Origin of the sequence: Sediminibacterium roseum, from assembly GCF_009939005.1 — a bacterium.
Taxonomy (GTDB): domain Bacteria; phylum Bacteroidota; class Bacteroidia; order Chitinophagales; family Chitinophagaceae; genus Sediminibacterium; species Sediminibacterium roseum.
In genome coordinates this window covers 1-57,671 of the sequence record NZ_JAACJS010000011.1, presented here as the reverse complement: position 1 = coordinate 57,671, position 57,671 = coordinate 1, and the positions used below count along the sequence as shown (strand labels likewise).

At 48.6% G+C, this 57,671-nt stretch carries 37 protein-coding genes (1 of these 37 running past the window's edge); 30 read left to right on the top strand and 7 right to left on the bottom strand.

Annotation, left to right across the window (positions count from 1 at the left end; all coding sequences use genetic code 11):
• From GWC95_RS05605 to GWC95_RS05590, 4 genes are all read left to right on the top strand, one after another.
• Positions 1–1,191, top strand: partial view of an alkaline phosphatase family protein gene (locus GWC95_RS05605; protein ID WP_161817714.1) — the 3' portion only. The gene continues 33 nt to the left of window position 1, outside the view; only the last 1,191 of its 1,224 coding nucleotides appear in the window; the start codon falls outside the window, past its left edge; the stop codon is at positions 1,189–1,191.
• 171 nt (positions 1,192–1,362) lie between these two features.
• Complete coding sequence (locus tag GWC95_RS05600) at positions 1,363–1,851, top strand: CinA family protein (protein ID WP_161817713.1); 489 nt, start codon at positions 1,363–1,365, stop codon at positions 1,849–1,851.
• A gap of 130 nt (positions 1,852–1,981) precedes the next feature.
• Entirely contained in the window at positions 1,982–3,148 is a 1,167-nt protein-coding gene (locus GWC95_RS05595; RefSeq protein WP_161817712.1) for a zinc-dependent alcohol dehydrogenase, read from the top strand.
• Positions 3,149–3,406: 258 nt separating this feature from the next.
• Positions 3,407–3,844: a response regulator gene (locus GWC95_RS05590; RefSeq protein WP_161817711.1), complete on the top strand. Its 438-nt coding sequence runs from the start codon at positions 3,407–3,409 to the stop codon at positions 3,842–3,844.
• Between the two features lie 65 nt (positions 3,845–3,909).
• Here the strand turns inward: GWC95_RS05590 and GWC95_RS05585 are convergent, their stop codons facing one another.
• Positions 3,910–4,677 (bottom strand): oxygenase MpaB family protein, encoded by a 768-nt coding sequence (locus GWC95_RS05585; protein ID WP_161817710.1) that lies wholly within the window; start codon positions 4,675–4,677, stop codon positions 3,910–3,912.
• 670 nt (positions 4,678–5,347) lie between these two features.
• Here GWC95_RS05585 and GWC95_RS05580 point away from each other — a divergent pair.
• From GWC95_RS05580 to GWC95_RS05555, 6 genes are all read left to right on the top strand, one after another.
• Positions 5,348–8,575, top strand: coding sequence for a SusC/RagA family TonB-linked outer membrane protein (locus tag GWC95_RS05580; RefSeq protein ID WP_161817709.1), 3,228 nt, complete (start codon positions 5,348–5,350; stop codon positions 8,573–8,575).
• 24 nt (positions 8,576–8,599) lie between these two features.
• Positions 8,600–10,273 (top strand): SusD/RagB family nutrient-binding outer membrane lipoprotein, encoded by a 1,674-nt coding sequence (locus tag GWC95_RS05575; RefSeq protein ID WP_161817708.1) that lies wholly within the window; start codon positions 8,600–8,602, stop codon positions 10,271–10,273.
• A gap of 46 nt (positions 10,274–10,319) precedes the next feature.
• Complete coding sequence (locus GWC95_RS05570; protein ID WP_161817707.1) at positions 10,320–10,844, top strand: hypothetical protein; 525 nt, start codon at positions 10,320–10,322, stop codon at positions 10,842–10,844.
• A gap of 205 nt (positions 10,845–11,049) precedes the next feature.
• Complete coding sequence (locus tag GWC95_RS05565; RefSeq protein WP_161817706.1) at positions 11,050–12,756, top strand: serine hydrolase domain-containing protein; 1,707 nt, start codon at positions 11,050–11,052, stop codon at positions 12,754–12,756.
• Positions 12,757–12,854: 98 nt separating this feature from the next.
• On the top strand, positions 12,855–13,187 hold the full coding sequence (locus GWC95_RS05560) for a response regulator (RefSeq protein WP_161817705.1): 333 nt from the start codon (positions 12,855–12,857) through the stop codon (positions 13,185–13,187).
• Positions 13,188–13,342: 155 nt separating this feature from the next.
• On the top strand, positions 13,343–14,323 hold the full coding sequence (locus GWC95_RS05555) for a glycoside hydrolase family 43 protein (RefSeq protein ID WP_161817704.1): 981 nt from the start codon (positions 13,343–13,345) through the stop codon (positions 14,321–14,323).
• 17 nt (positions 14,324–14,340) lie between these two features.
• Here GWC95_RS05555 and GWC95_RS05550 read toward each other — a convergent pair whose 3' ends face one another.
• Positions 14,341–14,961, bottom strand: coding sequence for a DUF4159 domain-containing protein (locus GWC95_RS05550; RefSeq protein ID WP_161817703.1), 621 nt, complete (start codon positions 14,959–14,961; stop codon positions 14,341–14,343).
• Between the two features lie 315 nt (positions 14,962–15,276).
• Here GWC95_RS05550 and GWC95_RS05545 point away from each other — a divergent pair, with 315 nt between their 5' ends.
• The 8 genes from GWC95_RS05545 to GWC95_RS05510 all read left to right on the top strand — a co-directional run bounded on the left by GWC95_RS05545 (position 15,277) and on the right by GWC95_RS05510 (position 28,365).
• Positions 15,277–16,275, top strand: a complete 999-nt coding sequence (locus GWC95_RS05545) for an AAA family ATPase (protein ID WP_161817702.1) — start codon at positions 15,277–15,279, stop codon at positions 16,273–16,275.
• A gap of 120 nt (positions 16,276–16,395) precedes the next feature.
• Positions 16,396–17,283 (top strand): DUF58 domain-containing protein, encoded by an 888-nt coding sequence (locus tag GWC95_RS05540; RefSeq protein WP_202630225.1) that lies wholly within the window; start codon positions 16,396–16,398, stop codon positions 17,281–17,283.
• Positions 17,284–17,285: 2 nt separating this feature from the next.
• Positions 17,286–18,764 (top strand): BatA domain-containing protein, encoded by a 1,479-nt coding sequence (locus GWC95_RS05535; protein ID WP_161817701.1) that lies wholly within the window; start codon positions 17,286–17,288, stop codon positions 18,762–18,764.
• Entirely contained in the window at positions 18,757–20,871 is a 2,115-nt protein-coding gene (locus tag GWC95_RS05530) for a DUF4175 family protein (RefSeq protein WP_161817700.1), read from the top strand. Before GWC95_RS05535 ends, GWC95_RS05530 begins: the two co-directional genes overlap by 8 nt.
• Positions 20,871–22,625: a hypothetical protein gene (locus GWC95_RS05525; RefSeq protein ID WP_161817699.1), complete on the top strand. Its 1,755-nt coding sequence runs from the start codon at positions 20,871–20,873 to the stop codon at positions 22,623–22,625. Before GWC95_RS05530 ends, GWC95_RS05525 begins: the two co-directional genes overlap by 1 nt.
• A gap of 104 nt (positions 22,626–22,729) precedes the next feature.
• A complete protein-coding gene (locus tag GWC95_RS05520; RefSeq protein ID WP_161817698.1) occupies positions 22,730–24,334 on the top strand; it encodes a TldD/PmbA family protein in 1,605 nt (534 codons plus the stop codon).
• A gap of 8 nt (positions 24,335–24,342) precedes the next feature.
• The gene (locus GWC95_RS05515; protein WP_161817697.1) at positions 24,343–25,677 is read left to right on the top strand and encodes a TldD/PmbA family protein; all 1,335 of its coding nucleotides are present in this window, start codon (positions 24,343–24,345) and stop codon (positions 25,675–25,677) included.
• A 243-nt stretch (positions 25,678–25,920) separates the two neighbouring features.
• The gene (locus GWC95_RS05510; RefSeq protein WP_161817696.1) at positions 25,921–28,365 is read left to right on the top strand and encodes a TonB-dependent receptor; all 2,445 of its coding nucleotides are present in this window, start codon (positions 25,921–25,923) and stop codon (positions 28,363–28,365) included.
• Between the two features lie 156 nt (positions 28,366–28,521).
• Here GWC95_RS05510 and GWC95_RS05505 read toward each other — a convergent pair whose 3' ends face one another.
• Positions 28,522–28,956 carry an SWIB/MDM2 domain-containing protein gene (locus tag GWC95_RS05505; protein ID WP_161817695.1) on the bottom strand — a complete coding sequence of 145 codons (435 nt, stop codon included), beginning with the start codon at positions 28,954–28,956 and terminating at the stop codon, positions 28,522–28,524.
• Between the two features lie 219 nt (positions 28,957–29,175).
• Between GWC95_RS05505 and GWC95_RS05500 the strand changes: the two genes are divergently transcribed.
• On the top strand, positions 29,176–29,682 hold the full coding sequence (locus GWC95_RS05500; protein WP_161817694.1) for a 2'-5' RNA ligase family protein: 507 nt from the start codon (positions 29,176–29,178) through the stop codon (positions 29,680–29,682).
• A gap of 138 nt (positions 29,683–29,820) precedes the next feature.
• On the opposite strand, the gene GWC95_RS05495 is transcribed toward GWC95_RS05500, so the two are convergent.
• The 3 genes from GWC95_RS05495 to GWC95_RS05485 all read right to left on the bottom strand — a co-directional run bounded on the left by GWC95_RS05495 (position 29,821) and on the right by GWC95_RS05485 (position 31,864).
• Positions 29,821–30,465: a DUF4242 domain-containing protein gene (locus tag GWC95_RS05495; RefSeq protein WP_161817693.1), complete on the bottom strand. Its 645-nt coding sequence runs from the start codon at positions 30,463–30,465 to the stop codon at positions 29,821–29,823.
• Positions 30,466–30,592: 127 nt separating this feature from the next.
• A complete protein-coding gene (locus GWC95_RS05490) occupies positions 30,593–31,021 on the bottom strand; it encodes a LytR/AlgR family response regulator transcription factor (protein ID WP_161817692.1) in 429 nt (142 codons plus the stop codon).
• Between the two features lie 243 nt (positions 31,022–31,264).
• Positions 31,265–31,864, bottom strand: a complete 600-nt coding sequence (locus tag GWC95_RS05485) for a bactofilin family protein (RefSeq protein WP_161817691.1) — start codon at positions 31,862–31,864, stop codon at positions 31,265–31,267.
• A 177-nt stretch (positions 31,865–32,041) separates the two neighbouring features.
• Here GWC95_RS05485 and GWC95_RS05480 point away from each other — a divergent pair, with 177 nt between their 5' ends.
• The 10 genes from GWC95_RS05480 (at position 32,042) to GWC95_RS05435 (ending at position 48,323) form a co-directional block, all read left to right on the top strand.
• Positions 32,042–32,509, top strand: coding sequence for a bactofilin family protein (locus tag GWC95_RS05480; RefSeq protein ID WP_161817690.1), 468 nt, complete (start codon positions 32,042–32,044; stop codon positions 32,507–32,509).
• A gap of 68 nt (positions 32,510–32,577) precedes the next feature.
• Positions 32,578–35,493, top strand: coding sequence for an FAD-binding and (Fe-S)-binding domain-containing protein (locus tag GWC95_RS05475; RefSeq protein WP_161817689.1), 2,916 nt, complete (start codon positions 32,578–32,580; stop codon positions 35,491–35,493).
• A gap of 130 nt (positions 35,494–35,623) precedes the next feature.
• Entirely contained in the window at positions 35,624–36,196 is a 573-nt protein-coding gene (locus GWC95_RS05470; RefSeq protein WP_161817688.1) for a TetR/AcrR family transcriptional regulator, read from the top strand.
• A 25-nt stretch (positions 36,197–36,221) separates the two neighbouring features.
• On the top strand, positions 36,222–37,544 hold the full coding sequence (locus GWC95_RS05465) for a TolC family protein (protein WP_161817687.1): 1,323 nt from the start codon (positions 36,222–36,224) through the stop codon (positions 37,542–37,544).
• Between the two features lie 21 nt (positions 37,545–37,565).
• Positions 37,566–38,678, top strand: coding sequence for an efflux RND transporter periplasmic adaptor subunit (locus tag GWC95_RS05460; protein ID WP_161817686.1), 1,113 nt, complete (start codon positions 37,566–37,568; stop codon positions 38,676–38,678).
• 80 nt (positions 38,679–38,758) lie between these two features.
• On the top strand, positions 38,759–41,926 hold the full coding sequence (locus GWC95_RS05455) for an efflux RND transporter permease subunit (protein ID WP_161817685.1): 3,168 nt from the start codon (positions 38,759–38,761) through the stop codon (positions 41,924–41,926).
• Positions 41,927–42,063: 137 nt separating this feature from the next.
• Positions 42,064–44,877: an FAD-binding and (Fe-S)-binding domain-containing protein gene (locus tag GWC95_RS05450; RefSeq protein WP_161817684.1), complete on the top strand. Its 2,814-nt coding sequence runs from the start codon at positions 42,064–42,066 to the stop codon at positions 44,875–44,877.
• 160 nt (positions 44,878–45,037) lie between these two features.
• On the top strand, positions 45,038–45,541 hold the full coding sequence (locus tag GWC95_RS05445) for a cupin domain-containing protein (protein WP_161817683.1): 504 nt from the start codon (positions 45,038–45,040) through the stop codon (positions 45,539–45,541).
• A 54-nt stretch (positions 45,542–45,595) separates the two neighbouring features.
• Positions 45,596–45,940: an aspartate 1-decarboxylase gene (panD, locus tag GWC95_RS05440; RefSeq protein ID WP_161817682.1), complete on the top strand. Its 345-nt coding sequence runs from the start codon at positions 45,596–45,598 to the stop codon at positions 45,938–45,940.
• Between the two features lie 124 nt (positions 45,941–46,064).
• On the top strand, positions 46,065–48,323 hold the full coding sequence (locus GWC95_RS05435; RefSeq protein WP_161817681.1) for an ATP-binding protein: 2,259 nt from the start codon (positions 46,065–46,067) through the stop codon (positions 48,321–48,323).
• Positions 48,324–48,373: 50 nt separating this feature from the next.
• Here GWC95_RS05435 and GWC95_RS05430 read toward each other — a convergent pair whose 3' ends face one another.
• Entirely contained in the window at positions 48,374–49,177 is an 804-nt protein-coding gene (locus tag GWC95_RS05430) for a LytR/AlgR family response regulator transcription factor (protein ID WP_161817680.1), read from the bottom strand.
• 249 nt (positions 49,178–49,426) lie between these two features.
• On the opposite strand from GWC95_RS05430, the gene GWC95_RS05425 reads away from it, so the two are divergent.
• Positions 49,427–57,671 (top strand): choice-of-anchor D domain-containing protein (locus GWC95_RS05425; RefSeq protein WP_161817679.1); only part of this gene is annotated, 8,245 nt, incomplete at its 3' end.

The window sequence follows — 57,671 nt, the reverse complement described above, 5'->3', positions numbered from 1 at the left end:
TTGCTTACAACAGCGCAGGCACAACAGCCAAAGAAAGTCGTGTTCATCATTGCCGATGGCATTCCCGCGGATGTGATCGAATCCGTACCGCATCCCAATCTCGACAAAATAAAAAATGCAGGGAGCTACAAGAGAGCCTACGTTGGCGGATTGAAAAACGGCTACTCTCAAACGCCAACCATTTCTGCAGTAAGTTACAACAGCCTGATCACCGGAACCTGGGTAAACAAACACAATGTCTGGGGGAACGACATCAAAGCGCCGAATTACAATTATCCCACGATATTCCGTTTGTTCAAAGATCAATATCCCGATAGGTCCATTGCCATTTATTCAACATGGCTCGACAACCGGACAAAACTTATTGGAGAAGGTCTGCCGCAGACAAAATCCATCAAAATGAACCATGCTTTTGATGGATATGAACTGGATACGGTTGCATTTCCGCACGACAAAGAAAGCTACTACATTCATCTCATCGATGAAGCAGTGGTGAACGATGCGGCGCGCTCAGTAAAGGAGAATGGATACGATCTTTCCTGGGTTTACCTCGAGTACACAGACGATATGGGGCACCGCCACGGAACCGGCCCCAGGCAGAACGAAGCCGTTGCCATGCTTGATCAACAGGTTGGAAAGATCTGGGATGCGATACAATACAGGGAAAAGAATTTCAAAGAAGACTGGCTCATCCTGGTTACGACGGATCATGGCCGCGATAGTGTAACGGGCAGGAACCACGGCGGGCAATCTGAAAGGGAGAGGACAACCTGGTTGTTCTCCAACTTAAAAACAACAAATGAATATTTCAAAAACAACCAGCCGGCGATAACCGATCTTTTGCCAACGATGGCAAGGCATCTCTCTATCGATGTTCCTTTACATACACAAAGAGAACTGGATGGCGTACCGCTAACCGGCGCAGTATCTGTTGCAAATGCAAAAGCAGCAATGGTTGGTGATTCGCTGACCGTTACATGGGATGCATTCGGTAAAAATGAAAACGTAACCCTGCTGCTCACAACCACCGACCATGCGAAAGAAGGCAAAGAAGACACTTATCTAAAACTCGCAACACTACCGGCCCAGGCGCGGCGGTTTTCGTTTGTGCCGAGGCAGAAAAATCTTTCATTGTATAAGATCCTGGTCGAGGGGAAAAACAATAGGATCAACACACGCGTGGTTCGATGATCCGTTGGTAACTGGCTGAAGAATTTGCCATGCGCCGGCCTGGATCCGGTATCCACATCATCAGCATCTCTAATTTCTCTCCGTACGCTTTCCTATTCTGCAAGCGCCGCCTTGCTGCTGTTCAATAGAACCGCGGCACAAATTTTTTTATGGGATTTAAAAAGAGGGAACATGTTCAACAAAGAATTGGTGGATGCCGTGCGTGATAAAATGATCGCCCGCAAAGAAACGCTTGCGGTGGCCGAGAGTGTTACATCGGGTTACCTGCAGGCCGCTATCTCGAATGCGAAAGATGCAAAGGATTTTTTCCAGGGAGGTATAACCGCTTATAACCTCGGGCAAAAATACCGCCACCTGCTGGTTGACCCGATCCATGCGCAGGCCTGCAATTGCGTATCGGAACAGGTTGCCGAGAGCATGGCGCTTCATGTTTGTGAGTTGTTCAAGAGCGACTGGGGTGTGGGTGTATGTGGGTATGCTGCCGCCGGAAAAGAATCAGGCGGAGAGATGTATGCCTATTTTGCAATCAGCTACGATAACAAGATCATCAACAGCGGGCGGGTGGAGAGCACAAAAAAAGAAGGAGAGGAAACACAGATCTACTTTACCGAAATCCTGTTGCAACAACTCTATGCCTATCTCCTGCAAAACCCCGACTGAGCTTCCACAATTTCTATACAGGTAAAGTTGTTCGCAGTTTAATTTCTACAAAACACGATCAAAACTGCATGGCAGGTTAATTGTGCGTGGTTTGTTGGTTCAGATAACTTAATCAACAAAAACAGATTTTATGAAAGCAGCAGTGATCCATGGGCCGCGCAACGTCCAATACGATACAGTAGACGACCCCATCATTCAGAACAACCGCGATATCATTTTAAAAGTTACCGCCACCGCCATCTGCGGATCCGACCTCCACATTTATTCGGGCGGAATCCCGCAGCCAAAGCCCATGGTACTCGGCCACGAATTCATGGGTATTGTTGAAGAAACAGGTAAGTCGATCACCAACCTGAAAAAAGGCGACCGCGTAGTGGTTCCTTTTCCCATCGCGTGTGGTGGCTGCTTTTTTTGTAAACACGATTCTCCTGTTAATTGCGAGCACTCCAACTCGAACTACGGACCCGAAGGCGGATTGCTTACCGAAAAAGGAGGGGCCCTGTTCGGTTACACGGATCTATACGGTGGATACGATGGTGGGCAGGCCCAATACGTTCGTGTACCCTATGCCGATTACGGCCCCAGGCTCGTTCCCGACAACCTTACCGATGAACAGGTTTTATTTCTCACCGATATTTTTCCTACGGGTTATACCGGCATAGACTGGGGCAACCTGCAAGGCGGCGAAACGGTGGCCATTTTCGGTTCGGGTCCCGTAGGGATCATGGCCGCAAAAAGCGCGGTGCTGTGCGGGGCCGGACATGTGATCATCGTTGATACATTGCAATACCGGCTCGATAAAGCCGCAGCCGCGGCGGGCGTTGACACTGTTCTTTGGGAAGACGATGGCAAAAATGCGATCGAATACATCCGGTCGAAAACCAACAACCGTGGCGCAGACCTTTGCGTGGAAGCGGTGGGTTTTGAACCCGACAGGACTTTTTTCGACAAGGCAAAAGCCGTGATCAACATGGAATCGGGTTCAACCAAGGTGCTGGAAGCATGCATCAGCGCAGTAAGAAGAAATGGAACGCTTTCCATACTGGGGGTGTATCCCACACCGTACGATAATTTCCCGGTGGGACAGATCTTCGACAAAGGCATCACCATCAAATGCGGCCAGGCGCCGGTGCACAAATACATTGACACATTGCTTGACCACGTGCAATCGGGCCGCGTAAGACTTGATGATGTAATAACGCACCGCCTGCCTTTGTCTGAAATAGCGAAGGGGTACGATATTTTCAAAAAGAAAGAGGACAATTGTGTGAAAGTGGTCCTGGATCCATGGAGCTAGCAGTTTGGAATGATGGATACAAGTGAGTAACAACGATTGCTGCAGTTGGCAGGTGCCGGTTTGTTCCGGTATGCTGCTTTAAGCTGCGGCAATTTTTTTTGGATCGGCCATCGGCAGTGAAAAAGTGGAACGCGTGCAACAAAAAAGCAGTGGTCATCAAAACGAAATATTTGTTTACAATTAGATGACTTTGACTGTTGCAATCCGCAGAATTAAAGTTTACCTTTACTATGCGAATCCAACCTAAAATCCAGACCGATGTCACAAACATTTCTTCTCGCCGACGATGACAGCGACGACCATGAGTTGTTTGCGGCCGCACTTGCGGAGCTGGACAGGTCGATCGTGTTTGACAAGGCGCTGGACGGCTTGCAGCTCATCAACCAGTTGATTGAACAGAAAGTGGCGAGGCCCGATATCATTTTTCTGGATCTCAACATGCCGCTGATGAATGGCTGGCGGTGTTTGGAAGCCTTGAAGAAAATTGAAGAGATAAAACACATCCCCGTAATCATCTACAGCACATCCGATCAGCAACTGGAAGAACAGAGAGCGGAGGAAATGGGCGCGCTTTGTTTCCTGAGAAAGCCGGAAAGTTTTTCAACATTGATCTCGATCCTTTCAACCATAAGTGATCACCTGCATGGTGGCTCCCTGGTAAACCTGCGTTCTGCCATACGTAAATTCAGCAGCTAAACTCCGATAACACTAAGAGAGGAAGATTTTTTGAGGCGCAACATTTATCCATCCGTCGGTTTTATTCATTTTTCATCCAGCCCGAATACCTGTTCCTTGTATTTTTTGGGAAGAAGAATGTGCTTGATCCAACGATCGCCGCGCAATTTCTTTATGATCCTGTATAGGGGAACAACGGGCCGCAGCCATTGGGTTCCGCTCATGCCGAGCAGTTCTTTGGCGCGGTTTGGCAGGATCATTTTCTGGGCATCGAGTAGCAGCGTGTATCGAACTGCGCCCAGGTGTTTGCGGTATTGCAGGTAGAGATCGCCTGTATACTTACTTTTTGTGAGATCGTTCTCGAGGTGCTGCGCGCGCGAGAGAAGCCAGTTGTTGTAATTGCCCGGGAGTTCACGCAAACCCATGCGTGTACCCATGCGGTGGAACACATCGTATACTTCTTCTTTTTCGGTGGAACTGAGTTTGCGTTCAAGCAATTCATAGGATACGATGGAATAATAGATGAGCATGTACAACACGTCGCGGTATGCCCAGTCTGGAATCTTCGCGTTGCGTGCGTTTTCGATGCCGCCATGTATCGAAGTGATTTTGTCGATGGCATGGTTAGCGGTTTCGGTCGGGGAGAAGACGATCATTTTTGCATACGCAACGGTAGAGAACAGCCGTCCCAAAGGGTCAGCCGGTAGCCTGCCGGTATAATAGAGCCAATCCACCGCCTTGTTCAGGGCAAATTCTGCGGCCGATCCTGCAAAAATAAAAAGGATGGTATCTGAACTGCCCCAGATCTTTCTTACGATCGAATCTTCTGCCACGAAATGAGTCGGTTCCTGCATAACCTAAAGGTAGACACTTATTCAGATGAGGGAGGTTTTGGTACAAATCCAACCCACGCGTAAAATGGATGAAAGGTTTTGATCGATGAATAACGGGCAGGGATGCATTTTAATCGCCCTTTAATCTCGTGGTAACCGGTAAAAATTTACATTGAAGTTCATATGATGTAAATAAAAATGTTTACATTTTTGTTACCCGGAACACCGGGATTTTTTGATTCGTCCCGGCCCGGGCGGCGGCAACTCCTGCCTTTGTCTATCACAAATTTGTTTTTGAAACAAACGGGCAAGGCTGGGGACCCGCGCCATCACTAACTGATAAAATAAAATAATAATAATAGAAAATTAACATAACCGGATTCTCAGAAATGCAGGTTCTCGTAAAAAATAAACAGATTATAAAAATATTAATTATTAATAATTCGCTTAAATATCCACATTTTTCAAAAAACGCGCAGCGATTTCATCAGCGGTTATGTCTACCGCTTTATATTTAACAATCATTTATCAAAAAATAAACACATTATGGAAAAAACGCAATTGAGATAATTTGTTCCGGTTGCAAGAAAAAGTCCTAAATTAAATTTTTAAAGAACTGTAAACCGGTTCTGCACAAATCGGTTTATGGCGAATGCCTAATAGTTATTCTAAACCAAAACAACAAAACAACATGAGAAAAATTGTGTCCAGCCTCCTGCTGACAATGCTATGCTTTGTGATAGCAGGTAAAGCACAGACCCTCGCCGTTTCAGGAAGGGTGACAGATGAGAAGGGAGCTCCAATTCCTTCGGCGTCGGTTGTGATCAAGTCGAAAAAAACTGCGGGCACCGCGGCCAATTCGGATGGTTTCTACCGGATCAACGCTTCAAGAGGAGATGTTTTAGTGATCTCCAGCGTAGGTTACACTACTAAAGAAGTAACCGTTTCAGGAACTACTGCCAACGTTTCACTCGTTTTATCAGATCCTTCTCTGGCTGAAGTTGTGGTAACAGCCCTCGGTATCAAACGTTCTGAGAAATCTCTCGGTTATGCCGTAACCTCGATCAAATCGGACGCGGTGCTCCAGAAATCAGAGCCCAATCTTTTGTCTGCCCTCGCAGGTAAAGTACCGGGTCTCGACATCCGCGCAGGACAAGGTGCTCCCGGTGCTGCAGCCCGTATGCAGATCCGTGGTGTTACTTCGTTCAGTGGTGGTGAGCCTTTGATCGTTGTGGATGGTTTGCCTTACAGCAATGATGTGGTAAACACTTCTAACCCGTTCACCGCGGGTGGTACGTATGGTTCGGGTATCGGTAACATCGATCCGAACGATATCGAATCGATCAACGTTCTGAAAGGTGCGGCCGCTTCGGCGCTGTACGGTTCAAGGGCCGCGAACGGTGTTATCATGATCGTTACAAAATCGGGCGCTCCTAAGAAAGGTGCAAAATCTTTGAACGTTACTTACAAAGCCGGTTACAGCATCGAGAAAGTTGCTGACATCCCCGAGTTCCAGAATACTTACGGTGCCGGTGCCAACTTCCGCGTGCAGGCGTCTAACGGTTCATGGGGTGCAAGATTCGGCCTCGGTAACGTTTACAACACAACAGGCGATGTGATCGCAAAAACTACTTCAGGCGTTGACTCGATCCCTGGTTCTACCTGGGCTTCTATGGTTGCCGCTTACCCTGAACTTTTCCCTGGTGGAAAGATCGCTTACAAAGCATACCCTGATAACGTGAAGAACCTCTTCAAAACAGGTAACCTCATGGAACATTCAGTTAGTATGAATGGCGGTGAAGGCAACTCTCTTTTCAACATGACATTGTCTCGCGTTGACCAGAACGGTTACATCACCAACTCTAATTATTCAAAGAACAGCATCAGTGTTGGTGGACAAACTGCAGTTGGTAAATTAACCATCGGCGGTACCATGAGCTATACAAGGTCTAAACAATTGGGTGGCTTCATCGGGGCCGCACAAAGTTTCGTATCACAGTGGGGCCGTACTTATACTATGGCGCGTAACTGGGATATCGTAGGGTTCCCTTCAGAAACAAGGGCGGGCCGCCAGATCGGTTTCAACGATGGACAGTATACAAACCCGGTTTGGGGTGCGTACCACAATACCATCACTTCGTATGAAGACCGCCTGGTAGCAAGCTTCAGGGCTTCTTACCGTTTCAGCAGCACGTTCACCATCAACTACAATGCGGGTGTGAACAGCTATGCACTCTTCAGGGATCAGATCATCGATAAGTCTTCTTACGGTGGTTCTGATAACGACCTCGGTAACATCACAGAACAGGTTTACAGGAGACAAGAGCTCCAGTCTACCTTGGTAGCCATCTATACACCTAAGATCTCTAACATCTTTACACTGGATGTGAAAGTAGGTAACGATATCAACTCAAGAACAACACGCAACCAGACCGTACAGGGTGTGAACTTTGTAATTCCCGGTTTATACACTTTGACAAATACGACCGTTCAGCGTTTGAATTCTGACAGCAGATCAAACAGGAGGATCGTAGGTTTCTTTGCTGATGCGACATTGGGTTACAAAAACTATGCATTCTTAAACGCAACTGCAAGAACCGATATCACGTCTACGCTGCCATACAAAAACGCAGCGTACTTCTACCCGGCGGTATCAGGAACTTTGATCTTCACGGATGCGTTGAAAATGAAATCCAACTGGCTCGACTACGGTAAGCTCCGTGCAGGTTTTGCGAGAGTGGGTAAAGATGCAGATCCGCAGAACGGTGAAGCGCTCTTCAACCTCAGCGCAACAGGTTTCCTCGGCCAGCCTTACTCAACAAAAGATGGTACTGCTTACGATCCAAACCTGACCCCCGAGTTTACAAGGGAGTTCGAGATCGGTACAGAGTTCCGTATGTTCAAAGGAAGGGTAGGTTTCGAAGTAACATGGTATGACAAAAGATCTTCCAAACTCATCTACGGTGTGAGCGTGCCTGTAACAACAGGTTACACAACCACCTATACCAACATCGGTGGTATCAAAAACGAAGGTATCGAAGCTGCATTGGATCTTAAACCGGTAGCAAGCAAAGATTTCCAGTGGACAGTGAGAGCGATCTTCACCAAAAACAAAAACATCGTTACAGAACTCACACAGGGAATCACAAGGTTCCAGGTGGGTGGTTACAACTGGGCTGAACCAGGAATGCCTTACGGTTACCTGAGAGGATCATTTACTGCACGTACAGACGACGGACAGGTATTGATCCACCCAACATCTGGTATGCCGCTGAACGAACCGAACGAAGGTATCGTTGGCGATCCTACACCTGATTTCAAATTAGGTCTGACAAATACTTTCAACTGGAAAGGACTGCAACTGAACGTTCTCTGGGATTGGTCACAAGGCGGCCGTTTCTACTCTGAAACAATCAGCGGTATGCTGGGCCGTGGTGTAACCATGGATACATACGACAGGGAAACCAGCCGTGTGATCGTAGGTGTATACGCCAACCCTAACCAGGTAATTGGTGCAGATGGTAAAGCACACTATGTTCCATTGACCTCAGGCGGTAAATTCATCCCTAACCAGACAAGGGTAACCACAAACGACCTGTTCTTTACACAAGGTACAGGTGCGAGCTTCGCAACAAACGGTTCTTTCGAGTATTCAGTATTTGATGGTACTGTGTACAGGCTGAGAGAGGTTTCTTTAGGCTATTCTTTGCCACAGAACATCGTGCGCAAACTCAAGCTGACCAACGTTACTTTGTCGCTCAGCGGCCGTAACCTCTGGTTCCTTGCGCCAAACCTGCCTAAGTTCACTCACTTCGATCCGGATATCAACTCTACAACAAGTGCCAATGCACAGGGTGTGGAAACCGGTGGTGCGCCAAGTACAAAAAGATACGGTATCAACTTGAACGTAACTTTCTAATAATCACTACGTAAATTTTAAATTATGAGAAAGAGAAAAAATATAATATACTCGTTTACAGCGCTGGCAATGCTTGCACTTGTGGGAACAGGTTGCAAGAAATTCCTCGATGTAAACAAAAACCTGAACAGCCCCACCAACGTTCCCATTTCACTCCTGTTGAGCGGCGCTGAAAGGTCTATCGGTAATGCAACCGCACTCGGTTCCACCCTCGGTGGCGTTACATCTGTTTACACACACCAAACCATCGGGCGTGTTGCGGCCGACAGGTACGGTGGAACAACAGATGGTACCTGGACCAGCATGTACAATGCGATCACCAATCTTAATGTGATCATTGCACGTGGTACAACAGAGAGCCGTTTTGCATATGTAGGTATCGCCAAGATCATGAAAGCGTATGCTTACAGTGTATTGGTTGATATTTTTGGTGATATCGTTTTCACCGACCACGATAAATTCTCTGAAGGTGTTGTAGCTCCTAAATTCGACAAAGGCGCAACGGTTTATCCTAAACTGTTTGCGATGATCGATGAAGGTATTGCCGACCTGAACAGCACTGCCGTTCAGCCTTCAAAACCTGCTGCAGATGATTACATCTACAAAGGGAACCTGGCAAACTGGATCAAAGCCGCCAACACACTCAAATTGAAAATGTACAACCAGGTACGCCTGGTTCAGGATGTGAAAGCTGCTGTTACAGCATTGCTCGCTACTCCTGCATCATTGATCAACCAACAGTCTGAGAACTTCATCCTTCCTTATGGTCCGAACGGAACTACCGATGACCGTCACCCAGGCTACGGCGACTACAACGCTACACAGCGTGGTGGACAGTTGTTCAGCCCATGGATGTATGAGATCATGAAAGGAACGAACCCAGGTATACTTACAGGTATCGCGGATCCACGTCTTCCTTACTACATCTACAACCAGAAATTACCGGGTGCTGCACCAGAGAACTGTACAGAATACCGCGATGGCGGATTTGTTACGATCTGGTTCGGATCAAACGGTAACTGCCGTGATGGTTCAAACAGCGCAACCTATTCTTTGCTCGGTATCTACCCTGTAGGTGGCCGTTACGAAGATGGTGCCGGTAAATCGATCACTGCCCTCGGCGGTGGCGCTGTAGCGGGTACAGGTGCCCTTCCACACACATTCATCTCTTATGCAGACCGCCTGTTCATTGAAGCAGAGCTGCAACAGGCAGGTGTGGTAACAACAGGAACCGCAAGGGCTTCTTTCGCAGCTGCGATCGATGCTTCTTTCAACCAGATGGAATATTACATCACCACCTATGTTAAACCGGGAACTGCAGGTGCTCCGCAAACAGTGCCTTCTATCGCAGCAACAACAGCAGCAGCCACTACTTACAAAGCAGCCGTGCTCGCAGCGTTTGATGCCAACCCTGGAAAACAACTGGAACTGATCATGACTGAAAAATGGATCAACAGGATCGAGAATCCATTTGATAACTATAATGATTACAGAAGGACCAAATTCCCGGTACTGTTCGCACCTGCTCCGGAAGGAACAGTGAGCAGCGTTACAGCGCCTGATGGAAAGGTAACGCCGGTTTCGAACGACAAGAAATATCCATGGTCTCTTCCATTCAACACGAATGAGATTGCACTGAATCCAAATGCTCCGCCACAAAAGATCCCTGAGTCATTTAAAGTGTTCTGGCAGCCTTGATCGTAATGGAAAGAATGAATCATTAATAACTTAACAGATTATGAAAATGAAAAAAATAAATATTCTACTGTCAGTTGCACTGGGAGCCATCGTAGCGTTCACCAGTTGTAAGAAAGACGATGGCGCCATTCCCAACAGGGTGACCACGGAGAAGGTTCCGGCCATTTCAACTGCAAAAGATGTTGCCAACGATACGATCCGTGTTGCTACACAGGCCACGTTCACGGCAAAATTCACGGTAAGCAACTATTTTGCCGGCATGGTGCCAACAAAGATTGACATCGCCGTACGGAAAAACAATACAGCTACTGCTGTAAACAACAACAACGTAAAAGTTTACAAGGCAAACGCAGCAACTGCGTACCCAACCCAGTTCACCTTCACAGGTGCCGAACTGGTTGCCTTGTTTGGCGCGAACGGTGTAAACAACGACTACTACGATTTCGGTGTAGACATCTACTACGGTGACAAGAAATACGAAGCCTTCCCGGCAGGTGTTTCAGGAACCGGCGCAGGTGTGGCGCAGATGCCGCTGTTCAGCGAAACCGCCCGTTACTACGTTAAAAACTAAAACACCAGTACCGGGTTGTCCCGGCTGAATAAGGAAAGGGAAATGCGAAAGCATTTCCCTTTTTTTTATGGTTCATGGCAAACAGGGTTGACGCGATCCGGGCGACGGTTGTTTCAATGCCCATAAAAGACCGCATGCTTCCGAACCTTTTGCATTTTTCAGCCTCTTCACAGTAACCTTTTTCAAAAAACAAGGTTCTGTAGTTATGGGAAAGATCATCCGTTTTCAACTCCTGTTGTCTTGTCTTGTATGTTGTGCAGCGCTCCGGGCCCAGGTAAAACTCGTGCCCGGCAAAACGGTCGCGGCCACCCTTTCTGCTTTACAACCCGAAGTTTATACCATTCATCTCCGTAAGAACGAGATGGCAAGCATCTCGCTGTTCCAAAAACAGGTGAGCCTTTATGCAGTGGTGCGCGGGCCGAACGACAGTCTTCGGCAAGTGGTTGATGACAACGGCACCGGGCACAAAGAAGTGGTCAACATCATCGCCGACACAAGCGGCGACTATAAAATATCCGTTCACTGGAACTTTGTTAAACCCGTTTCAGGTGAGTATACCATCACGCTGAACAAAATAGAAAAAATGAAGGCCAACAAACCCGGCAAGGCGCACCAGCTTTTTGACAGCTGGTACGAGGGCAACGGCCCCGGGGCCGCGGTTATGGTGATCAAAGACAACAGGATAGTGTTTGAGGATTACAAAGGCTACGCCAACCTCGATGCCATGCAAAAGATAGGGCCGGATGCGATGTTCGATCTTGCTTCTGTTTCCAAGCAGTTTACTGCATTTGCCATTGCCATGCTGGCAGACAGGAAGCTGATCGCTATTGAAGACGACATCAGGAAATACATTCCCGAATTGCCGGACTACGGAAAAACGATCACCATCGCACACCTCGTACACCACACAAGCGGGATCCGTGATTTTGTATCGTGTTTCCAGTTTATGGGGTTAACGCCGGAAGATGTGGTAACGCAGGAGATGGTGCTCCGTTTCGCCATCAACCAAAAACATTTGAAGTTTGCACCCGGCGAAAGATACAGTTACAGCAACACCAATTACAGCCTGCTGGCAAGCCTGGTTGCCCGCGTAACCAAACAATCGTTTGCATCGTGGATGAAGGAAAATGTTTTTGATCCTTTGCAGATGAATGCAACCTTCTTCAAAGAAAAAGCCGGTGGGCTCTACAACAACAAAGTGGTTAGCTATAAACCGGCTGCTGAAGGTTTTGAACAACGGCTGCAGAACAACACGGTTGTTGGATCGCAGGGTTGTAATTCAAACATGAACGACCTGTTGAAATGGCTGAACAGTTTCAACACCAAACAGCTCATCACACCAGGTATGGAGCAGATGCTTGCTTCGAAAGGGGTATTGAACGATGGGAAGCAAGTGCCCTACGGTTTTGGAAACAACATTGCAAAATACAAAAGCTTCGATAAGATAGACCATCTTGGCCTGTTCACCGGTTTCCGTACATCGATCGCCCGTTTTCCCGGCGAGGGACTGGCTGTTGTTTACCTCAGCAACGACGACAACGATGCGAGTTACGGAAGGGCAACAAAAATAGGAGATCTTTTTTTAGATGCCCGCCCTAATATACCTTCGCTTGCACGTACACCGAATGCTGAGGCAGTGTTACAGGAAATGGAATCGAATACCCGGCGTTCTGCAGACATCCCGCTCGATGAATACATGGGTACTTATTTTTCCCCGGAACTCGGTTCTTCTCTTCAGATCGGCACCAGGAACGGTAACCTGGTGATCATTCATCCAAGGATGGACGATATACAACTGCCGTTCGTAAAGAAAGACGATTTCGGGTTTGTAAAATTTTCAAGGGATACCGCGGGAAAGATCAACCGGTTTGTGATAGAAGGGGAGATGATGGATTTTGTGCGGGTGGATTAATTTTTGAAAAAAGACTGCATTTCCCTTTAGATTTCTTTAACAACGCGGGCAAATCTTTCTACGGTATGGGGTTGGCATGAATTTGACTTTAATAGGGTATGCCAAGAAGTGTACTTATAATCGATGATGAAGTTGACCTGTGTACGGTGATCAGCAGTTATCTCCGCCGGAAAGACTATACGGTCGATTGCGCGCACTCTCTTGCCGACGGGTTAAAGAAACTGGACGATGTTCACCCCGATGTGGTGCTGCTGGACAACAACCTGCCCGACGGCTATGGCTGGGTAGAAGCTGAAAAGATTCACCAGAAATACCCATCGATGCGCATAACGCTTTTTAGTGCGGCCGATGCATTGCCCCATTCTGTGGCGCCGGTTTTCACCAAATTGCAGAAACCGATCAGTCTCTCTTCGATCGAGAATTATTTATAGGCCCGGTTTTTCGTCAACGTTCTGTTGATAGATCTTCCCGTGTAAATAATACCTTCAAGTCAACACGTTCCTTCTTGTGCGGGGTGTAATTTTTCGTCGTGCAATTCTGTAATGACTGCTATTTCTTCCTATCTTTCTTTCCTAATCCAGACAACATGCAGAAAAGAATATTCCTCTGGTTTTTCTTACTGATCGGTATATCAACGGCGGCGCCGGCGCAGGAAAAGAAAACTTCGGGCAACCCGGTTTTCCCCGGCTGGTACGCAGATCCCGAAGCGGCTGTTTTTGGGAAAACGTATTGGATCTACCCAACTTATTCTGCTAAGTATAACCAGCAGGTTTTCCTTGATGCATTTTCATCGCCTGACCTGGTAAACTGGACCAAACACGAACGCATCCTCGACACCTCTTCCATCAAATGGGCCTGGCGCGCCATGTGGGCGCCGGCGATCGTGAAAAAAGATGGTCGTTATTTTTTGTTTTTCGGGGCAAACGATATCCAGAACGACAGCGCCAAAGGCGGCATTGGCGTTGCTGTTGCAGACAAACCGGAGGGCCCGTTCAGGGATCATATCGGCAAACCACTGATCGATAAATTTTACAATGGCGCGCAACCCATCGACCAGTTTGTTTTCAGGGATTCCGATAACCAGTATTATATTATCTACGGCGGATGGAGACACTGCAACATCGCGAGGCTCAACAAGGATTTTACGGCGCTGGAACCGTTTTCCGACGGCACCACTTTCAGATCCATTACTCCTGAAGGTTATGTTGAGGGGCCCTTTATGTTTAAAAAAGACGGCAAATACTATTTCATGTGGAGCGAAGGCGGGTGGACGGGCCCCAATTACCAGGTCGCTTACGCAATAGGCGATTCTCCTTTCGGGCCTTTTAAAAGGATCGGCACCGTTCTCAAACAGGATCCGCTGGTGGCCACCGGTGCGGGACACCATTCCGTGATCAACGTGCCCGGTACGGATGAATGGTACATCGTTTATCACCGCCGCCCCCTGGGCGAAACAGATGGCAACCACCGCGTGGTTTGCATCGATAAAATGGTGTTCAATGAAAAAGGAGAAATAGAACCGGTGAAGATCACGTTTGAAGGTGTGGCGCCACGGCTGATAAAGTAATTGTTTACAGCGATGTCTTACCGCATGGCGTACGTGATGATGTTGACGCTGAATTTCGTATTGTCTTCAGACAAAAATCTTTTGTTCCTGAAATCATAATCCCATTCGCAGCCGTAATCCTTGTTGCTGTACAGCACGCCTATCTTTCCATTTACTTCAATGGCCTTGAGATAATCGTGTATCAGGTCGTCGCCCCATCCGTTCAGTTCAAAACCCGTGTTGGGTGGGCCTTTTTCGAATTTGAAAAAGCAGTTGTAGAGATCGTGCGTATTGGGAATTTTTTTCAGGGCGCCCGCACCAAACAAGGTCTCCATCTGCGCTTCAAACGATTTGGCAAAGAGCCCGTCGATATCATGGTTGCAATCGTCTACGAAAACAAAGCCGCCATTAAGAACGTATTTTTTAAAATTGGCAGCTTCCTGTGCATCAAACTGCACCAGTTTGTGGCCGCTGAGGTAACAGAACGGAACGGTGAAAATATCATTGCTGCCAAGATCGATCACTTTCTCCTGGGTATTGATGGGGATGGTGGTATACTCAACAAGAGAGTTGAGCACATTGGCGGGCATGCGCTGGTCGGTGTCCCAGTCGCCTGAACGGTAACGTAACCTTGTAAATGTAAATTTCGGTGTCGACATGATCAATCTTTCCGGTATAGCCGCAGAACGAATATAAAGCGCGGCGATCAGATCTGTTCAGATTAATATTTTATCATATAATGTAAATCCTTTCAAAGAAAGGAAAGTTTGCCCGCCCTGTTCATCCATTCATCATAATTTTGGCGCACAGTCCTCTCATTCGCCTCAATTCTCGCGTTTTTTCTATAATTTCCAACGGTAACGATGAATGGTGCGAAGTGTGAACGACAGACCCAAAGATCTGTTGGTTTCCTGATCCTGCTTCATGCCTCGTAACTGGTTATTAACTGATCTACCGACCCTAAAATTATTGCTTTGGAGACGACAGAAACAAAGGTGAAAGAACTGCTTGTAAAATTATCGCAACTGAAAGATGAGATCCAGAAGATCATTGTTGGACAAGACGCCGTACTCGATGAGATCATAGTGGCCCTTCTTGCCGGCGGCCATTGTTTGCTGGAAGGAGTGCCCGGCCTCGCAAAAACATTAATGGTGAAAACAATGTCGCAGGCATTGCACCTTTCGTTCCGCCGCATACAGTTTACACCCGACCTCATGCCCACAGACATCATCGGCACGGAGATACTGGAAGAGGATCATGTTACAGGGAAGCGTTTTTTCAAATTCAACAAGGGGCCGTTGTTCGCAAATATCATCCTGGCGGATGAGATCAACAGAACACCACCCAAAACACAATCGGCCCTGCTGGAGGCGATGCAGGAGTTTGAAGTGACGTATGGCGGTCAAACCTACCCGCTCGACAGGCCCTTCTTTATTCTCGCCACGCAAAACCCGATAGAGCAGGCAGGTACCTATCCGTTACCGGAGGCGCAGCTCGACAGGTTCCTGCTCTATATCAAGATCGATTATCCAACGGCGCAGGAAGAGATACAGGTACTGAGCAGCACCACGGGAAGCAAAAAAGTTGCGATACAACCCATACTTGGCGCAGCCGAGATACAGGAACTGCAAAGGCTCGTGCGCGAAGTAAGCATCAACGATGATCTTGTTCAATACGTAAGCAATATTGTACGCGCAACAAGACCCGATACAACCGACAGTGCTTTTGTAAAAGAATGGGTACGCTGGGGTGCGGGTACACGCGCCGGGCAAAGCCTCATACTCACTTCAAAGGCACGCGCGCTTTGCAAAGGCAGGTACGCCGTTCTTATGGAAGACATCCACGCCATGGCTTACCCCGTATTGCGCCACAGGGTGCTGATGAATTTCAAGGCCGATGCGGAAAACGTGATCGCAGATAAGGTCACGGAAGAGTTGATTAAAACGTTAAAAAGACCGAAACCGATAAATTAAGAATTAGGAATTAGGAATTAAGAATTAGTGGTTATCTAGTTGATAATTTTTAATTCCTAATTCCTAATTACTAATTCCTAATTCCAATTATTCAGTTTCTTATTCAATTACACCTCAATCATGTCTCGTTTACTGGATCCTAAAACCATCATGGCAATCAAGAACCTGCCGTTGGCTGCGAAGACAACAGTGGATGGGTTTATGGCGGGGATCAATAAAAGTAAGGTGAAGGGGCCGGGACTGGAGTTCAGCCAATACAGGAGCTACCAGCCTGGTGATGACCTGCGCCAGCTCGATTGGAAGATGTATGCGCGATCAGACAGGTATTACATCCGTGAGTCGGAGATCGAGACCAGCATCGCCATCCGCTTCCTGGTGGATGCAAGTGCATCGATGAACCACGAAGACAGTGGTTATACTAAAATGGAGTTTGCACGGTACATCGCAGCATCATTGGGTTGTCTGGCCAATATCCAGAACGACTCAGTTGGGCTTTATGTGTTTAAGAACGATTCGCTTTTTATGCTGCCCGCTAAAAAGGATCATCAGCACATGTCGCGTTTTTATTACCAGCTTGAAACCATTTCTCCGAAAGGAAACTTCACCGATCCCGTACAATACAAAGAGATTTTTTCGGGCAGCAATAAAAAAGAGCTGCTGGTGTTTATCACAGATTTTTACCAGAAGAATGGAGAGATCATGCGTTTGCTCGATTCATTGTCGCTGATGAAACACGAGATCATTGTTTTTCACCTGATGGGAAACAACGAACTGGAACTCGATTACAAAGGATATACATCGCTGGAAGATCTTGAAACAGGAGAGAAGATCCCTGTTGAAACAAGGCAATCGCTTGTGTCTTACCAGCAAAAGCTGGATGAATATTTAGCGTCACTGCGGACAGAGCTCCTCGACCGCGGTATTTTTTACAGGCTGGTGAACATGCAGCAGCCGATAGACCAGGTATTGCGTGATTTCCTGAACCAGCGCGTTAAATTAAAAGTATAACCTTGCTTCACCTGCTACAACCCATATGGCTATTGACTTCCGCGGGGATCATCGTCCCGGTGGTGATCCATTTGTGGAACACCCGGCAGGGAAAGACGTTGAAGATCGGAAGCATAGAATTGCTCGCCAGCACCGCGCAGCAGCGCGCAAGAAGTTTGCGTTTCACAGAGCTATTTCTTTTGCTGCTGCGTTGTTTGCTGATCATTTTACTCGCGTTGCTCCTTGCAAAACCTTACTGGCAGAATACATCAAAGCAGAAAGGATGGATCGTGGTACAGGAAAAAAATGCAGGAAAGGCGTACGACAGGCACAGGTTGCTGATCGATTCTTTGAGCAATGAGGGCTATCGCCTCCATTTTTTCAAGAAAGGGTTCCCGGCAACCGATCTTTCAAAAATAAAAGCAGCGGTAAACGATACCGCAACAACACAAACATCCTACTGGCAACTTTTGAAGATGCTCGACCGGCAACTGCCTTCAGGTATGCCCGTTTACCTTTTTACGGAAAACGAGATGCAGTATTTCAGCGGTGAGCGGCCTGAGATCAGCATCGCACTCAACTGGAAAACATTTTCGAACGGCGACAGTGTTCAGTCGTTTATTGCAGGTGCATACGAAACAACAAGAGACAGCATCGCTGTTGTGATGGGAACAACCAAAAGCGAAGGAACGGCATACCATATTGAAATGCTCGCGGCCAACCAGCCCGTACAAAGATCCTTTTCAATCGGGGTTTCAGAGGGCAACATGCAGGTGGGCTTTAAAAACGACCCGCCAGTAATTGTAGACACGGCGCCTGTTCGTGTTTCCATTTTTGCCGAGCCGGGTGTGGATGACCCGCGATATGTTGCGGCTGCCCTGCAATCGATACAACAGGTTACCGGAAGGAAAATACTTTCGAAAACATTTACAAAAGCACAGGACGTCGCGGCGGGCCAGGATTGGCTGTTCTGGTTGTCTGCTGCCGATGTTCCCGCACAGGCAAACGCCCGTCGCATTTTTAGCTATGCGAAGGGTACGCCCGCTGCGGTTGAATCATGGATAGAAGACAACAAAAACATTTACACGAAGGTAGAATTGTACCAACGCGTTCCTTACCGGCAAAACAGAAATGAAACAGAGTGGCGCGATGCGTTTGGTGTACCCTTGCTGACGAAAGAAACCAAAGATGGGAAAATAAGGTACGAATGCTTCACACATTTCAATCCATCCTGGAACGAACTTGTGTGGGACGCCTCCTTTCCGCAGCGGATCTATGAATTGATCGGGGGCTTTCCTGCAGCAAGCGCCAACAAGGATCACCGGGGCATCGACGAATCACAGTTGAAGTTTGATACAGTGCGTTCTGTTCAGAAAACGATCGCCGCCGATACCGTTGATGCCACTGCAACTGCACGCGTGTTTTGGATGATTATCTTCATCCTTTTCTGCGCAGAAAGATATTTTTCATACAGGATCAAAAAAATAAAAGCGGATGCGTGACCAGGCCCTGCATATCATCCGCCGCATTCGTAAGAAATGGAGAGCCGTAAGGTTTGTTTCCTTGCTGTTGTTTACGATCGCGTTGTTGCTGCCCGTGGCATTGCTGGTACATCATTTTGCAGGAGGATGGGTATGGGTGGTAGTGATCGTGCTGGTGGGCCAGTTGCCTTTTGTAACGAGCATAGACAGGTCGTGGAGGATCACCGATGTTGATGTGGCGCGGTTCCTCAATACAAACTATCCGACGCTCGAAGAAAGCACTGAATTGTTACTGGAGGATCAGTCTGCTCTCAACCTGCTTCAACGTTTACAGGTTAATAAAACGGCAACTGCATTAACACAGGCAGAAGAACCAGCGCTGTATAAAAAAATGTGGGAACCACTTCTTGCCGTTTTGGTTTCTGTTTTGATATCAATTTTGTTGCTGGTGGCTTTCAAATGGAAAGACGGGAAAAAAGATCAACCGGCTGCCGGAACGGTTGCAACTGAAAACGCGGTAATGCCCGCCGGCGTAAAGGATGTGGCCGTTAAAATGATCCCGCCCGCTTACACCGGCAAACCCATTCGTGCACAGCGAAGCATGAACATTGAGGTGGAGGAAGGGGCAATGGTTGAATGGGCCGTCACATTACACAGTGCAGCGAAAGAAGTGAAATTTATCTACAACGATTCGCTGGCCGTATCACTGAAACCTGGCTCGGCAAACCTCAAATGGACAACAGAAAGGAAAATAGATCATTCAGGTTTTTACCAGTTGAAGATCGATGGTACATTGTCTGAGTTGTACCGCATCGAAGTGAAAAAAGACAACGCGCCCGTGATCACCATCGCATCACCTAAACCCAGTACGGTTATCGAGTACGGAGACCCCGAGCGGGTAAACATACAAGCGAATGTTTCAGATGATTACGGTGTGAAGGATGTAGTGATCAACGCCACGGTTGCAAAAGGAAGCGGCGAGGCGGTCACATTCAAGGCCCAGAAAATTTCGTTTGGCGTTTCGTTTGCGGAGAAGCGTTTACAATATGCCTTGCAGAAGATGATCGGCCTGCGTGCATTGGGAATGGAGCCCGGTGACGAACTGTATTTTTATCTTTCTGCGATAGACAACCATGACCAGGAAAAACGTTCCGATATCTATATCGTAACGATAACAGACACCGCAAAGCTGATGGCCATGGAAGGTCTGCTCAACGGTGTAAACCTCAAACCCGATTATTTCAGGAGCCAGCGCCAGATCATTCTCGATGCGGAGCAGTTGCTGCGCGACAGGGATACGGCAACGGCGGAGAACTTCAACAACCGGAGCAATAACCTCGGGATAGACCAGAAATTGTTGCGGTTGCGCTACGGCAAGTTTTTAGGCGAGGAAGCCACGTCGAATGAAGATGTAGCAGGCGCTGACCTTGGCAATCCCGGTGATTTTGGCAACGCGGCGGTGATACTGGATGCCTTTACGGATCACCACGACAATGCCGAAGATGCCACCTTCCTCGATCCCGAAACAAAAAAACAATTGAAGGCAACGCTTACCGAAATGTGGAACGCTGAATTGCAGCTGCGATTGTTCAAACCCAAAGAAGCATTGCCTTATGCTTACAAGGCATTGCGTTTGTTGAAGGACCTGCAGCAGAAATCAAGGGCCTATGTTGCCAAAACGAGCATCAAAACCGCGCCGATCAAACTGGAGAAACGATTGACGGGCAAACTCGAAAAGATCGTTGAGCCATCGGTAAACACCAGACGCAGCAGGCCAGACGATGTCGTTGAAAGCATACGCAATGCCCTGCCGGTATTGGAGCATCTCAAAAAAGAAAGGACCACGAATGAAAAGTCTGTTCAAACGTTGCGGCTCGCTTCCGCACAACTCGGTAATTATGCGGCAAAAGAACCCGCGGTTTACCTGGATGGATTGGAATCGATGAAAAAAATAATCACAGCCATGCAGGAAAACAGACGGGCCACCGCTGCAGATATTGCCAGCGCCCAGAGAGCGCTGCAGAAAATTGCGGATGCCCCTGCGTTGCTTCCCTCAAAAAGAACAACATCGCCACGCACATCGTTACAGGATGTGTATTTCAGGAACCTTCAAAAACAAAACAATTGATGGGCGCGTGGACTATCATAGTGATCTCTGCTTCAGCAGTTTTACTGTTTGTGTTGTGCAGGAAAGAATGGCGTCGCGCAAACAAAGCGAGGTTGGTGCCGCGCATGGTTGCTTCTGCGGGGGCGGTTGTTTGTCTTGCGTGCATGGGCTTACCGATCGGTTTTACCAAAAAGAAAACGAACACGGGGCGCGAAATACTTGTAGCAACCGGTGGTGCGTTGAACGATAGTATGCTGTCTTTCCGCAAAAACAAAAAGCCCGGCGCACCCATCGTAGAAAAAGACGCATTCCTTTCGGGAGAAAAAGAACGGTACGATACGGTTCATGTTTTTGGATATGGATTCTCCAACGATGAGCTGGCAATGATCGATGGACAGGAAATTGTTTATCACCCATCGCCCGTGAACGCGGGAATTGTTGCCGCAAGCTGGAACAGGCAGTTGCGGAAGGGAGAGACACTGTCTGTACAGGGAACCTATCAAAACGAAACCAGTGATCCGGTTGTGCTGTTGCTGATCGGGTTTAATGCAAATCTTGATTCGGTCAATATACCGGCGCATCAGACAAAATCATTTGTATTACAAACGGTTCCCAAACAAAACGGCAGGGCGCTTTTTTCGCTGGCTGTACGGCAGGGAAAAGATACGATCGAGAAAGAACCCATACCTGTTGAAGTGTTGCCCGCACAAAATGTGAAGGTGATGATCCTTTCGGCGTCTCCTGATTTTGAAAATAAATTTCTGAAAGACTGGCTGTCGCAAAACGGGTATGGTGTTGTAACAAAAACAACCATCAGCAAAAATAAATTTGACAGGTCGGCATTCAATGTTTCAAATGCTTCTCCCGATCGCATTACATCAGCGTTGCTGGATAGTTTTGATGTGGTGGTGAGCGACGAAGCATCGTTGGCGATGCTTCCGGCCACGGAACGGGATGTGGTGTACAGGCAGGTGAACAGCAAAGGCATGGGATTGATCGTTAAGTCAGACACCATTGCCTCAACGCGCGAATGGTATACCCGGCCTTTCCGCCTGTTTCAATTGCCGGGTAAACAGCCTGTGCATCTCAGGCTTTTTTTCCGCGGCAACGAAAATAAGATGTTGCCCGTTGAGCAGGCCCAGTTCATCCGCATGCAGAATGGCATGCAGGCGCTGGTGCAGGACTCCGCTTCGAATACGGTGGCGGCGGTGGTTACAGAGGGAGCGGGAAAAATATTGTTTACAACGTTGAACAATACCTATGCGTGGTTGCTTTCGGGAAACAACGGAAGTTATTATGCGCTTTGGGATCTTTTGCTGCAGAAAGCAGGACGGCAAAATACCTCGGGCAGTAAGCTATCCATTACCCCTGCATTACCGGTATTGAACAAACCGGTGGAGGTGATCTTGGAAACACCGGGGGAAACGGTGCCTGTTGTAAAAACAGCAAATGCCAAACCATCGTTTGCGCAGGATCCGCTGGTTCCTTATCGCTGGCAAACCCGTTGGTGGCCGAAAGAATCGGGTTGGCAAACGCCTTTTGTATATGGGGATCTTGTATACAACTGGTATGTATATGAAAAAAATGACTGGCGTTATTTAGATGGAACGGCCCGGATGCAGGCAACGGAAAATTTTGTAATGCGGCAGCAGAACAGCAGGGCAAACAGGGTGCAGACAGGAGGGGAGGAAGAAAAACCGGTATCGCCGTTTTGGTTTTTCTTACCGTTCATAATATGTTCCGGATTTTTATGGTTGGAACGCAAAATTTCTTAAAAATATATCGTATTATGTAGCATGCTTTGAGAAAACCAATTTCATAACAAAATTTACCAGGAGGGCTAACATTGAAAAGAAAAGATTTTTTACAACTATCAGCAATGGGGGCCGGGGCCATGATGCTGCCGGATCTGGGCTTGTTTGGTAGATCCATTGATCCATCGCAATTATTGAACGATGGTATGGATGTGAGTCTGAAAAAACAACTTGCTGATGTGGCGCTCAATGCCGCACGCGCCAAAGGCGCTACTTATGCCGATGTAAGGATCGGCAGGTACCTCAACCAGTTTGTTGCCACACGCGAAAACCGCGTACAGAACGTTGCCAACTCAGAATCTTTCGGCGTGGGTATCCGCGTACTCGCCGATGGCTGCTGGGGTTTTGCGGCGTCCAACAAAGTTACCAAAGACGATGTGGCCCGTACGGCAGAACGCGCAGTGGCCGTTGCAAAGGCCAATGCGAAGATCGGTTCCGATCCGGTTCAGCTGGCGGCACAGAAAGGTTTTGGTGATGTAACATGGAAAACACCGATCGAAAAAAATGCTTTCGCCGTTCCGGTGAAAGAAAAAGTAGACCTGTTGCTTTCTGTGAACGCAGCCGCCATGGCCGCTGGTGCAACCTTCGTTAACTCGGTGATCCTTGCTGTGAACGAGCAGAAATTCTTTGCTTCCACAGACGGGTCCTATATCGACCAGGACATCCACAGGCTGTTCCCGAATTTTACGGTGCAGAAAGTGGACAGGGCCTCCGGAAAATTCGAATCAAGAAAATCGCTGAGTTCACCTGTAGGAATGGGGTACGAGTACCTCACGCCCAAACCGGGCTCAAGCGTTCCGGGTATTGTTACGCGTTACAAGGACCGTTACGATATCCTCGACGATGTAAAGAACGCGGCTGCAGAAGTATCACAGAAAGTAAATGCAAAATCGGTGGAGCCGGGTAAATACGACCTGATCCTCGATCCATCGCACCTGTGGTTAACGATCCATGAATCGGTGGCGCACCCTACGGAGCTCGACCGTGTATTGGGTTACGAAGCCAACTACGCAGGTACAAGCTTCCTTACACTCGAAAAATTACGTTCAAAAGATTTCCATTTCGGAAGCAAGCTCGTGAACATTGTTGCCGATAAACTGCAGCCGGGCTCACTCGGCGCGGTGGGTTACGACGATGAGGGCGTTCCTGCAAAGAAATGGGACATCATCAAAGACGGTGTGCTTGTAAACTTCCAGGCCATCCGCGACCAGGCGCATATCCTCGGATTGAAAGAATCACAGGGATGCTGCTACGCGCAGACATGGAGCGATGTACAGTTCCAGCGCATGCCGAATGTATCGCTGCAGCCGGGAAAACAAAAAATGAGTGTTGACGATATCATCAAGAATACAGAAAAAGGCATCTACATCATTGGCGATGGCTCGTTCTCTATTGATCAGCAACGTTACAATTTCCAGTTCGGCGGACAATCGTTCTACGAAGTGAAGAACGGTAAGATCGTGGGTATGCTGAAAGATGTTTCCTACCAGGCCAATACGCAGGAGTTCTGGAACTCGTGTTCAGCGATTGCAGACGAAAGCGATTATCGCCTGGGTGGTGCATTCAACGATGGAAAGGGGCAGCCCGGACAATCGAACGCCGTATCGCATGGCAGCAGTACCACCAAGTTTGATGGAGTAAACGTTATTAATACAGCACGCAAAATCTAATTACAACCATGGCAATATTAACAAAAGAAGAAGCGCAGGCGTTGTTGAAAAAAGTAATGGCGTATTCAAAAGCAGATGAATGCGAAGCCGGACTTAGCGGCCAGGAAGGCGGTAACGTACGTTATGCGCGCAATGCCGTTTCAACCGCGGGCGATATCAGCACAATGAGCCTCCAGGTGAGTTCTACTTTCGGAAAAAAGACCGGCAGCGCCTCCATCAATGAATTTGATGACGCATCGCTGGAGAAAGTGGTACGCCGCGCAGAAGAGCTCGCACAACTTGCACCGGAAAATCCTGAGTATATGCCGCTGCTGGGGCCCCAGGGCGAATTCAAAGAATCGATTACTTATGTAGAATCTACCGCAGCCATGACACCCGCCACAAGAGCGGAAGCCGTGGGCAAAAGCATCAAGGTGGCCAAAGACGCCAAGCTGGAAGCAGCGGGCTTCCTGGAGAATACCACTTCGTTTGTTGCGGTGATGAATTCGAAAGGATTGTTTGCCTACAACAAAGGCACCGATGTCATTTTCTCGATCACAACGCGTAACCAGGAAGGAACCGGTTCGGGCTATGCCGCGCGTGGTTTCAACGACGTGAAAAAACTGGATACTCTTACGGCAACACAGGTAGCATCTAAAAAAGCAAACGGCTCTGCTGGCGCCAAAGCCATCGAGCCGGGAAAATATACGGTGATCCTCGAACCGGTGGCAGCCACTTATATGCTCGAGAACATGTTCCGCTTCGACGCGCGCAGCGCCGATGAAGGAAGAAGCTTCCTGAGCAAACCCGGTGGCGGTAACCGGTTGGGAGAACAATTGATGGATGAGAAAGTCAACATCTATTCCGACCCCTTCCATCCCGATCTCCCATCTTCAACCTGGACACGCGACGGTTATCCTGCCGGACGGGTGAACTGGATCGAAAAAGGCGTGGTAAAGAACCTCAACTACTCAAGATACTGGGCAGAAAAAAAAGGCGTAAAGCCCGGCCCGTTTGCCAGCAACATCATCATGGATGGCGGAACGGCCTCTGTTGAGGACCTGATCAAAAGCACCGAAAGAGGAATTCTCGTTTCGCGCCTTTGGTACATCCGCATGGTAGACCCACAATCATTGTTACTTACGGGCCTCACACGCGACGGAACTTTTTACATCGAGAACGGACAGATCAAGTTCCCGATCAAAAACCTTCGTTTCAACGAAAGCCCTGTGATCATGCTCAACAACGTAGAAGCATTGGGCAAACAGGAGAGAAGCATCAGTGTGGAATCATACCGCAGTTACCTCATCCCTGCGATGAAGATCCGTGATTTCACATTCACTTCTTTATCGGATGCTGTTTAGTTCCTTGTAGGATATTTATTTGGAGAGAGCCGCCAGCGGCTCTCTTTTTTTTACCCATGGCTCAGGCTTAGAGAATAAAAACGCACGCTCCTCTTTTTAACACATGGTTCTTTCGCAAAAAAAAGCCGGTTTTAGAGACCAACGGCGTCCCCCGATGATAACCGGAACCGTAAAAAAAAATCTTCGCCTTTACTTTACAATCCTGTAACTATCGCAGTACCCTTACGTTTACAACCACAAATGATGAACTACAGAAAGGCTTTGTTTTTTTTCGGGATCGTATTGTTGTCCCTCAAATCAAGTGCGCAAACACAGCTTGGCACTATTCATGGAACCATTGCGGATTCTGCACGCAAACCGCTGGAAGGAGCCACGGTTGTGCTGCTGGGCGATAAGGACGTGATCGTAAAAACAACGCTGTCTGCCGACAATGGAACCTTCGAGATCGATAAACTGAAACCCGGCACTTACAGGCTCTCGGTAACACTCACGGGTTTTGAGAAATACAGCAGCGAGCGGATCGTATTGGAAACGGCAAACCCATCTGTGGCTGTGCGCGTAACAATGACCACGCAAACGAACAAGCTTCAGGAAGTAACCGTTACCTCGCAAAAACCAATGGTGGAAAGAAAGATAGACCGGACGGTTGTAAACGTAGATGCAATGATCACCGCGGCAGGATCAACTGCCTTTGAGGCGCTGGAGAAAGCGCCGGGTATTTCCATTGACCAGAACGGCGTGGTGAGTATGAAAGGAAAGACAGGTGTGGTGATCTTTATCGATGACAAGCCTACCTATTTATCGGGCGCGGACCTTGAAAGTTACCTGCGTTCGTTACCCGCATCCACGATAGACCAGATAGAGCTGATGACCAACCCACCCGCAAAATACGATGCGGCGGGAGGCGCAGGTGTGATCAACATCCGCACCAAACGCACAAGGGTAAAGGGTTTCAACGGAACCGTGATCGGGTCCGTTATACAGGGTGTTTACTTCAGAACGAACAATAATTTCAACTTTAACTACCGCAACAACAAGTTCAATACATTTGGATTGATCACTTACAACACCCAGAACGGTTTTACCGATCTGAACATCAACCGTTATTTCAAGAAGCCGGATGGCACCCGCAAATCGGATTTTATCCAAAACACACTCATCCGCCCGGGCGCAGGTGCGGTTACGGCAAAACTGGGTGCGGATTATTATGCTACCGATAAAACAACATTCGGCATCGTACTCACCGGCGTATCCCGCACGGGGCACCGCAACAACGACAACGAAAGTAAAATACTGAATGCCGCAGGCGCCCTTGATTCTACCATCGTTGCACACAATACACAGGAGAACTTTTTCCGCAACGGCGGCATCAACCTCAACTTCAGGCACCAGTACAAAAAAAGCGGCCCCGAACTTACGGCGGATGCCGATTACATCAGTTACAGAACAGGCAATGAGCAGTTGTTCAATAATTTCACTTACCAACCCAATGGATCGTTGTCTTATGCAGACAAACTATCCGGCAACCTCCCTGCGCGCATCAGTATATGGTCGGGAAAAATGGATTACAGCCACCCGCTCGCCACCGGCTGGAAACTGGAAACAGGGGTGAAGTCGAGCCACACCGAAACAGACAACGTGGCCGAATATTTCTATACCGCCAACAATACCACAACCCCTGATTACGACAAAACAAACCATTTCATTTACAAGGAAACCATTCACGCGGCCTATGTGAACGCCAACAGGGAGGGCAAGCGGTGGGCGTTTCAGCTCGGGCTGCGTGGGGAGCATACGATCTCTGATGGCCGCCAGCTGGGTAATGTGATGAAGCCGGATTCTTCGTTCAGGAGAACGTACACGAGCCTTTTTCCAACCGCGTACATCAATTATAAGATCGACAGTGCCGGGGATCATGTGTTGTCGCTTAATTACGGAAAACGCATAGAGCGCCCTTATTACCAGGATCTGAACCCTTTTATCTCGCCGCTGGATAAGTTTACCTATTACGTGGGAAACCCGTTCCTTCAGCCTGCATTCACCCACAACATCAATCTCTCCTACGGGTACAAGAGTTATTTCACCGTAACGGCTACTTACAGCAGAACGGTGAACAGCACCAACGAAACCATCGAGATACTGAATGGCACTTATTACAGCCGCCCGGGCAACATAGGGAAGGTAACCAACCTCAGTGTATCGCTCGACGGCAATGTTGATTTTACAAAATGGCTGGCGTTTCACCTGTACACAGAGGTAACGCAGATCCATGCCGTGAGCAATTTTTACACGGGGCTATTGGATACAAAGGGAACGTTCTGGTTCTCGCAGCCCAACCTTCAATTCAAACTCGGTAAGGGCTGGAACGCACAGGTGGATGCGGTTTACCAGACAAGGCTCACGAACAACCAGTTTGTATTGCTGCCGCGCGGACGTGTCAATGCCGGGTTCTCAAAAAAACTATCAGCGGCATCAACCTTGCGGGTGAATGTGAACGACCTGTTTTATACCAGCATCACGCGCGGCATCATCAATAACCTGGCGCTCACAGAGGCCAATTGGCGCAATGCGCCCGACAGCCGCTTTGTAAGCATTTCCCTTTCCTACCGTTTCGGAAAGGCGATGAACGACCTCCGCAAACACAATGCAGTAGGGGCCGACAGCGAAAAGAACAGGGTTAAGGATTGATGGCGACCAGGGGCGGCAGGTGTGGTGATTAATGGATCGTGAACAAGAATAAGGCGGCGCAACCGGAGAGAACGCACCAGGCATGCGACGGAACCATAAAGGACAAAAACAAGAAAAGGCCGCGTATTCGCGGCCTTTTCAAACAGTTATAAAGACCTATTTCACATTCTTGCTGATGATCTTACCGATATCAAACATAGAAACCTGGTCTTTACCAAACAAAGGTTTCAATGTAGCATCAGCATTGATCATCCTTTTGTTTTTTGAATCCTGGAGACCGTTCTTTTTGAAATATTCCCAGAGTTTTTTAACGATCGCAGAACGCGGCATTGGTTTGTTGCCTACAACAGCAGCGAGCTTATCGCCGATGTTCAGGGGTTGCATCAGGGCAGGGTTCAGTTTTCTTTTGGTTTTCGCTTTTTTCGGAGCCGCTTTTTTAGCTGCTTTTTTTGGGGCCGCTTTTTTCGGAGCTGCTTTTTTAGCTGCTTTTTTTGGAGCTGCTTTTTTAGGGGCTGCTTTCTTCGGAGCCGCTTTTTTTGGTGCTGCTTTTTTAGCTGCTTTTTTCGGAGCCGCTTTTTTCGCTTTTGCCATTGGTGTTAGTTTTAAGTGGATTAGAATATTCTGCAATCAAGATACATTAACTTATCGTAACAAAATCATACTTTATCCGGAACAGGTGGGTTTTCCCCTGCGCAGGTGGAAAACTTTCTGCACAGGGGATCGTGTTTTTTTGTAATGATGGAACCCCGTTTTTTGTGCCCCAACCCTTTGCCGCCAGCCCTGTAGCCGCCGTTTGTTGTAATTTGCGTCATGCCCGCATCTCAGCCTTTGATCATTACCGTTTCCATGGATCATGCATCGCTGGCGCATTTTACACAACTGCGCAACACACATTTCCCGGCCTGGTGCAATTACCTGGACGCGCACATCACCTTGTTTCACCGGTTGCCGCCCGGGATCCCGCTGGTAGAAGAAACCGTTGCACGATTGTCGCGCAGAATGCCTTTTTCACTGGGCATCAGCGGGATCAGGAACATGGGGAACGGCGTTGCCTTCGCAATAGATTCGGAAGAGATCAGGGAGCTGCACGCGGCGATGCAACGCGTGTTGTATGCGTATTTAACTGCGCAGGACAGGAAGAAGATCTGGCCGCACATTACCATCCAGAACAAAGTAACCGCCTGGAAAGCACAGCAGCTTGCGGAATATTTGTCGAAAGATTTCAAGCCTTTTTCTATCGGGGCAACCGGTCTTTCCCTGTGGAAGTACAACAACGGGCCATGGACCCACGTGCGGGATTTTCCTTTTGTGCAATGAGCCTGAACGTGCATAAATTTACTTGCCTGGCTGCTTTGTTGCCCAGCTAAAAAGCGATGTTTACCCGGATTCCTGCCACAAGGACAAAAAAGAAGAGAGCGGTTACCCGCCCCCTCAACCAAAAATCAACTCAAAAAATTATTGTCCCTGCACAACTTTCACAACAGAAGTGGGCAACAGGCCATGCGCCTCCTTGTGTGTTTTGATGATGGATGCAGTATCTGCAGATTGCGATAAACAAACCACGCGGCCTGCTTTTTCATCCACCCAGTAATTCACAAAGTTGACACCGTATTTGCCCTGCAATGCGATGTCTTTCTGGTGGGCACCTTCCACATCTTTTGCAGTAACTTTTCCCGCACCCAGCTCGTGGATGTCGAGGTAAAAACTTTTTCCCGCAACTGCTACGGCTTCCTGGCCAGGGGTTACCGCGAAGATCTCATCGGGCAGCAATCCATGCGCATCGGCATGTGTTTTACGGATGGATTGCGTATCGGCAGAGGAAGAAAGGCAATATACATCGCCCGCTTTTTCATCTACCCAATATTTGATAAACTGTACGCCGTATTTGTACTGCGTCGCCAGGTCCTTCGAATGTGCACCCGCCACATCCGCCGCCTTTACTTTGCCCGCGCCGAGGTGGTGCACATCCATAAACAGGCCGTGCGTGGTTGAATCGGCGGCGGGTATTACATCTTTTGCTTTTTCTTCTGTAGACGCGGTTGTATTGCAGGCGCCAACGAGAAGTGTTACGGCCAATGCCGTAGAAATGGTTTTGATCATAAAATGGTAGTTGGTTTTAAAAATGTGGGAGCAAAAGTAGCTCTGGCAGGTGTACCCTTCAGCCGCTAACTAAGCAACGGCTGCCGTGGTTTGCTTTGCGGTGTGTGCTGTTTTTTTAACGGCGGGACTAGTACATGAAATATTCCCTCACCTTGAGGAGAAACTGTTCTTTTTTGCGGCGGCTCACTTCAATTTCCGTTCCGTCGGTCATGATTACATTGCCACCCTCACCACGCAGGTATTCTTTTACATGAATGAGATTGATGAGGTATGATTTGTGAATGCGCAGGAAACTGGCATCAAGCAAAAGCTTCTCGTAATCAGACAGCGGTTTCGAAATGATGGCCTGTTTATGATTAAGGAACCGAAATATCGTATAACTGCTTTTTGCTTCACAATAAACGATCTCGTCGAGTTTCACAATGGTAAAACCTTTCTGTGTAGGCAGGCAGATCTTTTTGCTGTTGGTGAGCCCATAGCCATACGATTGCAGTAGCGTTTCTTTCTGTATCACTTCAGCAGCCGCATGTTCAGCGAATAGTATGGGTAGTGGCATAGGTTTGGTATTTTTCTTCCGGCTATGTTTCACCGGCTGCCGGCAACCGATCACGGCCCGCAGCCCGGAAGCCGCGAATGTAAAACCGGGCGTTCTTTCAGCAGGCGGTGCTGTGACAAATGGTACGTTGCGATGACGAAAGGGTTGCCCCTCCGGGGAAATTCCCGTTTTGTACGAACGGCTTGGAAAATAAAAAGGTTCCCTTTTTGGGGGAACCTTTTCTTATCGTCAATTGATCGTTGATCAGTTTGCATCGTCGGAAGAGGAATCTTCTGTTCCCCTGGTTGCCGCATCGTTTTGCGGTGCCACGTAGATGGTCTGGTGGTAAAACTTGGTAGATGGTTTTACCTCGTTGAGTTTTTCAGAGAAGATGGCCAGGTAGTTGTTGTCTTTGTTGTTCTTGCCGAACACATCTTTCAGTTGTGAGAAAAGATCCTGCGAAGTGGCTTCGAATACGGATGTTTCAAGACTCAGCAATTTGATGTTCGCTTCAACGAACTGGTTCATTTCCGTGTTGATGATGGTACAATGCACATTTCCTTTTACGATCGAATCTTTGCAGAGGTTTACACGCAGCGCATACACCGATCCCTCAAATTCACCCTCGATCTTGATGTCGTTGCAAATGATCACACCCGTAATGCTCCCGGTAGGAGTGATGTGGATCGTTTTTTTGCTGTACAGCACGCCGGTGAAATTACCATCGAGCACAATATCATTCTCAGAATCCAGCACACCCGAAATATTCGTGGAGCTGGTAATAAACAGTTGTTTATCGTCCGAAGATGACGTAGCGAAACTTGAATTCGGATCGTGCAACAGTTGTTCCCTGAACTTATTCATCGGTTAAAGTTTTTTGTTTTTTGCGGTTGTATGATACAAAAGTTAATACTTTCCGGCAATATACAACGGTATCCTATTATTTTTTCATGAAATCCCCAAACATTTGCGCCATTGTCGCAAAAAACCATCAAAATGGCTATCTTGGAACCTGCAAATCCTTACTACTGAACCAGTCCTATGCTTTTTAAGAAAACAGAAAAACCAGAATCAGGCATCCTCCCCGCTGTGCAGGTAGTTTCGGGCGGTGTGTACTTTGGCATCATCAAAACATCTTCCCCCATTCGCATCGAGGGCGATTTCAAAGGCATTATTTTTTGTACCAATAAAGTGATCATCGACAGGAAAGCAACGGTGAACGGCGATATCCTTTGCCATGATATCGTGATCGGCGGGCTGATAGACGGAAACGTGATCTGCAAGAACAAATGCTACCTCGAAGACGAGGCCATCGTAAACGGCATCGTTCGAACCGCCCGGTTCGAGAATGGAGAGAACAGTTCGGTTACAGGGCCGGTTTACGTGAACAAAGACAACAGCAACATCAACGTAGACGAGTATTATGAACTTTTCAATAAGAAGGAAACACTTGAGAAGATCAAGTCCGAATATTTCTCTTTGCCGCAGAAAATGATACTTATTCCGTAACTTTTGGAAAGTTTAAAACTTTCCAAAAGTTACAAAAGCTTGTTACTTTTGAGGCAGACAAGCAATCGATGACACATAAGCTGCAACAATTATCCACGCAACTGGAAGGGGATCTTTATTTTGACACGGTGATGCGTACCCTTTACGCCACCGACGCATCCGCCTATCGCGAAATGCCGCTTGCGGTTGCCATTCCCAAGACAAAAGAAGACATTAAGAAACTGGTCGCCTTCGCGAGAGAAAACCAGGCCTCGCTGATCCCCAGAACCGCCGGCACCTCGCTCGCGGGGCAGGTGGTAGGCAGCGGGATCGTGGTTGATGTATCAAAACATTTCACCGGCATCATCGAATTAAACAAGGAAGAGCATTGGGTGCGTGTACAACCCGGTGTTGTGCGCGACGAACTGAATCTTTTCCTCAAACCACACGGCCTTTTCTTCGGGCCCGAAACCTCAACGGCCAACCGCGCGATGATCGGTGGCATGGTGGGCAACAATTCATGCGGTTCCAATTCCGTGGTGTACAGGAGCACGCGTGAACACCTGCTCGAAGTAAATGCCATCCTGAGCGATGGCACAGAAGCCGTTTTCAAAGAGATCTCTACCGAAGCTTTCCATGCAAAGTGCGAGACCGATTCACTGGAAGGAAAGATCTACCGCAACACGAGAACGCTTTTAAGCAATTATGATAACCAGGTAGAGATCAGGAAAGAATTTCCAAAGAAAACCGTAGAGAGAAGGAACACGGGTTACGCAATAGACCTGCTGGTAGACACACAGCCTTTTCACGCGGAAGGCGATGCATTCAACTTCTGTTCGCTGATCGCAGGCTCGGAAGGAACGCTGGCATTCTTAACGGAGATCAAACTCAATGTTGTTCCGTTGCCGCCCAAAGAAACAGGATTGCTCTGCGTGCATTTCAATTCGATCGATGAGTCGCTGCGCGCAAACCTCATCGGGCTAAAATACAAGCCCAGCGCGAGCGAACTGATCGATCATTATATACTTGAATGCACCAAAGAAAACATAGAACAAAACAAGAATCGCTTTTTTGTACTCGGTGATCCCGGGGCGATATTGGTGATCGAATTCGCAAGATCATCACGCGAGGAAATACTCCGGATCACCACGCAGGTGGAAGCGGAGATGCGCGCCGCAGGACTGGGCTATCATTTCCCGGTTTTATTCGGCGAAGACACCAAGAGAATATGGACGCTCCGCAAAGCGGGCCTCGGTTTGCTTGGCAACCTGCCGGGCGATGAAAAAGCGGTGCCGGTGATCGAAGACACGGCTGTGGATGTGAACGATCTGCCTGCATACATCCGTGAGTTCAATGAGATCCTGGAAAAACACGGGCTGCATTCCGTTCACTATGCGCACGCAGGTTCGGGCGAATTGCACCTGCGGCCCATCATCAACCTGAAAACAAAAGAGGGCAACCGGTTGTTCAGAACGATCGCCGAAGAAGTGGCCACGCTGGTAAAAAAGTACCAGGGCTCGCTGAGTGGTGAGCACGGCGACGGACGTTTGCGCGGCGAATTCATACGGCAGATGGTGGGAGAGAAGAATTATAAGTTGTTGCAGGAGATCAAACGCAGCTGGGATCCTGATAATATTTTCAACCCGAACAAGATCGTTGACACGCCGCCGATGAATACGATGCTGCGTTACGAGCCCGGGCAATTCACACCGGAATTCAAAACGGTATTCCGTTTCCACCAGCAGGATATACTGCAGCACGCAGAACAATGCAACGGCTCGGGCGATTGCAGGAAAACACATTTATCGGGCGGAACGATGTGCCCTTCGTTCATGGCATCCAAAAATGAAAAAGACACCACCCGCGCACGGGCCAATATTCTTAGAGAGTTTTTAACGCATTCAGACAAGATCAACCGTTTTGACCACAAAGAGATCTACGAGGTGATGGATCTTTGTCTGAGCTGCAAAGCCTGTAAATCGGAATGCCCGTCGAATGTAGATATGGCCAAACTGAAAGCAGAGTTCCTCCAGCAGTATTACGATGCGAACGGTGTTCCATTCCGCTCAAAACTCATTGCCAATTTTACGGCATCCGCCAGGATCGGATCCTTATTGCCTTCGGTGTATAATTTCTTTGTGAGAAACGGTTTTACCGGAAACCTTATCAAACGTTTTTCCGGCTTCGCCTTGAAGCGTTCGATGCCTGCGCTTTCGAAGCAGACATTGCGCAGCTGGTACAAAAAACACCGGCAGGAGATCGCAAAAAAAGGAAACAGGCGGGTCTATCTTTTCTGCGACGAATTCACCAATTACAACGATGCGCACATCGGCATCGCCGCGATATTATTGCTGGAAAAATTAGGATACGAAGTTGTGATCCCCGAGCACGGCGAAAGCGGACGCACGTGGTTGTCCAAGGGACTGATCCGCGAAGCGCAGAAGATCATCAACAGGAACATCAGCGCACTGGCGCCACTGGTTACGGCAGACACACCGATGATCGGCATCGAGCCCTCGGCCATTCTCACGTTCCGCGATGAGTACCCGGACCTTGCATCGGATGAGAATCTTATTGCAGCAAGGGAACTGTCGAAACATGTTTTTCTCATCGATGAATTCATTGCTGCGGAAATAGAAAAAGGAAACATTACGCAGGACAAGTTCACGACAGAAAAGCGGCTTGTAAAACTGCACGGGCATTGCCAGCAGAAAGCCGTTTCATCAACAGCGCCATCGGTACGGATGTTGTCGCTGCCCATCAATTATACGGTTGAAACCATTCCATCCGGTTGTTGTGGCATGGCAGGCTCCTTTGGTTTTGAGAAAGAACACTACGATCTCTCCATGCAGATTGCCGAACTTGTTTTGCTGCCCACGGTAAGAAAACAGGATGCGTCTACGCTGATCGCTGCACCGGGAACAAGCTGCAGGCACCAGATCCACGACGGATGCGGGAGGAAGGCGCTCCATTCTGTTGAGATCCTTTATAACGCACTTGCCTGAACAACGTGTCGCGGAAACAAGTGAAGCGGCAATGATTTGCTAACAACCGTTTGTTATTTCGACCGATCGTTTTTTAATCTTTTTTTAAATTTTATCCATAAATGAATATATATTCATTTATGTTTGCAGCGTGAAACTACGCGATGATAAGAAAGCGGGACAGATCTTCAGGTCCGTGCTTACGCTTGTGAAAGAAAAAGGGCTCGCCGGGATCACCATGGGCGAGATTGCGAAAGAAGCGGGGATGGCCACCGGAACGCTTTACATCTATTTCAAGAACAAAGAAGAACTCATCAACAATTTATTCTTCGAGTGCCGCAAGGAAGCGCTGGAGAATTATTTTGTTAACTACGACGAGTCGCTGCCCTTCAAAAAAGGTTTTTCGATCGTGTGGCACAACATTCTCCAGTTCCGTATAGAAAACTTTGAAGAGGTGGTGCTGATGGACCAGTGTTACCATTCTCCTTTTGTCAACGACTGCACCGTAAAACTTACCAAAGAGATGAAGAAGCCGTTGTATAAACTGATCGAACGCGGCAAGAAAGAAAATTTCTTTAAGGATGTGGATGATATGACGCTGCTTACGTTTATGATCGGCTCGATACATGAGGGAGTGAAGAATGCGCATTACAACCGCAAGCCATTGAACAAGGCTGCCATCGATGCCATGTTTAAAATGTGCTGGGATGGTATGAAAAGATAATTGCTAATTGAATCATTTATAAAGTATGAGAAGAACAGGACGTTTTATTTTTACCTGCCTTTCGGCTCTCTGCATGGTATCTGCGCACGCGCAGAACCGCACGGATACCGTGTTTGCGGATGCAACGCTGCCGGCGGTTGTGCAATACGCCATCACGCACCAGCCAGCCATTCAGCAGGCGCTGCTTGATGAGGCGATCACGGAAAAACAGATCCAGGCCAGGCTGGCCGACTGGTATCCGCAGGTTAACCTTGCCTATAATCTCCAGCACAATTTTGAATTGCCGGTCTCGTATTTCAACGGCGCCTATGTTCGCAATGGTACCCTTAATTCTTCGTTGCTGGGTTTGAACGTAACACAGAATATTTTTAACAGGGACGTGTTGCTCGCAAGCCGCACGGCAAACGACATCCGTTTGCAGACCCGGCAAAATACCAGCTTCAACAAGATAGATGTTGCGGTAAACGTGAGTAAGGCATTTTACGATGTATTGCTTACACAGCAGCAGGTTGCCGTACTTGTACAGGCCATCACCCGGCTGGAGAGAAGTTTGAAGGATGCGATGAGCCAGTACCAGAGCGGCGTGGCAGACAAGACCGATTACAAACGCGCAACCATAGCGCTGAACAATGCAAGGTCGCAACGCAAACAGGCAGACGACCTGATCGTTGCAAAACTTTCTTACCTGAAACAGTTGATGGGGCTGTCGGACAGCGCATCGCTGAAACTCAGGTACGATACCGCATACATGGAAAGCGATGCGGTGCTTGATACCACTGCAGGCATCCGTTACGAGGACCGGATTGAATACAGGATCCTTCAAACCCAGCAACGGCTGCAGGAGGCGAATGTAAAATATTATAAGTCCAGTTACGTGCCCACGATCTCGGCGTTCGGGAACTACAACATGTCGTTTTTAAGCAATGATTTTGCAAAAACGTATAACAACGGATTTGGCGTATCGAACATCGGGATCACGCTGGGTATGCCGATCTTCCAGGGAAACAAACGTGTGCACCAGATCCGCCAGGCCGAGTTGCAGTACAAGCGCGTGGATTGGGACATCGCTTTGCTGAAGAGTCGTGTGAGTACCCAATATGCGCAGGCGTTGGCGGTGTACAAGGGTAACCTTTACAATTACCACGCGCTGAAAGAAAATGTGTCGCTCGCCGACGATGTGTACAGAACGCTCGACCTGCAGTATAAGTCAGGCATCAAGACCTATCTCGATGTGATCATTGCCGAGTCTGATCTGCGTACCACCCAATTAAATTATTACAATGCCCTCTTCCAGCTGCTGCAGAGCAAACTGGATGTGCAGAGGGCACTGGGAACCATTCAATATTAAATCATGCCAATACAACACAATATGGGAAAAGCAATTTTTAAAACGGGTTTGTTTGTAAGCGGGGTTGTTTTGTTTGCAGCCTGCGGCCCTAAAAAAGCACCCGAGCAGCCAAAGGCGCCGCCGGCAACGGTTGCGGTGTACGAAGTAAAAAGCGAGCGCGCTGTGTATTACGATAATTTTCCGGCCACCATCACGCCTTTGAACCAGGTAGACCTCAAGGCCCAGGTAACGGGTTACATCACCGGCGTGTATTTTACCGATGGGCAGCATGTGCGCAAGGGACAAAAATTATACGATATCGACCGCCAGCAATACCAGGCAAATTATGAACAGGCGGTAGCGAACCTCAATGTTGCAAAATCAGCACAGGCCAAGGCCCAGCAGGATGCAGACAGGTACAACGACCTGTTGAAGCAGGATGCGATAGCCAGGCAAAAAGTAGACTATGCGTTGGCAGACCTGCAGAGCGCGAAGATGCAGGTGGCGGCGGCCCAGGCGAATGTGTCAAGGGTTTCAAACGACCTGCGGTTTTCTTCGATCTATGCACCGTTTGATGGAACGATCGGCATTTCGCAGGCGAAGATCGGTACGCTGGTAACCGCAAATGCGAATGTATTGAACACGGTATCGTCTGATAACCCGATGGCAGTTGATATTTCCGTTGACCAGAAAGAGGTCCCCAGGTTTATCCAGCTGCAGCAGCACCCGGGCCTGGGCACCGATTCAACTTTTACTTTGCAGTTGCCGGATAACTCGGTGTATTCAAAAACGGGGCGTATCACCCTGATCGACCGCGCCGTTGATCCGCAGACGGGAACGATCAAAACAAGACTGGTGTTTGAGAACGACGGAAGATTGAAACCCGGCATGAGCATCAACGTAAGAGCGAAGAACAACAACGAAGGACAATTCATTCTCGCGCCATACAAGGCTGTGGTGGAACAGATGGGAGAGTATTTCGTGTTCGTGGTGAGGGACAGCAGCAAGGTATCGCAGACAAAAGTTACGCTTGGAACAAGGATCAATGACAAGATCATCATCAAAGATGGATTGAAAGAAGGGGACAAGGTAGTATCGGAAGGCGTGCAGAAGCTCAAAGAAGGCACCGTGGTAAATACAGGGGCAAAGCAATAAAGCACAGCGCTGTTATCAAACAACAAGAAAAATAAAAGCGCGCGGCCGTTCATTAGGGCTGATCGCTAAAAAAATAAACAATGATCGCAAATACATTTATCAAACGCCCCGTAACCGCCATTGTGATCTCATTGGTGATCGTTTTGCTGGGTGTGTTATCAATAATGAATCTGCCCATCAGCCAGTATCCCGAGATCACGCCGCCTACGGTGCAGATCACGGGAAACTTTACGGGTGCCGATGCACAAACGGTGGAGCAAACCCTAACCACACCTGTGGAAACGCAGGTGAACGGAACACCCGGCATGGCATACCTGCAGAGCAACAGCACAAGCGACGGCCGTACCACCATCACCGCAACGCTGAAAGTGGGAACCAATGCCGACATCGCCGCGCTGGATATTCAAAACCGCGTGGGTATTGCAACACCACAGTTGCCGGATGATGTAAAACGCCTCGGGCTGGTAACGCGCAAACGCAACCCGAGCATCCTTATGCTTGTTGCGATGTACTCGCCCAACGGAACGCATGGTATTCCGTTTGTAGACAACTACGCCAATATTTTTGTTAGGGATGCGTTGCTCCGTGTGCCGGGTGTGGGCGACATCTTTACGCGTGCCGATGATTTCAGTATGCGTATCTGGTTGCAGGTTGATAAGATGGCGCAGCTGGGCATCACCACAACAGAAGTGGTGAACGCGATGCAGGAACAGAATCTCCAGATCGCTGCGGGTTCTGTAGGCGCGCCGCCGCAGAAGAACGACCAGGCTTTTGAATACACGGTATTTACCAACAGCCGCCTGAGTACGGAACAGCAGTTTGGCGATATCATCGTGCGCACCAAACCCGGCGACGGTTCCGTGGTTCATTTGAAAGATGTGGCGCGCATCAAACTCGGCAAGTTCAGTTTTGCCAGCAACTCTTTTGTAGATGGCAAGCGCGGCTCGTACCTGCTCGTTTACCAGGCACCGGGCAGCAATGCGCTTGAAACCGCGGAAGGCGTTACAAAGGCGATGGAAGCATTGAAACGTTCTTTTCCCAAAGACATCGACTATGTAATTCCGTTTGAAACCATATCTGTTGTAAAAGTTTCGATAGATGAGGTGATCACAACCTTGCTTGAGGCGCTTGGGCTTGTTGTGCTTGTAGTGTTCCTCTTCCTCCAGAGCTGGCGCGCAACGCTGATCCCGATTCTCGCGATCCCTGTTTCGATCATCGGAACCTTTGCATTCTTCATACCGCTTGGTTTTACGATCAACACCCTGACGATGTTTGGTTTCGTGCTTGCGATCGGTATCGTGGTGGATGATGCGATTGTTGTGGTGGAAGCGGTGCAGCATTACATCGACCACGAAAAATTATCGCCTAAGGAAGCCACCTACAAAGCGATGAAAGACATTTCAGGTCCTGTTGTTGCGATCGCATTGATATTGGCCGCGGTGTTCGTGCCGGCTGGTTTTATTCCCGGTATCGTAGGGCGGTTGTACCAGCAGTTTGCCATCACCATTGCGATCTCTGTATTGATCTCGGCTTTTGTGGCGCTGTCGTTAACACCGGCCTTGTGCTCGCTATTTTTAAAACCGATGCACATCAATAAAAAAGCGCGCGGGTTGAACCAGTTCTTTTACCGGTTTAACAACTGGTTCGGAAGGCTCACCAACCGGTACACGGGTGGTGTGAAAAGATCCATCCGCGCAACGCCATTGGTGTTGGTTTTGCTGGTATGTATCATGGTGGGAACGGGGTTGCTGTTTAAAAACAAGCCGTCCGGTTTTATACCTACAGAAGATGAAGGAAGGATGTTTGTTACTTATGAGTTGCCCGAAGCTTCCTCAACATCAAGAAGCCTCGAAGTGCTGAATGCCGTTATGGATACCATGAAGGCACAACCCGGTATTGCACACTATGCGGCGCTCGGCGGGTTCAACATCATCACGCAGGCAACAAAATCGAACAGCGGTACCATTTTTACACAGTTGAAACATTGGGACGACAGGAAAGATAAAAAATTGCAGGTAGCGGCGATCGCTGCAACGGTTACGAAGAAGTTGTCCAACATAAAAGGAGCGACCATCCGTGTGATCACACCACCAGCCATCCCGGGCCTCGGGCAAACAGGTGGGTTCACATTTGAACTGCAGCAGCGGGAAAGCACAGACGACATCAAACAATTTGAAAGGGTTGTGCAGTCGTTTGTGGGCGAACTCAACAAACGCCCGGAGATCTCAGGTGCATTCTCATTCTTCACTGCGCGTACACCGGGTTATAAAGTGGATGTTGACAGGGAGAAATGCAAAAAACTCGGCGTAAACATCGCGGATGTGTACAATACTTTGCAAACGTTCCTCGGAAGCAAATACATCAACGATTTCACCATATACGGAAGGAATTTCCGGGTTGTGGCGCAGGCAGATACCAATTTCCGCGCAGACATCAGGAACCTTGAACAATACTACGTGCGCAACCAGGCGGGAACCATGTTGCCGTTGAGTACGGTGATTACAACATCAACCACGGAGAGCGCACCCTTGATCACGCATTACAACATGTTCCGCACAGCGGAGATCAATGGCAACCCGAAAGAAGGGTTCAGCAGCGGGCAGGCGCTGCAGGCGCTTCGCGAAGTGGCGGACCAGACCCTGCCTTCCGGTTATGGATACGAGTTCTCGGGATTGAGCAGGGAAGAGATCAACGCAGGATCGAGCACGGTTTATATTTTCTCTTTGTCGATCCTGTTCGTGTTCCTTTTCCTCGCGGCCCTGTATGAAAGCTGGTCGGTGCCGTTCTCGGTATTGTTCGCCGTGCCAACAGGGGCATTTGGTGCGATATTGACCCTGACCCTGATCCCTTCGTTAACAAACAATGTATACGCGCAGATCGGCCTCGTTACGCTGATCGGCCTCGCCGCCAAAAACGCGATCCTGATCGTGGAATTTGCAAAAGAGCGGGTAGATGCGGGTATGGAGATCATCCCGTCAACCCTCGAAGCGGTGAAGCTGCGCCTCAGGCCGATCATTATGACCTCTATGGCCTTCGTTCTCGGCGTATTGCCACTCGCTTTTGCTACGGGAGCAGGCGGTGTGGCGCGTTCAACCATTGGCTGGACGGTATTGGGCGGCATGCTCGGTGCAACGATACTCGCCATATTTATTGTGCCGGTTTTGTTCGTAACGATCACGAAACTGGCTTATGGAAAGAAAGAGTTGCAGAAGATCAGGCAGCAGACAGGGAAAAAGCTGGGCGAGTAAGCTCCTGGCTTACCAACCAGGTACAGCGCGGCGGTCATGACTTTTTTGGAAGTTCTGACCGCCGTTTTTTTTGAGTCTTTCCCGGGGATGTTTTCGGGAGAGCGGAATAGTTTAAATTTGTTTTTCAATCAGCACTGATGTTCGATATCGCTACGGAGTTGAAGAAGGTTTTCACAGAAGATAAATTGCGGCTCACGCTTACCGATCGTTATGCCATGGCAGGTGATGCAGGATTTTATTACCTGCTGCCCAGGGCCGTGGTGGTACCGGTTAACGAAGATGACATAAAAAAACTTTTCAGTTTCTCCCGGCAACATGCCATCCCGCTCACATTCAGAACAGGCGGAACAAGTTTGAGCGGGCAATCCATTACAGATGGAATTCTCGTTGACCTTGGGAAACATTGGCGCGGCATATTTCCACAGGAAAATGGCAAAACGATACGCGTGCAACCCGGGGCAATAGGGGCGCATGTGAACCACCAGCTGCGTTCTTATGCGATGAAGATCGGCCCCGACCCGGCCTCGATCAGTGCGGCGATGATGGGCGGGATCCTATCCAACAACAGCAGCGGGATGTGTTGCGGTGTTGCGCACAACTCTTACCATACGTTGCGGTCGGTTCGTTTTATGTTGCCGGATGGCAACGTTTACGATACGGCGGTTCCGGAAGATTACGATCGTTTTGCGAAGGACAATGCCTTGTTGTATGATGGCATCGCGAAACTGCAACAGCGGATTTCAGCGAACCGTACCCTTGTTGAAAAAATCCGCAACAAATACCGCATTAAAAATACCGTGGGGTACAGCATCAATGCATTCATCGATTACGAACATCCGCTGGATGTATTTGCGCACCTGCTGATTGGTGGTGAAGGAACGCTGGCCTTTATTTCTGAAGCGGTACTGAATACCATTCCCGACAAACCCTATAAAACTACCGGCCTGCTGTTTTTTGAGAACCCGGTTGTCGCTGCAGATGCCATCCCTTACCTGAAATCGACGGATGCGGATGCGCTCGAGTTGATGGACAGGCCCGCGCTTCATTCTGTTGAGGACGCAGATTATACACCAGCCATGATCAAGGGGCTTCCACCGGGTACCACCGCTATTTTGTGCGAATACCAGGGAACAAGCGCCGAAGAGGTACAGGCAAAAATCGATAACGCGTTTGCAGTGATCAATGCGCTTCCTTTGTTGAGCAGGCTCGAGTTTTCTACAAACGCATATGAACAGGCAAAACTGTGGAAAATGCGCAAAGGCATGTATCCTTCGGTGGCCGCCGTTCGCGCCAAAGGAACCACGGCGATGCTTGAAGATGTGGCGGTGCCGCTTGAGAACCTTGGCAAAGCCGTTACCGATCTTCAATTGCTGTTTACAAAATACGGTTATACAAACGCGATCATTTTTGGCCACGCGAAAGAAGGCAACCTTCATTTTCTTGTTACACAACCCGTAAACAAACAGGAAGAGATCGATGTGTTCGCTGCCTTCAACGACGAGCTGGCGGAGATCATCATCCACAAATACGATGGTTCACTGAAAGCGGAGCACGGCACGGGCCGGCAGATCGCGCCCTATGTAAAGGACGAATGGGGCGAGGATGCCTACAACGTAATGCGTGAACTGAAAAAACTCGTCGATCCCGGTAACTTATTGAACCCGGGCGTGATCATCAACGAAGATGCAAAATGTCATCTCAAGAACATGAAGACCATGCCCGTGGTGGAAGAAGAAGTGGACCGTTGTGTTGAGTGTGGGTATTGTGAGAACCGCTGCCCGAGCAGGAACTATACGCTCACCCCACGCCAACGCATACAGATCCGCCGATCACTTCACCGGCTGGAAGCAGAGGGCAACAAAGTGGATCACGATATTCTGAAAAAAGAATACAAGTTTTCAGGAATGGATACCTGCGCGGTGGATGGGATGTGCGCCACCGATTGCCCTGTATCCATCAATACAGGCGACCTGATCAAACGTTTGCGCAGGGAAAACCATTCCGGTTTTGCAAACAAAACCGCATTGCAGGTTGCCAGGAATTTTTCCCTGGTAGAAAGAATGGTAAAGCTTGCATTGCGCACAGGCAATATGGTGAACCAGGTTGCAGGCAAACACGCGATGAAAAAGATAACGCGCGGAATCAAAACAGTGGTGCGTGATTTTCCATTGTGGACGGATTCGATCACAAAACCAGTCAGGATAAAAACGACGGCTGTTGCTGTTCCCGATGTTGTTTATTTCCCATCCTGTATCACGCGGATGATGGGTGCAGACAAAGAAGACGATATGCCGGTAAGCGATGTAGTGAAAATGTTGTGTGAGCGCGCGGGAGTATCGCTTTTCATCGCCGATCATACAACCGGTGTTTGTTGCGGGCAATTGTTTTCTTCGAAAGGATTTATTCCTGCGTATAAACACACGGTCAATGAAACGATCAACAAATTATGGTCGTGGTCGCAGGAAGGAAAAGTGCCGGTACTGATGGATGTTACCTCCTGCACCCATTCCTTACAAACCTCGGCGCAATACCTGACGGAAGAAAACAGGAAACGGTTTGAGAAGCTGGTATTCATAGACAGCATTGATTTTGCGGCCGATTATTTGTTGCCGCGCCTGCATATAAACCAACAAAAAAACAGGATCGTTTTTCATCCTGTGTGTACCACCTACAAGATGAACCTTGTTCAGAAATTACAAAAGATAGGAGACGCCTGCGCAGTAAAAGCCGACATCCCGTTTCTCAGTGGATGCTGCGGCATGGCGGGCGACAGGGGCTTTTATTATCCCGGGCTCACAGCAAGCGCAACCAAAGACGAGGCCAGCGAGGTAAACGGGCGGTACGAGGGATTTTATTCATCGGGCAAAACCTGCGAGATGGCGCTCAGTGAAGCGACAAAACAGAATTACCAATCGGTGTTTTATCTTTTGAAAGACACAACCGATAAATAGGAATTAGGAATTAGTAATTAGGAATTAGGAATTGGGGAAGGAATAGTTGAATGTTCGGTGTGGCTCTTGGTGAGATTAGATTGGCCATTATGATTTTTTGGGATGTAGTGAGAGTAGGATGGAGGAACTATGGGTCTCCTGAATTTTAAATTGATCGGGTATGCAATTATCAGTTGCTTCACTTGTAGAGAAATTTGGTTTGCTTCCGCACCCGGAGGGTGGATATTATGCGGAGACGTACCGGTCTGGCGAGGTCATTTCTGCAAACGCTTTGCCGGCGCGGTTTGGGGGCGACAGGCATTTTTCAACCGCGATATATTTTTTGCTGGAGAAAGGAAATTTCTCTGCGTTTCACCGGATAAAGAGTGACGAGTGCTGGCATTTTTATGCGGGGCAATCTTTGCACGTTCATGTAATTCATCCCGGGGGGAAATATGAATTGATCCAGCTGGGCAATAACCCTGCGGCAGGCGAACGTTTCCAGGCAGTTGTGCCCGCGGGCTGCTGGTTCGCCTCTGAAACGGCTGAAGAAGCCTTGTTCTCTTTTGTGGGCTGTACGGTGGCGCCGGGGTTTGATTTTGCTGATTTTGAGCTGGCAGGGGCCACAGATTTATCGGCAGAATTTCCGCAGTTCGAAAAACTCATCCGCAGATTATGCCGATAAACGTTTGAGTGTTGGTAAATTTGCGGCGGCTGTGGCCAAAACAGCCCATTTATTATGCAGATACAGATATTGAAATCAAAGGTACACCGCGCCACCATTACCGAGGCGAACCTCAATTATGTAGGCAGCCTCACCCTCGACCAGGACCTGATGGACGCCGCTCAAATGGTAGAATACGAAAAGATCCAGGTAGTGAACGTGAACAATGGCGAGCGCATTGAAACCTACCTCATCAAAGGCGAGCGCGGCTCCGGTGTTTGCTGCCTGAATGGCCCCGCCGCACGCAAAGGCGCCGTGGGCGATATCGTGATCATCATTTCTTACGGATTGGTTGATGTGAAAGAAGGAAAAGACTGGCAACCCATCGTGGTGTTCCCAAAAGAAGGGAACAAGCTGTAGGCCTGCGGCCCGTGGCTATCGCTGAAGCCAATACCCACGCGCGGAAAACAGTTGCCGGAAAATAAACGTTGTATCGTATTATTGCTGCGTATTACGAACCAATCAACTGTTTACGAAACCGGCTATGAAGTGGATTGTGCCCCTGTGCGTATTGTTTTCTGCCTTCTGTTTAACGGCAACTGGTCAGCAACGGCGGCTGGACAGTATTCTTGCACTTAATAATTCCTATCACAAAGAAGATTCCTTAAAGGCGGTGTATCTGCGCGAAGTGTTCCGCGCGTACAATTCTGTGCGCAACTATACCAAGTTGCAGGTGTACATCGATTCGGCGATACTGGTAGCATCACGGTTGCCCAACAAAGCGGCGTTGGCGTTTATTTATTACCGTGCGGGTGGTGCGTATCACAATACCGATCGTTTTAAGGCGATCGGGTATTACAACAAGAGCATCGAAGTATCAAACGCCAATAACCTCCCGCGAACAGAAGCAGGCGCTTACCTCAACCTCGGCGCCCTGTATATGGATATGCGCGAATTTCCCAAATCGCTGGAAGCGCACGAGAACGCGATCCGGTATTTCTCGCAGGTACGCGATCCCGATGGGGTGAACAGTTCTTACATGAACATGTCCATCATCTATGTTTACATGCAGGAATATGTAAAAGGAATGGAGTATGCAAAGAAAGCACTCCGCGCTTTCGAAACCAATCCCGATGGAGAACGTGGCGTTGCCGTGGCAACCGATGCGATGGTTGATATCTATTTCAGGGCAACGCCCGAACAGCTCATCGCCATGGGCGTACAACCCGCCAACCGCAACAAAGAGATCATCGCCACGCTCGATAAAGGTTTGAAGAACGTGTTGAAAACAGATGATAATTCCCTTACTTCCACTTTTTACCGCGAGTATGGAAGGTTGTACGAAAGCATGGGGGATTATAAACTTGCCCTTCAGAATTATACAAAAGCGGTTGATTATTTGGCAAATGAAACGGACGAAGAATCTTATCCTGATAACCTGTTACGGCTTGGCAATTTTTACGTGAACCGTTTAAATGATTACCCCAAAGGGATCAGCCTGCTTCATGTGGCATTGACGAACGCAAGGAACCTGAAGATGTCGGGAACAGAAGAAGACGCATTGAACGGGTTGAGCAACGCGCATGAAAAACAAAAAAGGTTCGACAGCTCGCTTTATTATTTCCGCCAGGCGATCGTGGTGAAAGACAGCATCTACAGCAAAGAGCGCGAGCAGGAGATCACACGCAGGCAATTGAAAATGGATTTTGATGTGAAGGAGCGCGACTACAAAAGCGCGCAGCAACTTTCAGAAGCGCGGTTGAAACAGCAGGAACAGCAGATACTCCTGCGCAACCAGCAACTGCAGATCAGCGATAAAGAAAAAACTTTGCAACGCCTGACCTTCCTGCAAAAACAGGCCGAGTTGGAGAACGAGAAAAAATTGCAGGACCAGGAACTGAAGCAGGAACAACAAAAAGCAGACTTCGAAACAAAAACCCGCGACCAGCAGATCAAGGTGCAGAACGCGCAGCTTACCCTGAACAAACGCGTATCGCTGTTCCTCGGTATACTCGCTATTATCGTGATCGCGGTGGCCATGTTTATTTTTAAGGCCAGGCGAAAAACGGTGGTATTGAACAAGATCGTTTCCGATCAGAAAGCGGAACTGGAAGAACTGGTAAGGGTGAAAGACAAAATCTTCAGCATTGTGAGCCATGACATGCGTACCCCTGTTAACAACATCATCGCCTTCAGTTCTTTGCTTGAAGATGGCGATATTGAGCAGGAACGCCTGGCATTGTATCTTGAACAGATCAAAGGAACGCTCGATCATACTTCCTCATTGATGGAAAACATGCTGAGCTGGGCCGCCAGCCAGATGCAGGGCTTCACACCGGTGATGGAAGAAGTGAACCTGGCTTCGGTTTCACAAAACATGGTTGCGGGCGTGGCACCCTCATTGTACAAGAAGAAGATCAATTGCACCAATCACATCCACGAAAATATTTTTGTGAAGGGCGACCAGAACATGGTTGAACTGATCGTGCGAAACCTGCTCAACAACGCCATCAAATTCTCAAAGCCAAACGGCGAAATAGAATTGTTTGTTGCAAGGCAGAACGGCAAAGTGATCTTTTCTGTAAAAGACAATGGCGTTGGCATGAGCCATGATAAAGTAGAGATGATCAACAGCGCCTCGTCCAATACCGTTCAAAGCACACAAGGCACGGCGAAGGAAAAAGGCACCGGTCTTGGCCTCATGCTCTGCAAACATTTTGCCGCCATCATGAACGGTAGTATCCGTGCGGAAAGTATAGAAGGGGAGGGGACGGTGTTCAGCCTGGAGATGCCGGCTGTTTAAACGCGGCCTGCATTTTACCAATGCGCGACTTTGAACAGGTTGCAGTTGCCTCAATCACTGAATCTCGTCAGCGATTTCTTATTGATCAGGTTATCCAGTAAAGATTGTTTGTAAGCGATGCTTACGGGAACAATGTCGTTGCTGGTGAGTTTGATATCCGACACACTGATGTTCTGTACGTGAAGTATGTTAACGATGTATTGCTTGTGCACGCGCATAAAGATCTTTTCCGGAAGTTGTTTCTCCAGGTTCTTAAGGCTGATGAGTACAAAATGCGTTTTCTGCTGCGTGGTAATGATCTTTGAAAAATCGCCCATGCTCTCTATATACAGCACATCGCCCATATTGAGTTTGATGTGCGTATTTTTTTCCTTGATGAAAAAATAATCCTGCGCATCGATGCTTTTGATGAGGTCGATGCCAGGCAACGCAGTCGGTTGAAGTGGCTGTGTTGTTTTTGCGCTCACCGTTGCTTCTGCGTGTATGTTCCTTTTTGTATTGATGTATTCGATCGCTTTATTGGTGGCTTTGATCAGTCGCTCGATCCTGGCCGGTTTTACAATGTAATCGATCACATCCAGTTCAAAACTTTCTGCAGCGTGTTCTGAATGGGAAGAGATGAAAATAAAAACAGGTGGGTTCTTTAAACTTTTGAGCAGTTGGATACCGGAGAGATCCGGCATGTCGATATCAGAAAAAACAATATCGATGTCTTCGCTTTTCAGTAGCGAAACTGCTTCCATGCCATCGGCCAATGCGGCCCTGACAACAAGGCTGTCGATCTTCTTCAGCTTCATTGCCAACGCATCGCGTTCCAGGATATTGTCTTCTACAATGATACACTTGTACTTCATCAATGGATTTTAAATCTAAGCCTTTGGGCACTAATATATTACAATCCGGGAAAAAACAAGGAAAACTTAGAGGTTCCGGTCACAAAACATCCATGTCTACTGGAAACCCTGCTTTATCTACTGGCCGGGCCTGCACCATCAAATAGGTTTTTCCGCTGAAAGGCCGCAGCGTACTTTAACGTTTCTTAACATCTGCGAATTGTATCCATCGCAGTTGATTAAGGGAAATTTAATCCAAACCAACTGTTTATGAGATCATTTTTACGTGTCCGCGTATCTGTGGCTGTTTGTGTCGTGTTGTCTCTTGTGTGTGCAGCCGCAGTCAAATCCCAACCCGTTTTCTCTACTGTTGCGCCAACTGCTGCCTCTGTGGGCACGGCTTATAGCTATACAATGGCCGCAACTGATGTATCTGGTGGCGCGGTTGGTTTTTCGGCGCCTGTCAAGCCTTCCTGGCTAACATTGGGCACGTCCCAGTTAACCGCTGCACAGTTCAGTTCTCTTAGTGCCATGCCATCCGGGGTGGCGATGGATGCCTCCAACAATCTCTACGTAGCCGCACAGGGTGGTACGGCGATCTACAAGATCACCCCGGCCGGAACGGTTACAACGTTCTTTAACCATATGAGCGGAGATGTATACTATATGCATGTGTACAACGGGGATCTCTATTGTTCTTATTACAACAACAACGTAACAGGCAAGAGCAGCATTTACAAGATCAACCTTGCCAGCCCTGTTTCAGAAACGCTTGTATATACTGCGTCTACCAACGGGCAGGGCGTTTTAATGGGACTGAGCTCTTACGGCGGTTTTCTTTATGTGGCCGCTTACGGCACCTCGAAGATCCTGAAAGTAAACCCTGCCAATGGAACCGCTACAAACGTTTTCAGTTTCACCTCTGTATCCGGACTTACCGTGAGCCCTTTCGGTATGATCTATGCCGTTGGCATTAATACCGGCAGCGTGCTTGTTTATAACATTGCAACCGAAGCGTTTTCTTCATCGAGCCTGGGCCTGAACGCACCTATGGATATCAAGGTCGATGGAAACAATAATATATATATAAGCGGTCCAGGATTTGTGCGTAAGTATGATTCGAATCTTTCATCCTTTACAAATATTTATAGTCCGGTAGGTAATGCATGGGGCCTGGCCATCACGCCTGGCAACATTGTTTATTTTGGTGACGACGGCATCTCAAAAGTATTCAAAGTTCAAAACATTGCGACTTTAGCCGGCACGCCTGCTGCAGGCAACCTGGGGAACAACAGCGTGACGCTGCGCGCAAGCAACGGCACCACAACAACCGACCAGTCTTATACGATCGTTGTAACGGCCCCGCCAACCATCTCGGCTATGTCGAATGTTAACAAAACGGTTGGCGACGCTGCATTCACCATTACCAACCCCACCAGCAATAGCAGTGGTGCATTCAGTTACGCGAGCAATAATACTTCTGTTGCATCTGTAAGCGGTAACACCGTTACGGTAAATGGAGCAGGAACAGCAACCATTACGGCCACACAGGCCGCTAATGGTTTTTATACTTCGGGTACGCAAACGTTTATCGTTACCGTGGCTGCGGTTTCGGGCCCTGTGGGAATCAACAACGGTATCCTGATGTGGCTCGACGCATCGAACATTGATGGCGACGGCGTTGCCGGAAATGATCCCGCAACGGGCACCAGCCTGGGAATATGGAAAGACAGGTCGGGGAAAGGCAACAATGCCACAACACTGGCCGGGCAGAACAACATCACTTATGTTACCAACCAGGTCAACGGAAAACCTGTAGCCAGGTTTGCCAGGGTAAGCGATGCATTGGGTTCGGTGTTGCAGGCCGCAAATGTTGACATCAGGGCAAGCGCAAACCCTGCGATCACGATGTTCACCGTGTACAAACAGGGAACACATGCATCAGACGGCGGACAAGGACAGGCATTGTGGGGCAATGACGACGGGGACTGGGATCGCTTTTTCTACAGCTCATGGGCATTTGGAAACAATGGCATCGTATCGCTCGGCCTTGTCAACCCAACTTATGTAGATGTGACCGGTGCGGGTAGTACAGGCGTGACGCAGCTGATGACAGCCGTGTACAACAACGGTGTTGCAAACGGATCGAATATCTATTTCAACGGGGGCATTGTAAATACATTTACAGATAATACCAATTCAAATTCGCAGCCATCGCTGCGCATAGGTAATGACGGAGACAATGGAAGCTTCAATGGAGACATTGCCGAATTCATTGTATACAACAGGAAATTAACCGACTGTGAGATACAACAGGTGAATGGCTACCTGGCAGGAAAATATGGAGTGACATTTACGAGCGCAACCATCACACCTGCAGGAGCAAGCGCCATTTGTGCCCAGGGAACGCTTACGATGACGGCGAGCTCAGGCTCGGCGTACCAGTGGTACAGGGACGGGGTGGCCATTCCTGCTGCAACCAGTAACACGTATGGTGCAACGGTTTCAGGAACCTATACGGTTGCGGTTGCAAGTGCAGGGGGATGCTCATCAACATCCGCAGGAAAAGTAGTGAACGTTAACCCACTGCCGGCACTGGCTGTAACAAGCAACAGCCCGGTAAACATCGGGGGAACGATTGCGTTTACGGCAACAGGTGCCGCATCTTATTCATGGACGGGCCCGAATTTGTTTACATCAACCAGTGCAAATCCATCACTCACGGCAGGCTCAACGGCCGTGGCAGGATTGTATACCGTAACAGGAACATCGGCCACAGGATGTACAGCAGTGGTTTCTGCCAGGGTAACGGTGAACAGTGCAGCAGGTGCGTTGGCGTTTGATGGCGCAGGCAGTTATGTAACGCTTGGCTCATCATCATTGCTTAAACCAACGGGTGCCTTAACAGCGGAAGCATGGGTGAGAAGAACAAACTGGGGCACACCGGCGTTGCAAACGATATTAGGCAATACCGATGGAAACGGTTATTCGATCATCATCAGCGAAAACGGCGGGTTCAGCAATGCGGGAACAAACATTACCGCGTTGGTGAGAAGGAACGGCGCTTACGCGATCGTTTCATGGGATGCTTCATCGCTTGCTTCGGGATGGCACCACATCGCACTTACCTATGATGGAAGGAATACAATACTCTACGTAGACGGTACACAAAAAAATCAAAACGATGCGGGTGGAAATTACCCGGTTACCTATAACGCAAACAATTCAACCTTTATCGGCGCCGAAGTAGGTAACGCCGATCTGCCCGCCGCAATCCCAAATTATTTCGACGGATCGATTGATGAGGCCCGTTTCTGGAACAAGGCATTGTGCGCACAACAGGTCGCAAACAATATTTCAGGAGAGATCGCTTCACCGCAAAGCGGGTTGGTAGCTTACTATAAGTTCAACCAGGGATTTGTAAATGCGAACAACGCATCCGTTGCAACATTAACAGACCTCAGTGGCAACAACCTCACAGGGTCGCTCATGAATTTCGCACTCGCAGGAGCAACATCCAACTGGGTTGCAGGCAATGTTTCGGGCAACGCAGCGCCTTTTGTTCCTGCATCGGGAACAGTGGGTGGAATTTCAACGGTTTGTACCGGGGCAACAACAGCATTGTCTACCACGCTGACAGCCGGTACCTGGAGCAGCAGCAATGGTGCTGTAGCATCTGTTAATACATCGGGTGTTGTAAGTAGTTTGTCTGCCGGAACATCGGTCATCACCTACACCACACTCTGCGGAAGCGTGGCCTCATTAACAGTAACCGTTAATACGACGCCAACTGCAGGCATCGCTAAAACAGATGTGATCTGTGGAAACGATGCAACCATTACGGTAACCGGTGGTGCGGGAGCAACGCCATACCAGTTCTCGAAAGATGGCGGTGCGAATTACCAATCATCAAATGTATTCAGCGCGCTCACCACCGGTACATACAATATTGTTGTGAAAGCGGCAAGTGGCTGCGCTTCGGCAAACACGCCGGTGGTGATCGGCAATGCGGCCAGGCCGGAGATCAACATTACGGGCAACGGCGTTGCAATCGTGAAAGGCGATGCCACGCCTGTTACGGGTGACAATACAAATTTCGGAGGCACAACCCCAGGTGTTGCAGTAAGCAAAACGTTCGTGGTACAGAATACTGGAACGGCTGCGTTAACGCTTTCATCCTATACAGTAACAGGAACGAATGCTTCTGATTTCACCGTTGGTGGATTGGAAACCGCGGTTTCAGTTCCGGCAGGAGGCAGTGTAAACCTTACCGTACTGTTTAACCCGGCGGCGGTGGGAACAAAGAATGCAGTGGTTGCGATCAACAACAGCGACTGCGATGAAGCATCGTACGATTTCGCAGTGACGGGATCGGTGACCTGTGTGGCTCCGTCTTTTGCAAATTCCAATTTATATATACAACACAATACTGCTTCCGGCACATGCGATACAACGGTAACTTATCCATTGTCGGTAAGCGGATCAACGCCGGTGGTAACCTACACCTTCACCGGCGCAACAACCGGCACCGGTAGCGGAACGGGAAGCGGTAAAGTATTTAATACAGGCGTTACGCACGTTGTTGTCAATGCAACCAATGCATGCGGCAGCACTTCCACTTCTTTTGATGTAACCGTAGTTGACAATGTTAAACCGGTTGCATTGGTGAAAAATGTTACCATTTACCTGGGAGCAAACGGCCTTGCAACGGTAACTGCGGCGCAGCTCGACAATGGCAGCTACGATAATTGCGGTGCCGTTACGCTTTCTGTGAACAATACAGGATATGTATGCGGAACAGCAGCAGAGAACGGAACCATCTTTATGCAGGCACCTGCGGGCGCAGTGTTCACGTCCATTGATTTTGCAAGCTATGGCACACCAACAGGAAGCTGCGGTAATTTTACACTGGGTAGTTGCCATGCAACTGGCAGCGCAGGTATTGTAGGCGGTATTCTTTTGGGAAACAATTCGGGAACCATCAATGCCACGAACGGCGTGTTTGGCGACCCATGCAACGGAACGGTTAAGAACCTTTCGATACAGGCAACCTACGAATCGGTGGGCGGTGCAACCAGCAATACATTCAACTGCAGCAAACTCGGTGCGAACAACCTTACGGTGATCGTTACAGATGCCGCAGGTAATGCGCAAACAGCAACAGCGATCGTTACGGTACTCGATACAACAAGACCGGTTGTGAACACGAAAGATGTAGCCTTGTGCCTCGATGCAAATGGAAACGCATCCATCACAACCGCAATGATAAACAACGGGTCTACAGACAACTGCGGCATCGCTTCCATCAGCCTCGACAAAACCACGTTCAACAGCAGCAATGTTGGTGCAAACATTGTTACCCTCTCTGTAACAGATGTAAATGGAAATGTGGGAACGAAAACAGCAACCGTAACCATCAATGCATTACCGGTAGCCTATACGGTAACAGGTGGCGGTGCTTATTGCGCCGGTGGAACAGGTGTTGTTGTTGGCCTTTCAAACTCACAGAGCGGTGTCAATTATCAACTGAGAAAAAACAACGCAAACCTGGGTGCAGCATTGGCTGGAACCGGTAGTGCATTGTCTTTCGGTGTGCAGTTGACAGCCGGCTCTTACAGCATTTCAGCAACCAACGCTTCTACCGGATGTGCTTCAAACATGAGCGGCACTGCAACGGTTGTTGTAAATCCATTGCCGGGCATCACGATCACACCAGCCGCAACAACGATCTGTGCAGGCGGTGCGGTAACGCTTACGGCGGCGCCGGCCACAACAAAAACATATACGATCGCATTGGCGAACCTTCTGAATACACCAAGCAACTGCGGCACAGGAGGAATGTACGGCAGCGGCGCCAACCAGGGCTTCACGTGGGTTGATGCAGGTTCCGGTACAGTTACCAATGTGAACATCAAGTTTACAACCGGTGTTAACTGTAATTCAGGACTCATACGCGCAACATCACTCAATGGTGTAGCCGGTACATCGTTTACCGCTCCATACAACTGTTCTTGCACGCCACCCGCATCAGGCAATCTTTTCAGCCTGAACTTCGGGGCAACAGGTTATGTAGTGGGTGGTACAAACACATTCTCGGTTACAACTAGCGGCAGCCAGTTCGGATTCATCAACAACAATACAGTTGACCTCGGTGGCTACTATGCCGTGGTCACAGTTACATACAGCGGCGTAGGCACAAGCTGGTCATGGGCCCCGGGCGGACAAACCACGGCGTCTATCAATGTGAATCCTGCTTCAACGACTACTTATACTGTAACCGGTACAGACGCAAACGGATGTAAGAATACAGCATCATCAACCATAACCGTTAATCCATTGCCAACACAATTCAATGTAACAGGTGGCGGTAATGCATGCAATGGCGCTGGTGTTCCGGTGGGACTGAATGGATCGGAAACAGGGGTAAGATACCAGCTGAGAAATGGATCGACGAATGTAGGATCACCGGTAAACGGAACAGGATCTTCTATCTCATTCGGCAACCAGGCAACAGCAGCAAATTACACCGTGCTCGCAACCAATACTTCTTCTGGCTGTACGAACATGATGGCCGGAAACGCAGTGGTTACCACGGGAACCACACCATCGTTCGCAAATACGAACAATTCGGTTCAGTCACAAACCACTTCATCTGGCTGTAATGCAACGGTTGCCTATCCATTAACCGTAAGCGGCGTTCCGGGTGTGAATGTTACTTATGCGTTTACAGGGGCAACAACAGGTAGCGGTAACGGAACCGGTAGTGGATCCGTATTTGAGAAAGGTATTACCAACGTATCGGTAACAGCAACCAACACCTGCGGAACGGTTACCTATAACTTTACAGTAACCGTAACCGATGCTACGGCACCTGTTCCAAACCAGGCAACGCTGGCAACACTTACGGGCGAATGTTCGGTGGTGGCAACGGCGCCGGTGGCAACAGACAACTGCGCGGGTGTTGTTACGGCAACAACAACAGATCCTTTGGTATACAATACGCAAGGCACCTATACGATCACATGGACATACAACGATGGCAACAACAATATCTCGACACAAACACAAACAGTGATCGTGAAAGATGTAACGCCTCCTGTGATTTCGCCTGCGACGAATGTTACTACGGTAAATACAGCGGGCCAATGCAGTGCGATCGTTACAATTCCTTCGCCTGCCGTAACAGACAACTGCGGAACAACTGAAAACATCATACTTACAAATAACATAACAGGTACCCCGGATGCATCGGGCGTTTACCAATTGGGTACAACGACGGTGATCTGGACGGCAACAGATATCGCAGGAAACACATCTACCTTTACACAAACCGTAACCGTTCAATCTGCAGAAGTTGATGTGAAAGGGAATAATGTTTCGATTGTGAAAGGGGATGGCACAGCTTCCGCAACAGACAACACGGATTTTGGCGGAACATTGCCATCCATACCGGTTGTAAGATCATTCACAATCGCGAACAATGGAACGGCGCCGCTTACGGTATCGTCGGTCAATGTTTCAGGATCGGACGCAGCAAACTTTACAGTGAGTGGTATTACACTTCCTGTAGTAATTCCTGCAGGCAGCGCCGCAAGCTTCGATGTAACTTTCAATGCAATAAGTATTGGCGTGAAAAACGCGACGCTTGTTGTAAACAATAGTGATTGCGATGAAGCATCTTATGATTTCGCCGTGCGAGGGGAGATCACCTGTTCAATGCCGGTATTCAATAATATCACAGCAAGCATAGCTGGGTTTACGCCGGCAAATGATTGTGCAACGGTGATCAATTACGGTCTCGGGGCAACAGGCGCACCAACGCCATCGCTTGCCTATGCGTTCAGCGGAGCCAAAACAGGCATCGGTGCGGGTAGTGGAAGCGGAACGGCTTTCAATAAGGGAACAACCCATGTAACGGTTACTGCAACCAATGCATGCGGAACGGTAAGCAATACATTTACCGTGATCATAACAGATAATATTGCCCCAACCATTACGGCAGCGGCAGATATTTTTGTGAACAACGATGCAGGATCCTGCGCAGCAACAGTAGCGCCGGGCGTTCCTGCAACGGCAGACAACTGTGGTGTGGCAACGGTGACAGGGGTGCGGAGTGATGGGCTTGCATTGGATGCAAAATATCCTGTGGGCACAACATCTATTACCTGGACAGTGACGGACAACAGCGGCCTTACAGCAACGGCTACGCAAACGGTAACGGTTGCAGACAATGAAAAACCAGTGATCGTGTCGCCGGAAACAATTGCTGTAAACAGCGACGCGGCTAAATGTGGTGCGCATGTAAATATTATCGCGCCGGCTTCAACAGACAACTGCGGTGTTCAATCCACAACAGGAGTGAGAAGTGATGGATTGTTATTGACAGACGATTACCCCGTAGGCACAACAACCATTACCTGGACAGTAACAGATATTCACGGTAACACACAAACAGCAATACAAACCATTGTTGTGAACGATACCGAAAAACCAGTGATCACCGCACCTGCAGCGA

What these genes read in the sequence shown, in the direction of transcription:
- GWC95_RS05600 (WP_161817713.1), top strand. Translation starts at nt 1,363, where the DNA reads ATGTTCAACAAAGAATTGGTGGATGCCGTGCGTGATAAAATGATCGCC.
- GWC95_RS05595 (WP_161817712.1), top strand. Translation starts at nt 1,982, where the DNA reads ATGAAAGCAGCAGTGATCCATGGGCCGCGCAACGTCCAATACGATACA.
- GWC95_RS05590 (WP_161817711.1), top strand. Translation starts at nt 3,407, where the DNA reads ATGTCACAAACATTTCTTCTCGCCGACGATGACAGCGACGACCATGAG.
- GWC95_RS05585 (WP_161817710.1), bottom strand. Translation starts at nt 4,677, where the DNA reads ATGCAGGAACCGACTCATTTCGTGGCAGAAGATTCGATCGTAAGAAAG.
- GWC95_RS05580 (WP_161817709.1), top strand. Translation starts at nt 5,348, where the DNA reads ATGAGAAAAATTGTGTCCAGCCTCCTGCTGACAATGCTATGCTTTGTG.
- GWC95_RS05575 (WP_161817708.1), top strand. Translation starts at nt 8,600, where the DNA reads ATGAGAAAGAGAAAAAATATAATATACTCGTTTACAGCGCTGGCAATG.
- GWC95_RS05570 (WP_161817707.1), top strand. Translation starts at nt 10,320, where the DNA reads ATGAAAAAAATAAATATTCTACTGTCAGTTGCACTGGGAGCCATCGTA.
- GWC95_RS05565 (WP_161817706.1), top strand. Translation starts at nt 11,050, where the DNA reads ATGGGAAAGATCATCCGTTTTCAACTCCTGTTGTCTTGTCTTGTATGT.
- GWC95_RS05560 (WP_161817705.1), top strand. Translation starts at nt 12,855, where the DNA reads ATGCCAAGAAGTGTACTTATAATCGATGATGAAGTTGACCTGTGTACG.
- GWC95_RS05555 (WP_161817704.1), top strand. Translation starts at nt 13,343, where the DNA reads ATGCAGAAAAGAATATTCCTCTGGTTTTTCTTACTGATCGGTATATCA.
- GWC95_RS05550 (WP_161817703.1), bottom strand. Translation starts at nt 14,961, where the DNA reads ATGTCGACACCGAAATTTACATTTACAAGGTTACGTTACCGTTCAGGC.
- GWC95_RS05540 (WP_202630225.1), top strand. Translation starts at nt 16,396, where the DNA reads ATGTCTCGTTTACTGGATCCTAAAACCATCATGGCAATCAAGAACCTG.
- GWC95_RS05530 (WP_161817700.1), top strand. Translation starts at nt 18,757, where the DNA reads ATGCGTGACCAGGCCCTGCATATCATCCGCCGCATTCGTAAGAAATGG.
- GWC95_RS05525 (WP_161817699.1), top strand. Translation starts at nt 20,871, where the DNA reads ATGGGCGCGTGGACTATCATAGTGATCTCTGCTTCAGCAGTTTTACTG.
- GWC95_RS05520 (WP_161817698.1), top strand. Translation starts at nt 22,730, where the DNA reads ATGGGGGCCGGGGCCATGATGCTGCCGGATCTGGGCTTGTTTGGTAGA.
- GWC95_RS05515 (WP_161817697.1), top strand. Translation starts at nt 24,343, where the DNA reads ATGGCAATATTAACAAAAGAAGAAGCGCAGGCGTTGTTGAAAAAAGTA.
- GWC95_RS05510 (WP_161817696.1), top strand. Translation starts at nt 25,921, where the DNA reads ATGAACTACAGAAAGGCTTTGTTTTTTTTCGGGATCGTATTGTTGTCC.
- GWC95_RS05505 (WP_161817695.1), bottom strand. Translation starts at nt 28,956, where the DNA reads ATGGCAAAAGCGAAAAAAGCGGCTCCGAAAAAAGCAGCTAAAAAAGCA.
- GWC95_RS05500 (WP_161817694.1), top strand. Translation starts at nt 29,176, where the DNA reads ATGCCCGCATCTCAGCCTTTGATCATTACCGTTTCCATGGATCATGCA.
- GWC95_RS05495 (WP_161817693.1), bottom strand. Translation starts at nt 30,465, where the DNA reads ATGATCAAAACCATTTCTACGGCATTGGCCGTAACACTTCTCGTTGGC.
- GWC95_RS05490 (WP_161817692.1), bottom strand. Translation starts at nt 31,021, where the DNA reads ATGCCACTACCCATACTATTCGCTGAACATGCGGCTGCTGAAGTGATA.
- GWC95_RS05485 (WP_161817691.1), bottom strand. Translation starts at nt 31,864, where the DNA reads ATGAATAAGTTCAGGGAACAACTGTTGCACGATCCGAATTCAAGTTTC.
- GWC95_RS05480 (WP_161817690.1), top strand. Translation starts at nt 32,042, where the DNA reads ATGCTTTTTAAGAAAACAGAAAAACCAGAATCAGGCATCCTCCCCGCT.
- GWC95_RS05475 (WP_161817689.1), top strand. Translation starts at nt 32,578, where the DNA reads ATGACACATAAGCTGCAACAATTATCCACGCAACTGGAAGGGGATCTT.
- GWC95_RS05465 (WP_161817687.1), top strand. Translation starts at nt 36,222, where the DNA reads ATGAGAAGAACAGGACGTTTTATTTTTACCTGCCTTTCGGCTCTCTGC.
- GWC95_RS05460 (WP_161817686.1), top strand. Translation starts at nt 37,566, where the DNA reads ATGGGAAAAGCAATTTTTAAAACGGGTTTGTTTGTAAGCGGGGTTGTT.
- GWC95_RS05455 (WP_161817685.1), top strand. Translation starts at nt 38,759, where the DNA reads ATGATCGCAAATACATTTATCAAACGCCCCGTAACCGCCATTGTGATC.
- GWC95_RS05450 (WP_161817684.1), top strand. Translation starts at nt 42,064, where the DNA reads ATGTTCGATATCGCTACGGAGTTGAAGAAGGTTTTCACAGAAGATAAA.
- GWC95_RS05445 (WP_161817683.1), top strand. Translation starts at nt 45,038, where the DNA reads ATGCAATTATCAGTTGCTTCACTTGTAGAGAAATTTGGTTTGCTTCCG.
- panD (WP_161817682.1), top strand. Translation starts at nt 45,596, where the DNA reads ATGCAGATACAGATATTGAAATCAAAGGTACACCGCGCCACCATTACC.
- GWC95_RS05435 (WP_161817681.1), top strand. Translation starts at nt 46,065, where the DNA reads ATGAAGTGGATTGTGCCCCTGTGCGTATTGTTTTCTGCCTTCTGTTTA.
- GWC95_RS05430 (WP_161817680.1), bottom strand. Translation starts at nt 49,177, where the DNA reads ATGAAGTACAAGTGTATCATTGTAGAAGACAATATCCTGGAACGCGAT.